Raw genomic sequence first — 55341 nt, forward strand, 5'->3', positions numbered from 1 at the left:
CGGGCGGTGCGGCGTCGTTTCGACTCGCTTCGCTCGCTCAACGAGCAACAAGGCAACCCGGGCGGTGCGGCGTCGTTTCGACTCGCTTCGCTCGCTCAACGAGCAACAAGTCACGAGCAACAAGGCAGCCCGCGCCCCGCTTGCGATCGAGTCGAAACCCGCTGAGACCGTGCCGCGATCTACAGCCCGATGCGCTCGCGCACCACGTCGGCGAGGCGCTCGGCGCACCGCTGGGCCGTGGCCTCGTCGGCCGCCTCGACCATGACGCGCACGAGGGGCTCGGTGCCCGAGGCCCGCAGCAGTACGCGGCCGGTGTCGCCGAGCTCGGCCTCCACCTCGCGCACCGCATCCTGCACGCCCTCGTCGGCCACGCGCTCGCGGTCGACGTTCTTCACGTTGATCATCACCTGCGGGTACAGGGTCATGATCGATGCGAGCTCGGCGAGGGTCTTGCCGGTGCGGGCCATCTCGGCCACGAGGTGCAGCCCGGTGAGCAGGCCGTCGCCGGTGGTGGCGAACTCGCTCATGATGACGTGGCCCGACTGCTCGCCGCCGAGCGAGTAGCCGCCCTCGTTCATCGCCTCGAGCACGTAGCGGTCGCCGACCGCGGTCTGCAGCACGGTGATCCCGCGCTCGCGCATGGCCAGGTGCAGGCCCAGGTTGCTCATCACCGTGGCGACGAGCGTGTCGTCCTTCAGCACGCCGCGCTCCTGCATCGACGCCGCCAGGATGGCCATGATCTGGTCGCCGTCGACGACGCGTCCCTGCGCGTCCACGGCCAGGCAGCGGTCGGCGTCGCCGTCGTGGGCGATGCCGATGTCGGCGCCGGCGCGCACGACGGCGGCAGAGAGCTGCTCGAGGTGGGTGGAGCCCACCCCGTCGTTGATGTTGAGGCCGTCGGGGTCGGCGCCGATCACGGTGACGCGGGCGCCGGCATCGCGGAACGTCTCGGGCGAGACGCCGGCGGCGGCGCCGTGGGCGCAGTCGAGCACCACGTGCAGGCCGTCGAGGCGGTGGGGCAGCGACTGCAGCAGGTGCACCACGTAGCGGTCCTCGGCATCCGCGAACACCCGGATGCGACCCACCGCGCCGCCCGTGGGCTGCAGCTTGGGTCCGTCGAGCGCGGCTTCGATGCGCTGCTCGACCACGTCGGGCAGCTTGACGCCGCCGCGAGCGAAGATCTTGATGCCGTTGTCGGGCGCCGCGTTGTGCGAGGCCGACACCATGACGCCGAAGTCGGCGTCGCGGTCGGCGACGAGGAACGCCAGGCCCGGGGTCGGGATGACGCCGGCGTCGTACACGTCGATGCCCGAGGAGGCGAGGCCGGCCGAGACGGCGGCGCTCAGGAACTCGCCCGAGATGCGCGGGTCGCGGCCGATGACCACGGCCGCGCGCCGGCCCTGGGCCCTGCGGGCCTCGGCCGAACGGCCCTGGCCCAGGACGACCGCGGTCGCCTGGGCCAGGGACAGTGCCAGGTCGGCGGTGAGGACGCCATTGGCGAGTCCTCGAACGCCGTCTGTGCCGAAAAGCGGCATAGGAGCCTCGTGCGCCTTAGCGCTTCGAGAACTGCGACGCCTTGCGGGCCTTCTTGAGACCAGCCTTCTTGCGCTCGATGACGCGAGCGTCACGCGTGAGGAAGCCGGCCTTCTTCAGGGTCGGACGGTTGTTCTCACGGTCGATCTCGTTCAGCGCACGGGCGATCGCGAGGCGCAGCGCGCCGGCCTGGCCCGAGGGGCCGCCGCCGGTGATGCGGGCGATCACGTCGTAGGCGCCGCCGAGGCTGAGCACCGTGAAGGGGTCGTTGATCAGCTGCTGGTGCAGCTTGTTCGGGAAGTAGTCCTCGATCGTGCGGCCGTTGACCGTGATCGTGCCCGAGCCCGGGACGACGCGCACGCGGGCGATGGCCTGCTTGCGGCGACCCACGGCGGCGCCGGAGACGTTGAGGACGGGACGGGGCGCCTCGGCGGCCTCGGCAGCCGGCGTCTCGGTCGAGTAGTTCTGAGTGTCGATGTCAGTCACGTTGAGTCCTTGGATGCCGGCGCTTACTGGGCGACCTGGTCGAGGGTGTAGGTCTTGGGCTGCTGCGCGGCGTGCGGGTGCTCGCCACCGGCGTACACCTTCAGCTTGGCGAGCTGCTGACGGCCGAGGCTGTTCTTGGGGAGCATGCCACGGATGGCCTTCTCGACAGCGCGGACCGGGTTCTTCTCGAGAAGCTCGGAGTACGAGACAGCCTTGAGGCCGCCCGGGTAGCCCGAGTGACGGTAGGCCATCTTCTGCTGGAGCTTCTGGCCCGTGAGCGCGACCTTGTCGGCGTTCACGATGATGACGAAGTCGCCCATGTCCATGTGGGGGGCGAAGGTGGCCTTGTGCTTGCCACGCAGGAGCGCGGCGGCGTGCGAGGCGAGGCGGCCGAGGACGACGTCGGTGGCGTCGATCACGAGCCACTCGCGCTGAGCCTCACCGGCCTTCGGGGTGTAAGTGCGCGTCACAGTAGTGCTGCTTTCTTTTCGAACGGAGTCGTTCGTGAATCCCACTCCGGGGCGGTTCTCCCGAGGATGTCGGGCCAACCAGCCGGTGGAGGGCTCACGTTCGCTGTGCCCGCAGTGGGCACCAAAGAGACAGCCTAGCGCATGACACGCCCGGCCGCGAACTGGTCTCCCTAGCGCGCCTCGAGCGAGGTCAGGATGTCGCCGCTCCACACGTACAGGCGGCCGTCGGCGTGGTCGATCGCGATCGGGTCGTCCGGGTTCATGCCGGTCTCGCACGAGAGCGAGCGCAGCACCGAGGCGCCGGGGTCGCGCACCGCGAACGCCACGCCCGCGCAGTTGTCGGCCGTGGTCGCGACGTACAGCGCGTCGCCCTCGGCGGAGGTCGCCAGCGCCGGCAGGCCGCCGACCTGCGCGGGCGCGGCGTCGACATCGCCCCCCGCGTCCGGGTCGTCCTGCCACGCGGTTCCCTCGGCGTTCGTGCGCAGCGCGTGGGGAGCGCAGTCGTCGCCCTGTGCGATGACCACGGCGGCCTGCCCCGCGCCGTCGCCCGGTGTGAGGGCGAGCAGCTGAGCCGCGCCGGCCGGCGTGGCGGTACGCCACGTCACGGCGTCGGATGTGCGCTCGAGCGTCGGCGCGATGCCCGCGGCGCATGCGCCCGCAGTGCCGCGCCACAGCATGCCGCCCCCGTCGAGGGCGAGGAACCGCCGGTCGGGGTCGGCGTCGACCTCCGGCGTGGGCGTGGGCGACGGCGTCACGACCGCGGCCGGTTCGGCGGACGCGGCGGGCGCGGTCTCGGGCTCCGCTCCCCCACCCACCAGGGCGGTGGCGACCACGGCACACGCGGCGACCGCGACGGCGGCGAGCAACGCGTATCGGGTCCACCGTCCGACGACGATCATCCGCGACATCCGGCTCCCCTTTCCGCGCCCCGCGCTGCGTCATCCTCCCACATCGGCGGCGGCCCGATCAGCACCGGATGCCCCTGCTGATCAGCCGACGCGGGCTGGCTCGGGAGCCAGCGCGGCCGAGAGCACCTCGTCGCCCGTCCAGAGCCACACGTCGCTCGCCGTGGCGTCCAGCGCGAGGGGCGAGCCCGCATCCACGCCCGGGATGCACTCGACCGGCTCGGGCGCGCCGCCCGCGGCGACCGCCGAGATCTGCAGGCCCGCGCACTCCGGCGCCACGTGCCCGACGTAGAGGCCGCCTTCGCCCGGAGCTACGGCCACGGCGCCGGGCACGCCGGCGTCGATCCACGCCGCGCCGTCCCAGCGCATGGCGCTGCCGTCGCACACCAGCGCGACCTCGGCGGCCGCGCCGCGCACGCTGCGGGGCTCGGCGCACGGGGCCTCGATCTCACCCTCGGGCGTGACGATCGCGCCGCCCGGCGCGAGGTAGGTCGCGCCCGCGAGCACGTCCTCGTAGTCGCTCCAGAACGCGCCGTCGCTGAACGTGCGCATTGCGCGCACGTCGCACGGGTCGTCCGCCGACTCGTCGTCGAGCACTGTGGCGATCATCTGCGCCTGCACCCCGGCGAAGTCGTCGAGGCCGACGATCTGGGTGATGCCGCGGTAGGCGGGCGTGACATCCGTCCACGTGAGGCCGTCATCCGCCGAGCGCTCAAGCACCGGCGCGACGCCGAGCGTGCACGATCCGGCCGTGCCGCGCCACAGGATGCCGTCGGTGCCGGCCGCGAGCAGCCGTTCGGCCTCAGCCGCGACCGGCGCGGGGGCGGTCGGCGTCGGGGTCGGGGTCTCGCTGGGCGATGCGGGCGGCGTCGTGCCCGCCGGGGCGGTCGGTGAGGCACCGCCCGGGCTCACGGTCGGCGAGGCTCCGCTCGACACGCGCTGCATCGCCAGCACGGCGAGCACGCCGACCACCGCGGCGAGCGCCGCGACGATCGCGACCCCCGTCCACGTGCGTGCGGCCGTCGGGCGTGCCACGGCTGCGTCAGGCCGAGTCTCGAACGCGCTCGGCGGCGCCCGAGCGGCGGCGTGCGCCCTCGGGGGCCCGCTGCGCCCTGTCGGCGACCTTGGCGGCCTTGGCGGCACGGCGACGGTCGGCGGCCGACACGGGCGCCTCCTCCAGCGAGTAGCCGTAGCCGTAGCCGTACTGGTAGCCGTAGTCGTACGCGTCGGGGCCGCGCGTGGGCACCATGGTCAGCACGAGGCCGGCGACGCGGGCGTCGACCGTCTCGAGCGCGTCGAGCGCGGTGGCCAGCTGGTTGCGGTGCGTGGCGCCTGCGGCGACGGCGACGATGGCTCCACCCGTGCGCTTGGCGAGCACGGCGGCATCCGTGACGGGCAGCAGCGGCGGCGCGTCCAGGATGACGATGTCGGCGTCGCGGCTGAAGTCCTCGAGCAGCTGCGCCATCTGCAGCGAGCCGAGCAGCTCGCTGGGGTTCGGCGGAATCTTGCCCGCGGGCAGGATGTACAGCGAGCGACGGCCCCACTTCTGCAGCACGTCGGTGAGCTCGGCGCGACCGATCAGCACGTCGGTCAGGCCCACGCCGCCCTCGATGCCGAGGTAGTCGGCCACCTTGGGCTTGCGCAGGTCGGCGTCGATCAGCACCACGCGCTTGCCGGCGTCGGCCAGCGCGATCGCGAGGTTCACGGCGGTGGTCGACTTGCCCTCGCTCGGCACGCTCGAGGTCATCACGAAGCTCTTGCCGCCCTCGATGTCGAGGAACTGCAGGTTGGTGCGCAGGGCGCGGAACGCCTCGCTGCGGGGGTTGAGCGGGTCGGCGTGCAGGATGAGCGGCCGCTCCTTGGCCTTCGGGTCGAGCGGGATCCCGCCGATGATGGGGCGCTCGGTGAGGGCCGCGACGTCGCGGCTCGACCGGATGCGCGTGTCGAGCACCGTGCGCAGCACCGCGAAGCCGACACCCAGCGCGAGGCCCACGAGGGCGCCGAGCGCGAGGTTGAGCGGCACGTTGGGGCTGACCGGGGCCTCGGCGGGCACGGCGGTCGTGATGGGCGTGACCTTGACCGGGCTGGCGTCGGTGCCCGGCAGGGTCTCGACCTCGTCGATCGCCTCGGTCAGGGTCGCGGCGATGGCGTTGGCGATGTCGGCGGCCGAGGTGGGCGTGGCGTCGGTCACCGTGATCTGCACGATCGTGGTCTCGAGCGGGCTGCTGACTGCGACATCCTCGGCCAGCTCGGAGGCGGTGGCCGTGAGGCCGAGGTCGGCGATCACGGGGTCGAGCACCTTGGGCGTCGTCGCCAGCTGCACATATGAGGTGACGCGCTGCTGCGTGTACATGTTGCCCTGCTGCTGCTCGCCGATGGTCGAGCCCGCCTGCGACGACACGAAGATCTCGCTCGTCGCCTCATAGAGGGGCGTGCGGGTGAGGGAATAGACCGCCGCCGCGCCGATGCCGACAAGGGCGATCACGGCGATGACGATCCAGTTCTTCCGCAGGATTCGGATGTAGTCGCTGAGTTCCACGCTCGCCTTTCGATTTGCCGCCATCTTTCCATACCGGCGGAATTGCCCCTGGGGGCGCGGCAGATATATCGATATGTCTTTAGCTCACACTGCTGTATCGCCCGGCGCGAGGGCGGCTCGCCCGGTTTTCAGCAGGATGAGCAGGTCGCCCAGCAGGCTCCAGTTGTCGACGTACGACAGGTCGAGCCGCACGGTGTCGTCCCACGACAGCGTCGACCGTCCCGACACCTGCCACAGGCCCGTGATTCCGGGCTTCACGAGGAAGCGGCGGTGCACGTGGTCGGCGTAGCGCTCGACCTCGCTGGGCAGCGGCGGGCGCGGGCCCACCAGCGACATCTGGCCCGCGATCACGTTGAACAACTGGGGCAGTTCATCGAGGCTGTAGCGCCGCATGAATTTGCCCACGCGCGTCATGCGGGGGTCATCGCGCATTTTGAACATGACCTCGTTGCCGGCGTCGGCGCGCAGGCGCAGCTGCTCGAGCTGCGTTTCGGCGCCCTCGACCATGGAGCGGAACTTGAGCATGGTGAATTCGCGGCCCTCGAATCCCACGCGAACCTGCCGGAAGAGCACCGGGCCGGGCGACCCGGCCTTCACGATGATGGCGAGCACGAGCAGCAGCGGGCTGAGCACGATCACGCCCAGCACGCTGGCGAACAGGTCGAGGGCGCGCTTGGCGAAGCGCTGACCGGCCGAGAAGCGCGGCGTCTCGACGTGGATGAGCGGCAGGCCGGCCACGGGGCGCATCTGGATGCGCGGGCCCGCCACGTCGGTGAGGCTCGGGGCCACGACGAGGTGCTGACGCCCCGCCTCCAGCTCCCACGAGATGGCCTTGACCCGCTCGGCGCTGAGCTCGTCGGTGCTGGTGACGATCACGGTATCGGCGCCCGTGGCGGCCAGTGCGGCGCCGATGTCGTCGACCTCGACGTCGCCGAACGTCGCGACGTCGACGCCCGGGATGCGCATGCCGGCCTGTCCGCCCGGCACGCATGCGCCCACGACCTCGTATCCCGCCCACGGCGAGCGGTGCAGCTCGCGCGCGATGTGCGCGATCGAGGCCGGGCTGCCCAGCAGCAGCGCTCGCGCCGCGTACTGACCCTGGCTGCGCTTGACCTGCACCCACTGGCGCCAGAGCCAGCGCGTGATCACGAGCAGGACCACGCCGATCGGGAGCGAGATCAGCAGGAAGCCGCGGGCGATGTTGATCTGCCACAGGTAGGCGACGATCGCGATGACGCCGAACAGCGAGAAGCTGGCCTCGACGACGCGGCGGTACTCCTCCCATCCCACGCCGATGATGCGGGGGTCGCGGGAGTCGCGCAGCGTGAGCGCGATCATCCACAGGATGATCAGCACGGTGGAAGCGAGCGTGTACGACCACTCGAGACCCGGTGAGAGCCTCAGCTCGGCATGCCAGCCGAGCCATGCGATCTGCGTGCCGAAGACCACCCAGATAAGGGCGAGCGCGTCGGTGATGAACAGGCCGAGGGCATAGCGGCGGCGCCAATCGGCGGGAGGGCGCGAGGGAGTCTCGGCCCCGGCGGTCATCGCCTCGGGGCCGCGAGGCTCCTCCGACTCTCCGAAATGCGTGACGACCACGGGTAAGGCCTCAAATTCGCAAACGAGAAATTCGGGGGACCTCAAAAGCGTAGTGGGCTACCGCCGCCCGATTTGGGCCCGCCGGGGAATCCTGCGTATCCATTAAGCGCGCCTCCCAGTGGGTGAGAGTGCGATCCGGATGATCCGCTCGATTCCGTCGACCGCGGGAACCAGTTGCGACGCCGAGATCTCATATGTGCGGGTCGACCGACCGTAGGGATCCAGAACGTCGTCGTCGGCCGGATCGGCGGGCGGATCGCTCATGTGACGCAGCGAGGCGATGAAGGCGAGCGCGAGACGAAGACGCTGCCTCGGGTCGGTCTCTCCCTCGAGCTCGGCATGCAGCTCGCCATCCGTGACGTCGGCCGCGAGCCGCGCCAATTCGCGGATCGTGAAGGTCGAGCGCAGGCGCGACGGCATCATCTCGACGATGTACCGGCGATGCTCGCGCCCCATCGCCAGCACCAGGTCGACATCCTGCAGCACCTCTTCGGTGAGCAGCCGGGCGCGGTGGATCGAGGCGTTCTCGTCGGTGACCCCGTGGGCCAGAGCGAGCTCGACCGTCTGCTCGGTCATGCCGTCGCCGACGAGCGCCCGAATTCCCGCGCTCGATATATCGATATCAAATTCGGAAAGGCGGGATCGCAGAATGGCTTCGGCCAGCGGAGACCGGCACACATTCCCCGTGCACACCGTCAGAATCCGCACCAAAGCCCTCACCTCCGCCGGTACCGTATGGCTGTGACCAACCGCTCGAATAGTAACCGTCCCACCGAAGCCGTGGTCACACCGCTGCGCCCGACAGATGCCTCGTCTTCTTCCCCCACCCCGAGTTCGTTGAGCGCCTCGACCCCCTCACGTTCGTTGAGCGAGCGAAGCGAGACGAAACGCCCCACCCAGGGTTCAACGCGCCGCTCCTCCAGCACCCGCACGTGGCTCGAGGGCAGCCGCACGGCGCGCAAGTGGGACACCGAGCTCATCGGCTGGGCCGCGCTGATCGTCGGCGCCGGCGTGATCACCTCGGTGCTGCTGCGCCTGCTCATCCCCACCACGACGGGGCAGATCCTCGCGGCGCTCGCCCTCTGGGCATCGCTCGCGGCACCCGTGGTGCTCGCCTTTCGGCGCGGCCGGCCGCGGGGCCTGCTTCGGTTCCGCTGGACCGACGTGCTCTACGGCATCGTCATCGGTGGCGCGCTGCGCGTGGTGCAGGGGTGGCTAGAGGTCGCGGCCGGCGGAAGCGGCGCATTCCCGACCTATCCGTTGCTCAACGGCCAGCTGCCCGACCTCTGGTGGTTCACCGCGCTGGTGGGCCCCGTGCTGATCGCGCCCGCCGTCGAAGAGTTCCTCTTCCGCGGCGTCGTGCTCGTGGCGGTCTTCCGGATCGCGCGGCGGGGCCTCGACGGCGCTGCGCTCGCGATCGTGGCCTCGACCGGCGCGTTCGTCGCAATGCACGCCATCACGGGCATGTCGTCGTGGGAGGAGCCCGTGACGCTCACCATCGTCGGCATGACATGTGCCGTCATCGTGCTGCTGACCGGGAGGATCTGGGGAGCCGTGCTGGTGCACCTCGTGTTCAATGCGAGTGCGGTGGCGCTTGCGCTCGCGGGCACAATGCTTGGCTGAATGCGAGCAATCCAAATTCAGCACCCACGCCGATAGACACCCTCCCCTCGAGTTTCGGCCATCCAATTGACCGAGGCGAATCGCATGGCCTAGGCAGGCAGGTCTCTTACGCGCCGCGCTGGCACGCCAGCGTATAGGCCATCCGGCTCGCAGTCAGTGGTAACGACCGCGCCCGCCGCGATCACGCACCCGCGGCCCACCTTCACCCCAGGGAGAACAGTAACCCGCGCCCCGATCCACACCCCGTCGCCGATCGTAATGCCGACGGATTCCCCAGCCCCCGCCCTGCGCAACCCGTCACCCAGCCGATGCGTGCTCGTGATGAACATCACCTCATACCCAATGTCGCACCGCGCCCCGACGTGCGTCGGTGCCGAGAGATCAAAAAAGCACCCGTAGTTGATGAATGTGTTTGGTCCAACGCGTAAACCTCTACGAGCACCGAGGAAGCAATCTGGGTTAATCAAGGCTGTCGGGTGCACGTCGTGGCCAAGTGCGCTCCATGCGCGCGATCGAAGTGCGCGCGGGATAGCCCGTCCGTTAATGACAGTTGTGAGTATGTCGCGAAGACTCTGCCTAGCACTTTCCCTGACCGCCCACCACACCATGAGGAGAGGCTACCCCGCACCACTCCCAAGCATGCCCATGGCTTCAAGGGCAGGTCAGATCATCATCTACACCTGAGGAACCGCCTCGGACGCACCCTTCTTTCGTCACCCCCACCCCGGGGATCCGTCGAGGGCGGCATCCGCTCGCGGCCTACGGGGCCTCCGTCGGCTTGACTCCGCGAAGGCTGTACCCACGAGTTCGGAATGCAGCTCGGCTCCCACGCAACTACAACACCAGCGTGCCGGGAGAGCCCGGGGCTAGGCTGGCCTGGTTCAGCGGACTGGATAGACGGGGGCGACACATGAAGAGGCATGGAACGCGAGCAGACGAGGCAAGGCAGCGTTATGAGGATCTGTATTTAAGTGGCTGCTGAGGAACGTCACCAGGCGTGTGGGCGTGTCCGGTATCCAGAGCAGGGGCGCGAGTGTGCGAGTGCCGGCTCGGGCCCTCACACCGCAGGGCAACGAACGACACGCCGTCACGCCCGGGCGCAGACGGATGAGACGGCCCCCCGCACCCAATCACGGCGCAACGGATATGCGGAACGACTCAGTCGCCAGTGTCATCGTCTCTACAAGTTGAGGTTAAGACGTGCTGCGTAGTCTGCTTCGATCAGCCTCAGCGAGGGTAATCGCTCTGCCAATCACAGGGCTTGCTGTCATCCTGCAAAGCTACATCGTCATCGCCTACGCGGGCGCCTCGATCTTCGGCTGGATCACGCTACTCGGGACCCTTTTCCTACTTATCCCGTTCGCAGACCTGGGGCTAGGTGCCGCTGTCGTGAACTCTGTGGCCCGAATGACGCAATCGGCGGAGGCGCGAGACGAGGCGCTCGCGATCGCCAAGACGGTGACTAGGAGGCTCGTCGCTTTGGGAGCCGCAGGCTTTGCTATCCTAGCGCTCGCAGCCCACTTCAGAGTACTTGCGCCAATGGTCGGCTTGCCAAACTCGGGCGGTTCCGAGCCCAATCTCGCCACGTTCACCGCCCTCGCTCCCCTTTTCGTCTCGCTTCCGTTCGGCGTCGGCCAACGAATCTTGTTGGGCGCCGGCAAAAACCACGTCACGGCACTCCTGGCTGCTAGCGGCTCACTGTTCGCGTTGGCCTTAACGGCGGGCTTCATTTGGGCCGAAGCTCCACCACTCTTCCTGGGCTCTGCGCTACCTCTCGGCAACCTCGCCGCATCAGTCATTATGTTCGCGCTCGGCTGTCGAATTGCCAATTGGTCGGTTGCTGACCTACTAACGCGCCCGCGGTCAAACACGGTTCCCGCCCGGACGATTTGGGCATCCGCGGCTCCCATGCTCGTTGTAGTCATGGCGACCGCAGTAGGGCTTCAGAGCGGTCGCGTGATTCTTGGCCACTTGGGCTCTCCCACCGAGCTATCTGAATATGCACTAGCCTTCCAGTTCTTTTCTCCGGCAATGTCTGTTGTAACTACGTCCGGAGCCGCCCTGTGGCCGATCTTCGCGCGCGCCGAAGCGCAGAAATTGCGCCGATCTTGGACGAGGGCGCTCGAGATTATGGTGGGACTCGGTGCGCTGGTAGCCGTTACCTACCTCATCCTGTGCCGCCCTATCGGTGCGCTAGTATCCAGCCAGGAAATACTCCTCTCCCTCCCTCTCGCCGGACTGCTTAGCGCGCTACTGCTCGCCATCGCGCTTCACCAGCCCCAAGGAATGCTCCTCACCTCTCCCCGCGGACTTACAATCCAAGCATTTACATCGCTCGCCATGGCAGCACTCTCGGTCGGTCTTGGTATCCTCCTTGCGCCACAGCACGGCGCAGTCGGTGTGACGCTTGGCGCCTTGGTAGGGGTCATATGTGGGCAACTGCTTCCCAACATCCTGCTAGTACGAAGGTCGACAAAGTGAGAGCCGAACGAAACACCCGACCGAGTGTCGTGATCTACGATCCCAATACTCTGAATCCGTTTGCGTCTGAGGTTTCACGTGCGCTTGCCTGGGGTGGCGAAGACGTGCGGCTCTGGCGCCCCCGTGGTGTCACGACGGCAACTGACCCCTCGGTCGATGTACGCCAGAAGCTCGCACCCGGTAAGACCAGCGCCACTCCACTCTGGCGTCGCGCCGTGTCGCGATTCGTTATGCCAGTAGTCGCCACGTGGACCGCACCAAGGCATGCAGTATTCGTCGCCGCTTGGTTGAAGGACCCGTGGGACGCATTTGTCATCCTCGGTCGTGCGTTGATCTGTGGTCGAGTAGCCGTGGTCATGCACAACCCGTCCAGTATCCGTGGCCGGGGCGGGCTTACGGCACGCGTCGAGAGACTCCTGCAACGGCGAGCAGCCACCATCGTGCTCGGCCCATGGCTCGCCGAGGCAGCTAGCGAGGACGCTCCTTTCGTGCTCGTCGCCATGCACCCGCCGTACTGGGCCATGTCGCAGTTCGGGACAGCGCAAATGCAGCCTCAACGGGAGAACTTCGCCTTTATCGGCAGCCTTCGGCCCGACAAAGGCGCGCCTCGGTTAGTGTCAATCGCGCGGAAGGCGAGCGCGCCCTTCCGCATCAGATTTTTAGGAACCGGGCCCCTGCCAGAAGCACTGGCCAGCGATCTCCAGCGTGCCGGGGCGCTGATAATCAACAACCCCGCGGACTACACGCCCAACGACGCAGAACTGACTGCCGCACTCAGGCAGACCCGCGCGCTTCTAGCGCCGTACTCTGCCATGACAACTAGCGGGACTATTCTCCTCGCCCGTAGCTTGGGCATCGAAGTCGTCACTTTCGCATCACCCGGGCTCCCTGAGGACCCAGGTGTTTTCGCGGTCGCGAATGACGAGGAGTTCGCGGACACCATTGTGGGATTGCTTCGCAACAGCTCGCCGCCGCGCAGTGCGGACGTGAATGAGTGGATGAGGATCGCCAGCAACGCCTGGCTCCAAGCCTTGAGGAGGATCCGTGAGCGCTGACGCTCCCCTACTGTCGATCATTATAGCAACATTCAACGCGGCGGCCCCGCTACGCGAAACTCTTCTCTCGCTTGGTTCGCAAAAGCAAATCCCCGCGAATTCGGTGGAGATTATACTTCAGGACGGCGGATCTACAGACTCGACGGTAAGGCTTGCTCGTGAGTCCGGACTCTTTCATTCTTTGACTTCAGAGCCTGACGGCGGCGTCTATGACGCCATGAATAAGGGCGCTTCACGAGCAACAGGTAAGTGGCTACAGTTCCTTAATGCCGGTGACAAGTTTCACTCTGAGTGGGCCCTCGCACACACGCTGTCACACTTGGCCGACCTCGACGGCCAAGCGGCGCTCTGGGTGATCGGACGCGCGGTCAACACGAGCTTGCTAGATGGACGCGGAGTCCAAATACCCAGCGTTCCTCACAACTGGGTCAAGCATCTTCTTGGAGTTCAGCCTCACTGCCACCAGGCGACCTGGTTCAGGCGAGATGTCTTCATGGCAATTGGCGGACATGCGCTCGACTTCGGGACGGCGGGGGACTATGACCTCATTGTCCGATGCGGCCTGCTTGGCCGCCCGGCCGTGATAGACACACTCATTATTGACTACGAGGGAGGCGGTATGTCTGCGGTCGGCCCAAAGAAAACGGCTCTCCTTTTGCACGATGTGAGGGTATCTCGACTGGAGCTCGCTGGCCTTTACAGGAAACTGGACTACGCTGTCACTCGCGTGCTTGCGTTGTGCAATGCGACTCGGATCACGCTCGGGCGAATGCGCCGAGGCCAGCAGTTCCACTCCGCACACGACGCCGCACGACGTGCGTAGCCTACCGGACTCGAGGGCACCTACGACCTCGAGCACGCCCGGACCCCGCCGGCAAGCGCCGCGCCGCGCGCTAAACGCTGATCGATCCCACTACAATGAGGCGATGGTCGCAGAGAAGATGGCACCCGCCTCTCGCGCGAGCGCCACGTTCGAGAGAGGGCTTGTTGCCCTGTTAGTGGCCCTTCTCCCCATCCGTGCGCTGTCCCCGGTTTTCGACAGCATTGTCTCCGTTGGGGTGCTTCTCGCAACGCCATTTCTGTTCGTACCTGTGTCGCGAATCGTCAAGACACGCACTGCTGTTGCTATTATTGGCGGGTACCTCGCGATATTTGCGACTTCACCCCTCCTCTGGCTACTGACCGGCGGTCGAGACGTCGACTGGCAGCAAGCTGGATATGCGATGCTCACCATGGTGGTATCACTCATTCACTTGGTAGTGTTGCTTTGGGCTCGAGGCTCGCTGGAGCTTTCGACAATCGCGTCGCTCTACGCGCTGGGACTATCCCTCCAGACCCTTCTCACGCTAGACACGACAGCCGGAAACCCCTGGAAGTTCGGCCTAGCTCTGCCGATGTCGGTTCTCGCGCTTACCCTGTCCCGACGAGCGAGTGTCGTATGGCCCACAGTCGCTCTTACGTCTGCAATGGCCGTATCGATTCTCAACGACTATCGCAGCTTCACAGCAATAGCGCTGGCGGCACTTATCATCTGGCTCGCGAATCGAGCCGTCGCTGGACGGCCGTGGTTGAAACTCTTCGCGACTGCTGCACTTACCGTGATGCTTTACGTCCTTGGCACGCAGGCTGCTCTTGCCGGATGGCTCGGGGAACGAAACCAGCGGGTCTCCCAGATGCAGGTGGCAAACGCAGGATCGCTCATAGCGGGTGGCCGCGTGGAGTCCGCCGCTACGATCGCCCTCTTCTGGGAGAAACCCCTCGGCATGGGACCGGGAGTTTTGCCGACGGCCGCCGATATCGCGGTAGGCAAGACTGCTCTCATGGGCCGAGGGGTGAATATCGACGGAGACCTAGTTAACGACTACCTATTCGGCTATGGGATTAAGCTACATTCAGTGGCAGCGGACCTCTGGATTAACTACGGGCTCGCTGGCCTCGCACTAGCCCTCGTTATCCTCGGAATTCTTTTTCAAGGGCTAGTCGCCGCATTCAGGGATCAAGCGACGCCGGCGTTCGTGTTCCTGTTGGTGATTGCCGCGCTCTGGGACATGGCGTTCTCACCTATCGGCACAAACCTCTGGACCGTTATTTTTACGGCGGCTCTCGTGACGAAGATCCCGGCTGTAAGCTCTAGTGGCGACTCGCTAAGAGCTGGAAAATACATCAACGCTTAGCGGGATGCTGCGCGAAGTTCTCGTCGTAGACGGTACGGAGCGATGCCCACACAGCCTCGTCACCGAGTTTTTCAGCATAGAGATCCAGAGCCCCTTGTCTCGCACGCGCCCGCGCCTCAGGATCGAATAGCAAACGCTCTACAGCTGTTGCTATCTCGTCCGGCGCACCATCGTTGACCACGGCGCCGGCGCCGTAAGCCGCAATTGTCGAACTGAGGGCGGCTGATTTAGGAACGACTACGGGGACCCCGAGGCTGAGTGCCGTAACCAGAACGTTCCCCCAGGGCTCCTTCCAGGACGGAAGAACGAAGACGCCAGCACGCGCCAATCGCCGCGGCACACTCTCTGAAGGGATTGCACCTTCGTACGTCAAACTGCCGCAGGCGCGAACACGTGTTGCGATCTTCTCCCAGTCACCCTGATCTGGACCGACGATGACATATCGGACGGGACGTCTCCGATCAGCCGACACCTCCGCCGCTGCAACAAAGTCCTCGACCCGCTTTCGCGGCTCCAGACGCGCAATGAACAGCGCTTCATTTGTGACCGAGACGGCCTTCACGCCGTCGGGAAGTCGTAGCGACGGGTTTCCGACCACGTGCATGACGCCGCGGAAGCGCGGGCACCAGCTCTCGAGTTCGGCCCTTTCATTTTCCGTTAGGGCTATAACACTACCCGCTCGTCGAAAGATCGGTCTTGCGATCACGTCGAGAGTACGCTGACGAGGGCCTCTACGGGCGGTCAGCATTCCGTGGGGTTGCAGAACCATCGGCACGCCGCGCATCACGCTCATGAGCGCGACGGCAAGTGGAAGCGCTTCCCGACAGTAGCTTATATGGATAAGATCCGTGTCGCGTAGGAGAATCCAGGCCGTCTTAAGGGCGCGCGCCGAGAAAAGGGAAAAGAAGCCGAGACGTGGAATGAGGACGCGGGCCCTAGCTGTCACCTCCTGCACGGGCGAATCACCGGCGCCTTGGGGTTCGTCGCCCTCGAGGGTGGCCGAGAACAACGTTACGTCGTGGCCGTGGGCCGCGGCAAGTCGCGCCTGATTGAGCGCGGTGTCAGCGGGGCCGCCGTAGGCACCCCGTCTACTTCGCAATGCAACGAATCGCAAGAGTCTCACTTAGCGTCCAAGCTGCTGGCTTTTTAACCATTCGACGGTCCGCTGAACCCCCTGGTCCATCGTGTAGGGGAGCGGGCCCACGATGCTTTCGAGCGCCGTCGTGTCGTAGACCATAGGCGTGATGAGGTTGTTCAGACGGAACGACGTGAGAGGAGGATTCTTCCAAGCTCCTGTTGTCCGCAGAGCGTCGCCAATGGAGGCTGCGGTTCGCAGGGCCCACATCGGGGCGGTTCGTGGCCTTCGAGCGCCGACGAGATCGGCGACCGTCTCGGCCCATTCTGAGACCAGGGTGGGGGGATAGTCCGTCAGCCAGAAAACCCGCTCAGCAACCGTGGAGGTGTTCTCTTCCAACAGCTTCTGAATCTCGTAGACCGTGTTCGCCACGTAACCAAACGACTTGAACACGTCATGGCCAGAAGGGTTCACGTACCTTCCACGTGCGACTAGATCGAAGAAGTCCCGGTATGGAGTCGCGAACCAAGGGCCCCAGATGGACGTCGGCCTTGCGATCGTCCAGGCTCCCCCCGCGCCAGCTTCCGACCGGATGATCTGCTCACCCAGAATCTTGCTCTCGCCATAGGGCGTCGATGGATCATAGTCGTAGTCGTGACGCGGGGTGTGACCGATCCTGAATACGAGTCGGCTGCTCGCGTATACCGTACGCGGGGACTGTTGTAGGCGAGCGAGCGCCTGTATGAGGTTGGTTACCCCATCATAATTGGCTCGGTAGTCGGCGACGCCGCGCCCGTGCAGGTCGGTGCGTGCGGCCAGGTGCACGACGTGCGTCGGTCCGAACTCTCCAACTGCTTCACTCAGTGCGGGGGCATCAAGGATGTCTACTCTCTTCCAGAATGCCGCCTGACCGGGGTTCCTGGGAGGGCGCACATCCAAAGACTGCACTTGAGCACCGAGACGATGCATTCGCGCCACGAGGTTGGTTCCAATGAAGCCGCTACCGCCCGTGATGAGAAGCTTCATCGCGCCCCGTCCAATCCATCCGGGCGCAACACCCGGCGCCCGATTACGCGAGCAGGAACGCCGACCACGATGGACTCCGCGGGAACGTCCTTGGTCACACAGGCGCATGCGCCCACGACAGCTCCCTTTCCAATATGGACACCGGGTCCTACATAGGCCCGGGTCGCTATCCATGAGCCGGTGCTTATGCGCACCGGAGCGTTGGCGTAGGAAAAGCGGGGATCGCGCACGTCATGGCCCGCGGCCGCGATGTAGACTTCGTGAGCGAGCGCAACATCGTGTTCGATCGTGACCTTCTCGAGGTTGAGAATCGTCGTTCCTTCGCCGATCCAGACATCGTTCCCCACGTCCAGCTTCCACGGGAAATGAATGTTAACCCGAGGTCGGATATAGAGCCTCACCCCCACGGAGGCACCGAACGCACGCAGCAAGCCGGATTTGAATCGCATCGGCCACGGAAATGGCGACTGAATGAAAGCCAGTTTGGCCAGCCACCACAAGACTTCCGTGGGCCGCGAACGGCCTCGATCAAAATCGCCGGGCGCGAATGCGCCCAGCTGAACAGTGGCGCCACCACTCCAGCGGTCGGATTCTTCCTCGCCTTGGTTCACCACTGATCACTCTGCCCTCTCGTCCATGACCGATGACCCATCGTCACGATAGCCGACACTGAGTTCGGCAGGCTCTCGCGCGCCGATCAGTGCAGACCTTCGATGCAAGCGATGGCGTCGGGATCGTCACGCGGCGTCTACGGTTGCTTATTGGACGGGCGACAACGTCCCACCAACCTCAGCCAGATGGCTCACATGGACTCTCATCTCGCCCTGCTCTGCCGTCGGGAAGCGCAGCAGCACCCGTCCGACGCGACCCAACCCGGTATTCGCCCCGGACTAGACGCATGTCCCAGGACGGCATCGGTCGATCCCGTCTTTCACCCCTTCGGCGCAACGATAGTCTCGCCCTCGTGCCGGCTCTTCCACGCGTGCTTGTCCTCGGTCTGAATTTTTTCCCCGAGCCGACTGGAATATCGCCATATACCTCTGCAATGGCCCGGGGCGTCTTTCGCAGTGGACTGCCGACACGGGTTCTCACCGCGCACCCGCACTACCCCGACTGGCGCATCCGCGAAGGCTACGGACAGTGGTCGCGCGATGAAGTGGTCAACGACGTTCAGGTGCGCCGCCTGCTGCACTACGTGCCCGGAAGGCCGAAGGGCGCGCGGCGTCTGCTCTCTGAACTCACGTTCGGCGCCCGCCTCGTGCTCAGCCGGTGGGGATCGCCGGACGTGATCGTCGCCGTGTCGCCCGCCTTGTTCTCGACGGCTGTGGCGGCCGTACGGGCAAAGCTCAGCCGACGCCGAGTTCCGTTCGTCGTGTGGGTGCAAGACCTCTACGCGCTCGGCCTGTCGGAGACGGGCCAGGGCGGCGGCGCGACGCTGAGGCTGATCCGCGCCGTCGAGGGCGCACTGCTGCGGCGGGCCACGCGCGTCGTCGTGATCCACGACCGCTTCGCCGCGCGCGTGCGCGATGACTTCGCGGTCGACCCTCAGCGCATTGAGGTCATCCGCAATTGGACGCACCTCGCGCCGGCGCCCGACATCGACGTGCCAGCGGCGCGCGCGCGGTTCGGGTGGCACGAGGACGAGACCGTCGTGCTGCACGCCGGCAACATGGGCGTGAAGCAGGGCCTCGACAACGTGGTGGACGCGGCTCGCCTCGCCGCCAAACGTGGTGAGCGGGTGAGGTTCGTACTGCTCGGTGACGGCTCGGAGAAGGGCCGCTTGAGGGCCTGGGCGGGTGACCTGCCCACGATCGAGTTCATTCCGCCGCTGGACGACGCGAGCTTCGCCCAGGCGCTCGCGGCGGCCGACGTGCTGCTGGTGAACGAGCTGCCGGGCGTGGCCGAGATGGCCGTGCCGAGCAAGCTCACGTCGTATTTCTCCGTGGGGCGGCCCGTGCTGGCTGCCACCGATCTCGCTGGCATCACCGCCGAAGAGGTGCGCGCCGCAGACGCGGGCGCGGTGGTTCCTGCAGGTGATCCTGCGGCGTTGCTCGATGGCGTCATCGCCCTGCGCGCCGACGCCGAGAACGCTGCCCGACTGGGGCGAAACGGCCGGAAATACCGCGACACCGTGCTTGACGAGGGTCACGCCATTTCCCGCTGGGTGGCACTGATCAATTCCGTCGCACTATCGAACACGCACCCATCCCGTCCCGCCTGACGGGTGAGTATTCCGTTATATGGCAGGTTGCGTCATTTGCGGCGTGCAGAATGGGCACATCCGACGGCACCATTCGTGCACCAGAAAAGGGAATCCTGTGACAAAGCGCGCCCTCATCACCGGCATCACCGGCCAGGACGGCTCCTACCTCGCCGAGCTGCTGCTCTCCAAGGGATATGAGGTGCACGGCGTGATTCGCCGCGCCTCCACCTTCAACACCTCGCGCATCGACCACCTGTACGTCGACCCCCACGACCCGAAAGCCAAGATCTTCCTGCACTACGGCGACCTGAGCGACGGCGCGCGCCTCGTCACGCTGCTGAGCGAGATCAACCCCGACGAGGTGTACAACCTCGCCGCGCAGTCGCACGTGCGGGTGTCGTTCGACGAGCCCGAGCACACGGCCGACACCACGGGCACGGGCACGATCCGCCTGCTCGAGGCGGTGCGGCTGTCGGGGATTCAGACGCGCTTCTATCAGGCGTCGTCGTCGGAGCTTTACGGCGCGACTCCGCCGCCGCAGAACGAGCAGACGCCGTTCTACCCGCGCTCGCCCTATGCCGCCGCGAAGCTCTACAGCTACTGGATCACCAAGAACTACCGCGAGGCGTACGACATGTTCGCGGTCAACGGCATCCTGTTCAACCACGAGTCGCCCCGCCGCGGCGAGACGTTCGTGACGCGCAAGATCACCCGCGCGGTGGCGCGCATCAAGGCCGGCGTGCAGAAGGACCTGTACCTGGGCAACCTGGAGTCGATCCGCGACTGGGGCTACGCCGCCGAGTACGTGGAGGGCATGTGGCGCATGCTGCAGGCCGACACCCCCGACGACTACGTTCTGGCCACCGGCGTCGGCTACACCATCAAGGACTTCCTCGCGACGTCGTTCGGCCACGTGGGCCTCGACTGGCAGGAGTTCGTCAAGTTCGACGAGCGCTATCTGCGCCCCACCGAGGTCGACGCCCTGATCGGCGACCCGTCGAAGGCGCAGGATGAGCTGGGCTGGAAGGCATCGGTCGACGGCCTGGCGCTGGCGAAGCTCATGGTCGACGCCGACGTCGAGGCGCTCGAGCACGAGGGCCGCCCGTGGATCGATCAGGTGCAGCTCGCGTCGTGGGAGGCCGCATGACCGCCTCCGACGGCCTCGACTACACCCCGGGCGAGCTCGACCGCGACGCCACGTTCTACGTCGCCGGCCACCGCGGCCTCGTGGGCTCGGCGATCTGGCGCAAGCTCGAGTCGTCGGGCTTCCAGAACCTCGTCGGCAAGCGCTCGAGCGAGCTCGACCTGAAGCAGCGCGAGGCGGTGTTCGACTTCTTCCGCGAGACGAAGCCGAAGTATGTGGTGCTCGCCGCGGCGAAGGTCGGCGGCATCCTGGCCAACAGCACGTACCCCGTCGACTTCCTGAGCGACAACATCCGCATCCAGTCGAACGTGATGGATGCGGCGCTCGAGGCCGGCGTGGAACGCCTGCTGTTCCTCGGCTCGTCGTGCATCTACCCGAAGTTCGCCGAGCAGCCCATCCGCGAGGACTCGCTGCTGACCGGACACCTCGAGCCCACCAACGACGCGTACGCGATCGCCAAGATCACGGGCATCCTGAACGTTCAGGCCGTGCGTCGCCAGTACGGTCTGCCGTGGATCTCGGCCATGCCGACCAACCTCTACGGGCCGAACGACAACTTCTCCCCTCAGGGCTCGCACGTGCTGCCGGCCCTGATCCGTCGCTACGACGAGGCCGCCGAGAACGGCGCCGCCTCTGTCACGAACTGGGGCACCGGCACGCCGCGCCGCGAGTTCCTGCACAGCGACGACATGGCCGACGCCGCCCTGCACCTGCTGGAGCACTACGACGGCCCCGAGCAGGTCAACGTCGGCACCGGCACGGATGTCACCATCCGCGAGATCGCCGAGACGATCGCCGAGGTCGTGGGCTTTGCGGGCCAGACCGAGTGGGACACCACCAAGCCCGACGGCACTCCGCAGAAGCTGCTGGATGTGTCGAAGCTGGCCGATGCGGGCTGGACGTCGAAGATCTCGCTGGCCGAGGGCCTCGAGCGCACGGTCGCGTGGTTCCGTGATCACAAGGAGCACTTGCGAGGGTGACCCGCCGCAGCCGTTCCCGATCGAGGAAGTCGGCCGCGCGGTTCACGCGTGCGCGGGCGGGGCGCCTCGTCACGGTCTTGCTCCTGCTCGTGCTGGCGCTGACCGTGTTCGCCGTCGTGTGGGTCGGCGCGCGCGGCGCGCTCGCGCAATGGCACCTCGGCCAGGCACAGGCGGCGGCCTCGACGCTGCAGCGCATCGCGTTCTCCGACCCGCAGGGGGCACAGAAGGCAGCGGATGATCTGGCCGAGAACGCGGCAGAGGCCCACGAGCTGACGAGCGACCCGGTGTGGCGCGCCGTCGAGATCGCGCCATGGATCGGACCGCAGCTGCGCGCCGCCTCGACGCTCGCCGCGAGCCTCAACGACGCGGTCGGCGCCGTCACGCCGCTGGTCGATGTGCTCGCGACCTTCGACCCGTCGTCGCTCACGCCGCAGGACGGACGCATCGAGCTCTCGCCGCTGATCGAAGCGCGCGAGGAGGCCGCGACCGCAGCTCAGCGCTCCCGCGCCGCGGCAGACGCGGCCGCGGCGGTCGATACCACTCCTCTGCTCGGCGCACTGCGCGAGCCCGTCGTACAGGGCACCGCACAGCTGCAGACCGTGGCCGACCTGACCGACGCTCTGCGCAAGGCCACGGTGCTGCTGCCGGCGATGCTCGGCGCCGATGGCCCGCGCGACTACCTGCTGATCTTCCAAAACAACGCCGAGTGGCGCTCACTGGGAGGCATCGCCGGCAACGTCGCCGTGCTGCACACGGACGGCGGCCGCATCACGCTCACCGACCAGGCCAGCGCGACATCGCTCGGCGCGTTCGCCGGCCAGTCCGAGGCGATGCCCGCAGACGCACGCCGCATCGTCGGCAACCGCGTCGAGACCTACATGCACAACGTCACCCAGGTGCCCGACTTCCACGTCACGGCCGAGCTGGCGAAGGACCTGTGGCAGCGCGAGCGAGGGCTCGAGGTCGACGGCGTGATCGCGGTCGACCCCGTCGCGGTCTCCTACCTTCTGGACGCCACCGGCCCGGTCGAGATGAGGTCGGGCGATGTGCTCACCGCCGAGAACACCGTGCCCCTCCTCCTCAACGAGGTCTATTTCCGTTATGAAGACCCGCAGGCGCAGGATCTGCTTTTCGCCGATGCCACGTCGTCGGTGTTCGCCGCTCTGACGAATGGCGCCCCCAACCCGAGTGCCCTGATCTCGGCTCTCGGCCGCGGAGCGTCAGAGAACCGCCTGCTGCTGTGGAGCGGTCATGCCGACGAGCAGCAGCTGCTGGATACGACGACGCTGGCTGGGGCATTGCCGGAATCCGATGCGGAGACCGCACGATTCGGCGTGTACGTGAACGACGCCACCGGTTCGAAGCTCGACTACTACATGCGTCTCAGCACCGGAGCGAGGATGTGCGCGACCACGGCAAGGAACGCCACAGCGACCGTACGCGTGCAGGTGCAGAGCGAGGTGCCCGACGACGTCGCGTCCCTCCCGCGGTACATCACGGGGCTCAACGAGCAGGGCACGGAGAGCATCGGCGGAGTGCCCGCGGGACTGACGCGAACCGTCGCGTACGTGTATCTCCCGGAGGGCGGGAGACTCGTAACACAGAATTCATCTTCCGGAGAATCCCTGTTAGTGGGAGAGCACGATGGCCGACAGGTGCTCTCTTGGTGGAATGACGTCCCGCCTGGTGGGTCAGCGACCCTCGATATAAGCGTTGTGATGCCTTTGGTTCGCAATATCGATATTCTGCCCACACCGACATATCTGTTTGCAGATTTTGACGCGGTGGACATTCCTTGTGGGTTTCCTGAATAATCCAAGGAGCGCGCATTTCGGAGTTCGAATCGCCGATGGCGCGAAAACCTCCTCCGTCTCACGCACCGTGAAGGATCGTCATGAAGAATTCCATGCTCAAGGCCGTTTCCTCGGCTGCCCTGGCGGGTGCTCTCGTCATGGCGCCCATCGCCGCCAGCGCCGAGCCCTACACCCCGCCCACGACGCCCCCGAGTGACACCGACACCACCTACACGGCGGCCCCCGGTGTCCCCGTGACCGTCGCGCTCGGCGGCTTCCAGGCCGGCGAGCCCGTCTCGGTCACCGTCTCGGGTCTGAACGCCGACGACGCGACGCTCGCCTCGATCGTCAAGATCGCCGCCACGTCGCCCGCCGCCAGCTACACCGCTGCCGGTGACGGCACGGTCGCCCCGACCGTCACGCTTCCGGCCAACGCCTCGGGCACCTACACCGTGACCGGTGTTGGCACCGTGAGCGGCGTCGTCAGCGCCGCGACCATCACGGTCGCCGCCGCTGCCGGTGGCGCCGGCGTCGGCACCGAGGACGGCCTGGCCGCCACGGGTCTTGACTCGAACAGCCTGCTCACCCTGTGGGTCGGCGGCGGCGCGCTGCTGCTCGCCGGTGGCTCGATCGTCGTCGCTTCGGCGGTCCGCCGCCAGCGTCAGAGCACCATCTGACCTTCTGAGCCACGAAAGGCCCGACGGGATCACCCGTCGGGCCTTTCGCTGTGTACGCGGCCCGGAATCAGCGCCGACGCGCACCCCCCTCGAGGCGCGCGACGCATCACTCGGCGTCGGCGTCCGCGTCGGTCTCTTCGAAGTCCTGCGACGGGTCATCCGGCACACGCAGCTCGCGGTGCCCGCTCTTGTAGGTCGCGCTCACCAGAATCGGCAGGTGATCCGACGCGCCCTGCGGCAGCGTCGTGACCTTCTCGATGTCGAGCCCGATCGACGTGGCGAAGTCGTAGTGCCCCCGGAAGAACTTGTACCGCGTGTAGGTGCGTGCATCGCTCAGCGTCAGGTCGTAGCCCGCGCCGCGAACGCGCTCGCTCAGCCGCTCCTTGAACACCGGGTAGTTGTAGTCGCCCACCATGAGGATGGGCACCCCGTCGCCCATCTTCTGCAGCGTGCTCAGCGCGGTGCGGATCTGATGCCGCCGCAACGAGTTCAGGGCGGTGAGCGGCGCCGCGTGGAACGAGGCGATGATCACGTCGCGTCCCGCGTCGATGTCGCGCAGGCGGGCGGCCAGCAGGCGCTCGTGCGCCGGACGCAGCAGGATGTCGTGCAGCGACTTCTTCAGCGACAGCGTCAGCACATCCTGCAGCTGGAACATGTTCTCGCGGTAGTACAGCGCCAGGCCCAGCCGGTTCTTCGACGTTGCGCTCGCGAGCGTGAGCCCCGAGATGTGGTGCGGCATCTCGGCGGTGTCGGCCTCCTGCAGGCACAGCACGTTGGCCTCCCACCGGTCGACCAGCTCCTCGAGCTCGTGGGCCGCGGCATGCTTGCGCAGGTTGTACGAGATGACCTTCATGGCCCCACAACCCTACGCGCGTGGCGCGCGACCGTGCTCAGGGGTTGACAGCTCACTCGGCGTCGCGCCGGTTGCGCGTCTGCTCGGCGCGCGTGGCCAGCAGCTCGTCGGCCGGGTAGCCCACCTCGGTCAGCGTGAGGCCGCGCGCCGCGAGCACCTTGAACTCGCTCGTGCGCAGCCGCGCATCCCGGATCTTCACCAGGTGCTCGGGGGCCAGCTTGCCCTCCCCCGCCGCCACGCAGGCACCTACCAGCGCGCGCACCATGGAGTGGCAGAACGCGTCGGCCCGCACGTGCGCGATCAGGATGCCCCGCTCGTCGCGACGCCAGTCATACTCGAGCAGAGTGCGGATGGTCGTGGCCTCGGGCCGGGGCTTGCAGTACGCCGCGAAGTCGTGCAGGCCGATCAGGCTCTGCGCCGCCGCATGCATCGCGTCGACGTCGAGCTCGGCCCGCACCGTGGTGGTGTGCAGGCGCTCGAGCGGGTCGTAGCCGGCGACGGTGTCGGCGATGCGGTACTCGTAGCGCCGCCAGGTGGCCGAGAAGCGCGCGTCGAAGCCCTCGGGCGCCGTCGACGTGCGCGACACCGCCACGTCGGCGTACTGGCCCAGCACGCCCGTCAGGCGGCGTGCCAGCGGCGCGACAGGATCATCCGGATGCGGCACATCCCGACGACGCTGCGTCGCACGGGCCCACTGCTCGTCGTCGAGGTCGGCATGCGCCACCTGTCCGGTCGCGTGCACGCCGGCGTCGGTGCGGCCCGCCACGGTGAGCGGCACGGGAGAGCCGATGATGCGCTCCAGCGCCCCCTCGAGCGTCCCCTGCACCGTGCGCAGGCCCGGCTGCCGCGCCCAGCCCCGGAAGTACGTGCCGTCGTAGGCGATGTCGAGGCGGATGCGGGGCACGGACACCAGCCTATGCGGCGTCGCCGCGGCTCAGAGAGCCGACAGGGCCCGCACCACGAGCTGCGCCGAGCGGTCGGCTGCGTCGTCGATGTGCGTGAGGAACTCGGTGCCGTCGGGCGCGCACAGATCGGAGACCGCGCGCACCGACACGAAACGGGTGCCGTGGTTGTGGGCCACCTGCGCGATGGCGGCCGACTCCATGTCGACCGCGAGCAGATGCGGGAAGTCGCCTCGCAGCTGCTCGGCCAGCTCCGACGTCACGAACCGCTCGCCCGACCCGATCGCGCCCTCGCGCACGGTCAGCTCGCCGCGGGCGCCCAGCAGCGCCCCGCGCAGCTGCGCGTCGCCGTCGTACGCCACTGGCATGCCCGGCACCTGGCCCAGTGCGTAGCCGAAGGCACGGGCATCCGCGCCGACGTTCACGAGCGAGTCGCTCACGACCACGTCGCCGACCTGCACGCCCTTCGCGAGCCCTCCGGCCGATCCGGCGCTCACCAGGTGCACGCCCTCGCCGTAGCGCGCGATCGCGCCGGCCGCCGCGTGCGCGCCGTTGACCATGCCGATGCCCGTGCGCACCAGCACGTGCGTCCGTCCGCCCAGCACGATGCCGCGGTGCTCGGCGCCGCCGATGCGCGTCGGCCGGCTCACCTCGTCGGCGCGCTCCACGAACGGCGCGGCCTCCTCGTCCATGGCGACCAGGATGACCGCGATGCCCTCACCCGTCACGTCAGGCGCCCGTCAGGCGAGCTCGCCGGGAAACACCTGCGCCCAGCCGGCGCGCTCCGCGAGGAAGGCGCGAGCGGCATCCTGTGCGCCCTGCAGCGTGTGGTTGGCGCCCCATCCGCACTGGATCTCGTTCGCGGCAGGCACCTCGGTTGCCTCCAGGATGTCCTGCAGCGTCGCGGCCACGAGCTGCTCGACCTCGTCGAAGCCGTGGTCGCCCTGCAGGATCAGGTAGAACCCCGTCTGGCAGCCCATCGGCGAGAAGTCGATGACACGGTCGGAGTGGTTGCGCGACTTCTCGGCGAACAGGTGCTCGAGCGAGTGGATGGCCGGCATCGGCAGGTGCCCGACGTTCGGCTGCGCGAACCGCACGTCGTACTTCACGATCACGTCGCCGTGCGGCAGCACCTTGCGGTCGGCGACACGCAGGTACGGCGCCTTCACGGCGCGATGATCGAGGTTGAACGACTCGACGTTCATGCGGGGCTGCGGGGTGTTGTCGTCAGTGGCGGGCACCTATCCAGCGTAAGCGCCCGGGAACGACGAAGGGCCCCGCCGTACGGCGGGGCCCTTCGTGCGAGTGGTGAGGGGAATTACTTCTCCTCGGCCTCCGTGGCCTCCTCGGCCGGAGCCTCGGTCGCCTCGGCCGGGGTCTCCTCAGCGGGGGTCTCCTCGGCGGCGGTCTCCTCGGCGGGAGCCTCCTCGGCCGGGGCCTCCTCGACGACCGGAGCCGTCTCGGCGGCCGGAGCGGCCTTCTTGGCCTTCGGGGTGACGGGCTCGAGGACGAGCTCGATCACGGCCATGGGCGCGTTGTCGCCCTTGCGGTTGCCGACCTTGGTGATGCGGGTGTAGCCACCCTCGCGGTCGGCCACCAGCGGCGCGATCTCGGCGAACAGGGTGTGCACGACATCCTTGTCACCGATCACCGAGAGCACGCTGCGGCGCGCGTGCAGGTCGCCGCGCTTCGCCTTCGTGATCAGGCGCTCGGCGAGCGGACGCAGGCGCTTGGCCTTGGTCTCGGTCGTCTTGATCGACTTGTGGGTGAACAGGGCCGCCGCGAGGTTCGCGAGAAGCAGACGCTCGTGGGCGGGGCCGCCTCCGAGGCGGGGACCCTTCGTGGGCTTAGGCATGTTGTTGTTACTCCAGTGTCAGAAAGCTGTTGACCTGACAGCCGCCGGGCGGAAGTCAGAAGTCGAAACGGATCAGATCGACTCGTCGTCGTAGCCGCCGTAGAAGCCGCTGCCCTCGAAGCCGGGCACCGAGTCCTTCAGCGACAGGCCGAGCGAGGTGAGCTTGTCGCGCACCTCGTCCACCGACTTCTGTCCGAAGTTGCGGATGTTCATGAGCTGCGTCTCCGAGAGGGCGACGAGCTCGCTGACCGTGTTGATTCCCTCGCGCTTGAGGCAGTTGTACGAGCGGACCGACAGGTCGAGGTCCTCGATCGGCATCGACAGCTCGTTCGAGAGCACGGTCTCGACCGGCGCGGGGCCGATCTCGATGCCCTCGGCCTCGACGTTCAGCTCGCGGGCCAGGCCGAACAGCTCGACCAGCGTGCGGCCGGCCGAAGCCACGGCGTCGCGCGGGGCGATCGACGGCTTGGTCTCGACGTCCAGCACGAGCTTGTCGAAGTCGGTGCGCTCACCGGCACGAGTCGCCTCGACGCGGTAGCTGACCTTGAGCACCGGCGAGTAGATCGAGTCGACCGGGATCTGGCCGGCCTCGGCGTACTCGTTGCGGTTCTGCACGGCCGACACGTAGCCGCGGCCACGCTCGATCGTGAGCTCGAGCTCGAACTTGGCGGTGTCGTTGAGCGTCGCGATGACCAGCTCGGGGTTGTGCACCTCGACACCGGCCGGAGCCGAGATGTCGGCGGCCGTGACCTCGCCGGCGCCCGTCTTGCGCAGGTACGCGGTGATGGGCTCGTCGCGCTCGCTCGACACCACGAGCTGCTTGATGTTGAGGATGATCTCGGTGACATCCTCCTTCACACCGGGGATGGTGCTGAACTCGTGCAGCACGCCGTCGATGCGGATGCTGGTCACCGCCGCGCCGGGGATCGACGAGAGCAGGCTGCGACGCAGCGCGTTCCCGATGGTGTAGCCGAAGCCGGGCTCGAGGGGCTCGACGACGAACCGGCTGCGGAACTCCGAGATCTTCTCCTCGGTGAGGGTGGGACGCTGTGCAATGAGCACTGTGTGTTCCTTTCGATCAAGTGCCCGCTATATGACACTTGCGTGGATGAGGTCTTGAGTTGTTCTCGGACGGACGCACATCATCCTGCGAGGGACGATCCCCCTGAGGGGCGCGCGGCCGTGGGACGACGAGACGCCGGGGCGCAGGCTCGAGGCCGTGCACCCCGGCGGGGATCACGTCAGACGCGGCGGCGCTTGGGCGGGCGGCAGCCGTTGTGCGCCTGCGGCGTCACGTCCTGGATCGAACCGACCTCGAGGCCAGCGGCCTGCAGCGAGCGGATCGCGGTCTCGCGGCCCGAGCCCGGGCCCTTCACGAACACGTCGACCTTCTTGACGCCGTGCTCCTGCGCCTGGCGGGCGGCCGACTCGGCGGCCATACCGGCGGCGTACGGCGTCGACTTGCGCGAGCCCTTGAAGCCCACGCCACCAGCCGAGGTCCAGCTGATGACGGCGCCGGTCGGGTCGGTGATCGACACGATCGTGTTGTTGAACGTCGACTTGATGTGGGCCTGGCCCACGGCGATGTTCTTCTTCTCCTTGCGGCGCGGCTTGCGCGCGGCACTGGTCTTGGGTGCAGCCATGGTGTTCTCCTAAACCTTCCGCGCTTAGCGGGCCTTCTTCTTACCGGCGACGGTGCGCTTGGGACCCTTGCGCGTACGCGCGTTGGTCTTGGTGCGCTGACCGCGGACCGGCAGGCCGCGGCGGTGGCGGAGACCCTCGTACGAGCCGATCTCGACCTTGCGACGGATGTCGGCGGCGACCTCGCGGCGCAGATCACCCTCGACCTTGTAGTTGCCCTCGATGTAGTCACGGAGCGCGACGAGCTGGTCGTCGTTCAGGTCCTTGACGCGGATCTCGGGGCTGATGCCAGTGGCGGCGAGGATCTCGTTCGAGCGAGTGCGTCCAACGCCGTAGATGTACGTGAGGGCGATCACCACGCGCTTGTCGCGCGGGATGTCGACGCCGGCAAGACGTGCCATGCGAATCTCCTGATTGTTGTGGAGGTATGGAGCAGGATCGGTGCCCGGGCCTCCGCCCCGAGGTGTCCCCCGCTTGCGCGGGTTCTGATCCTGCCTGATTCAGATATTGAGTTGTGCTGCAGGATGTGAGCCCCGAAGGGCTCGCATCAGCCCTGGCGCTGCTTGTGGCGCGGGTTGCTCTTGCAGATGACCATGACGCGGCCGTGGCGACGAATCACCTTGCAGTGGTCGCAGATCGGCTTGACGCTGGGGTTGACCTTCATGATTCTTCTTTCGCTGTCTTCGTACCGGCCCCGAGCGGGGCACGGCCGTTACTTCTCGACCGGAAGCCGAGCAGCGCGGGTCAGCGGTAGCGGTAGACGATGCGTCCGCGCGTCAGGTCGTAGGGGCTCAGCTCCACGACCACGCGGTCCTCGGGGATGATGCGGATGTAGTTCTGCCGCATCTTGCCCGAGATCGTTGCGAGGACCTTGTGCCCGTTCGTCAGCTCAACGCGGAACATCGCGTTGGGCAGCGCCTCGGTGATCACGCCCTCGATCTCGATGACACCGTCTTTTTTCGCCATAGACTCGCTTTGCTTGTGCAGGCCGGTCGGTCTGCGGTGAGTGGGTTTCGGTGCGCGATGCCCGTCTCGACGACACGCCGAAAACAGGCGCAAAGCACCAAAGATCTATGTTAGGCGCTTCCGGGCGTGTCGGCAACTCGGCGTGTCGCCCCTATGGCAGGGCCGCTTACTTCAGCTGGGCGACGATGTCGGCCTGCGGGTCGCCCGTCAGCGACACGAACTCGCCGTTCAGCAGCACGGTCGGCGTGCCGATCCCCTGGGCACCCGGCTGCACCGGCGTCTCCTCGGTGATCTGCGTCACGTAGTCGTGGTACTCGTCGCTCGCGATGCACTCCGCGGCATCCGGCGCACCCGCGTCCGATGCGAACCCGCTCAGCTCGTCGTCGCTCAGGCCGGTCGACCCCTCCTCGGGCTGGTTGTCGAACAGCTCCTGGAAGAACGGGTACACCGCTTCGGGGTTCGCGTCGGCGACGCAGTACGCCGCGGCTGCCGATCGCGTCGAGTACTCGGTGCCCTGCGAGTACCGGTCGAGGATCGAGATCGGGTGCAGGTTGAGCGTGACGCGCCCCTCCTCGACCAGGTCGTGCACCGTCTCGCCGTACAGCTCGTTGTACTCCCCGCAGATGGGGCACATGAAGTCGACGTACTCGTCGATCACGTTCTCGCCCTCGCCCACCGCGATGGCACCCGTCTCCTCGTCGACCACGGCCGAACCGGGCGACGAGGCCGGAGCCGACGCCTGGTTGTTCATCCACACCACGAGGCCGCCGACGACCACCAGCAGCACGACCACGCCCGCCGAGATCCAGATCGCGGCCCAGTTCGTCGTCTTGCCGTTCGCCATGGTGCGCTTCCTGTCGTCTCGGTGAGGCTCTCGGGAGGTCAGGCTGTCGTCTCGGCCAGCCCGTCGGGGTTCAGGCGATCGGGGTCGGCGTCACACCGAAGGGCGCGAGGCCGGCGGCGCCGCCGTCGGGTGCGGTCAGCACCCAGATGCCATTGTCGTGCACGGCCACACTGTGCTCCCAGTGGGAGCCCATCGATCCGTCGACCGTCGAGACCGTCCAGTCGTCGTCCTCGACGAACGTCTCATCCGATCCGGCCGTCATCATCGGCTCGATGCACACCGCGAGGCCGGGCTTGATCTCCGCCCCCAGGTCGGACGTGCGGTAGTTGAAGATCGAGGGCGCCTCGTGCATCTTGCGGCCGATGCCGTGACCCACGTATTCACGCAGGATGCCCGCGGGCTCACCCGTGAACGACAGCGGGTTGGCCTCGATGTGGTCCTGGATCGCGGCGCCCACCTCGCCGAGCCGCTTGGCCGACGCGAGCGCGGCGATGCCGGCCCACATCGAGCCCTCGGTCACGCGGGAGAGCTCCTCGCGCTGCGCGACGACATCCGGTCGCTCCGGATCGGGGATCACGACGGTGATCGCCGAGTCGCCGTTCCAGCCGTCCGGCGTCTCGGCACCACAGTCGATCGACACGATGTCGCCCGGCTGCAGCGGCACGTCGTTCGGGATGCCGTGCACGACCGCGTCGTTGACCGACGCGCAGATCGTGTGCCGGTAGCCACGCACCAGCTGGAAGTTCGACCGCGCGCCGCGCTCGGTGATGACGCGGTTCGCCTCGGCGTCGAGCTGCAGGGTGGTCGCGCCGGGCCGGATCAGCGGACGCACGGCCTCGAGGGCCGCCGCGGTGATGAGACCGGGCTCGACCATCGCGCGCAGCTGCGCGGGGGTCTTGTAGATCGACTTGCGGAAGATCACGTCGGCCCGCGTCAGGCGGCCGCGCCGCGCACGAGCCCGCGAGCCTCGAGCGCCGCGAAGATGCGCTCGGTGATCTCGTCGAGGCTGCCGACGCCATCGATCGTGTCGACGATGTCGCGCGTGCGGTACACGGCCAGGATGGGCGCGGTCTCGCGCTCGTAGATGTCGAGACGGTGCGCGATGGCGGCCTCGGTGTCGTCCGAGCGACCCTGCTCCTTCGCGCGCAGCGCGATGCGGGCGAGGCTCTCCTCGCGGGGCACGTCGAGCTCGATCACGGCGTCGAGCGACTCCTCGCGGCCCTGCAGGAACTCATCGAGCAGCGCCACCTGCGCCACGTTGCGGGGGAAGCCGTCGAGCAGGAAGCCCTCGGCCGCATCCGGCTGCGACAGGCGGTCGCGCACGATCGCGCTGGTCAGCTCATCCGACACGAGATCGCCGGCGTCGGTGATGGCCTTCACCTGGAGGCCCAGCTCGGTGCCCTCCTTGATGTTGGCGCGGAAGATGTCTCCGGTCGACACGACGGGGATGCCGAACGCCTCCGCGATGCGCACGCCCTGGGTGCCCTTGCCCGAGCCCTGCGGTCCGACGATCAGAAGACGAGTGGAGGTCATCGGAGGAGCCCTTCGTAGTGGCGCTGCTGCAGCTGCGCATCGATCTGCTTGACGGTCTCAAGGCCCACACCCACGATGATCAGGATCGAGGCGCCGCCGAACGGGAAGTTCTGGTTGGCGCCCACGGTCGCCAGCGCGATCAGCGGGATGAGGGCGATGAGACCGAGGTAGATCGAGCCGGGCAGCGTGATGCGCGTGAGCACGTAGTCGAGGTACTCGGCCGTCGGACGGCCCGCGCGGATGCCCGGGATGAAGCCGCCGTACTTCTTCATGTTGTCGGCGACCTCGACCGGGTTGAAGGTGATCGCCACGTAGAAGTACGTGAAGCCGATGATCAGCAGGAAGTAGATCGCCATGTACAGCGGGTGGTCACCCGTCGTCAGGTACTGCGAGATCCACGTGACCCACGCCGGCGGCGTCTCGCCAACCGGGGTGTTGAACTGCGCGATCAGGGCGGGGATGTACAGCAGCGACGACGCGAAGATCACGGGCACGACGCCGGCCGTGTTCACCTTGATCGGGATGTAGGTGTTGGTGCCGCCGTACGTGCGACGACCCACCATGCGCTTGGCGTACTGCACCGGGATGCGGCGCTGCGACTGCTCGACGAACACGACCAGGGCGACGACCACGACGCCGACCGCGAGCACCAGCAGGAAGATCTCGAAGCCGCGGGCGGCCCAGATGGCGCCCATCGCGGCGGGGAACGTCGCGGCGATCGACGTGAAGATGAGCAGCGACATGCCGTTGCCGATGCCGCGCTCCGTCACCAGCTCGGCGAACCACATGATGAGGCCGGTGCCGGCGGTCATCGTGATGATCATCAGCAGCTGCGCCCACCAGGCCTGGTTGACCAGCAGCTCGTTGCAGGACTGCACGCCCGTCACGCCGAACAGCTGGCCCGTGCGGGCCACCGTCACCAGCGTCGTCGACTGCAGCAGCGCCAGCGCGATCGTCAGGTAGCGCGTGTACTGCGTGAGCTTGGCCTGACCCGCCTGGCCCTCCTTGTAGAGGGTCTCGAAGTGCGGGATGACCACGCGCAGCAGCTGCGTGATGATCGTCGCGGTGATGTACGGCATCACACCGAGCGCGAAGATCGACAGCTGCAGCAGGGCGCCGCCCGAGAACAGGTTCACGAGCGACAGCAGGCCGTCGGTGCCCGAGGTCTGGTCGATGCAGTCCTGGACGTTCGGGAAGTTGACGAACGGGGCCGGCACGTGCGCACCGAAGCGATAGATCGCGATGATCGCGAGGGTGAATCCGATCTTCCGCCGCAGATCCGGCGTGCGGAAGATCCGCGCGATGGCGCTGAACAAGGACGTGCCTCCCCGAGAGATGAAGATCCAGCGCCGATGACGCCGACCTCCAGGCTAACGCAAGGGCCCGGGAGCGAACGCTCCCGGGCCCTTGACGCGGATTACTTGACGCTGCCGCCGGCGGCGACGATCTTCTGCTCAGCCGAGCCGGAGACCTTGTCGACCGAGACGTTCAGGGCCACGGCGATCTCGCCGTTTCCGAGAACCTTGACCTTCTCGTTCTTGCGAACCGCACCCTTGGCGACCAGGTCGGCGACGGTCACGTCGCCACCGGTCGGGTACAGCTCCGCGAGCTTGTCCAGGTTCACGACCTGGTACTCCACGCGGAACGGGTTCTTGAAGCCGCGCAGCTTGGGCGTGCGCATGTGCAGCGGCATCTGGCCACCCTCGAAGCCGGGGCGGACGCTGTAGCGGGCCTTCGTGCCCTTCGTACCGCGACCGGCCGTCTTGCCCTTCGAGCCCTCACCGCGACCCACGCGGGTCTTGGCGGTGTTGGCGCCCGGGACCGGACGGAGGTGGTGCACCTTCAGCACACCGGGGCGCTTCGCCTCGGTGCTCTCGGCCTTCTTCTCAGCCATCAGTCGATCTCCTCAACATTCACGAGGTGGGCGACCGCACGCACGTAGCCGCGCGTCTGGGCGTCGTCGGGACGGACGACCGAGTCGCCGATCCGCTTGAGACCGAGCGAACGCAGCGTGTCGCGCTGGTTCTGCTTCTCGCTCACCTTGGACTTGACCTGCGTCACCTTCAGACGAGCAGCCATCACGCACCTGCCTTCGCGCTCGCGGCGGCCGCCTCGGCCTCCGCACGGACGAGACGTGCCGGCGCGACCTGGTCGAACTCGAGGCCACGACGCGCGGCGACCGCACGGGGCTCCTCGAGCTGCTTCAGGGCCTCGACGGTCGCGTGCACGATGTTGATCGTGTTCGACGAACCGAGCGACTTCGACAGCACGTCGTGGATACCGGCGCACTCGAGCACGGCGCGCACGGGGCCACCGGCGATAACACCGGTACCGGCCGAGGCCGGACGGAGCATGACGACGCCAGCGGCGGCCTCACCCTGAACGGGGTGGGGAATCGTGGCACCGGCGCGGGGCACGCGGAAGAAGTTGCGCTTCGCGTCCTCGACACCCTTCGAGATGGCCAGGGGCACCTCGCGGGCCTTGCCGTAGCCGACACCGACCACGCCGTTGCCGTCGCCGACGACCACGAGAGCGGTGAAGCTGAAGCGACGACCACCCTTCACGACCTTCGACACGCGGTTGATCGTGACGACGCGCTCGAGGAACTGGTTGTCGGCACCGCGGTCGTTGCGGTCACGACCGCCACGGCCCTGGTTGCGGTCGCCACGGCCACCGCGGCGGTCACCGCGCTCGGTGCGCTGCTCGGTCTGCGCCTGCTCGGCGCCGGCCTCGGGGGCCTCGGTGGTCACTTCGGTCTCCTTGTTGTCACTCACAGGTTCAGCCCCCCTTCACGGGCGCCCTCGGCGATCGCCGCGACGCGACCCGCGTAGCGGTTGCCACCGCGGTCGAACACGACGTCGGTGAAACCGGCGGCCTTCGCGCGCTCGGCGATCAGCTCGCCGACCTTGCGGGCCTTCGCGGTCTTGTCACCCTCGAGACCGCGCAGGTCGGTCTCGAGCGTCGAAGCAGAGGCCACGGTGTGACCCTTGCTGTCGTCGACCAGCTGCACGAAGACGTGGCGGGCCGAACGGGTCACGACGAGACGAGGACGGACCTCGGTGCCGACGACCTTCTTGCGAAGGCGAGTGTGACGGCGCGTACGCGCTGCGGACTTCGACTTCACAGCCATGATTACTTACCAGCCTTTCCGGCCTTGCGACGCACGACCTCGCCCGCGTAGCGGACACCCTTGCCCTTGTACGGCTCAGGCTTGCGGATCTTGCGGATGTTGGCGGCGGTCTCACCGACGGCCTGCTTGTCGATGCCGCTCACCGTCAGCTTGTTGTTGCCCTCGACGGTGAACGTGATGCCGGCCGGCGGCTCGACGGTGACGGGGTGCGAGAAGCCCAGAGCGAACTCGACAGCCGAGCCCTTCTGCGCCACGCGGTAACCGGTGCCGACGACCTCGAGGCCCTTGGTGTAGCCCTGGGTCACGCCGATGATGTTGTTGTTGATCAGGGTGCGCGTGAGGCCGTGCAGCGAACGCGACTCGCGCTCGTCGTCCGGACGGGTGACGAGAACCTGGTTCTCCTCGACCTTGACCTCGATGGGGCGCGCCACGGTGAGCGCGAGCTCGCCCTTGGGGCCCTTCACGGCAACCTGCTGCCCGTCGACCGTCACAGTGACGCCGGCGGGGATGTCAATGGGAAGACGTCCAATACGCGACATGAGGGATCACCACACGTAGGCGAGAACTTCTCCGCCCACGCCCTTCTGCTCAGCCTGACGGTCGGTGAGAAGACCGGAGGAGGTGGACAGGATGGCGACGCCGAGTCCGCCGAGCACGCGGGGCAGCTCGGTCGACTTCGCGTACACCCGGAGGCCGGGCTTCGAGACGCGCTTGATGCCGGCGATCGACCGCTCGCGGTTCGGGCCGTACTTGAGCGTCATCGTGAGGGTCTTGCCGACGCGCGCGTCGGTCTCCTCCCAGGCGGCGATGTAGCCCTCCTGCTTGAGGATCTCCGCGATGTGCGTCTTCAGCTTGCTCGACGGCAGCGACACGCTGTCGTGGTGCGCCGAGTTCGCGTTGCGCAGACGGGTCAGCATGTCTGCGACCGGGTCTGTCATCGTCATATGACGTGTCCTTTGTTCATGAGGTTCCGGCTGCCGTTACACGACAGACGGCCTTCGATGATTGATCCGTATTCAGTTGTCGCTTCGCGGTTCCGCCGCCGGCCGGGGCATGCCCCAGCCGGCGGCGGAAACACAAACGCTCGATCTTACCGCAGACCGACCTGAGAGCGAGCTCAGGCCTGCTGGTCCTCCGTGCGGAAGGGGAAGCCGAGGTGACGCAGAAGCGCGCGGCCCTCGTCGTCCGTCTTCGCGGTGGTCACGACCGTGATGTCGAAACCACGCACGCGGTCGATCTTGTCCTGGTCGATCTCGTGGAACACCGACTGCTCCTGGAGACCGAACGTGTAGTTGCCGTTCCCGTCGAACTGCTTGCCCGACAGGCCGCGGAAGTCGCGGATGCGGGGCAGGGCCAGCGAGATCAGGCGGTCCAGGAACTCCCAGGCGCGGTCACCGCGGAGGGTGACGTGCGCGCCGATGGCCTGGCCCTCACGCAGCTTGAACTGCGCGATCGACTTCTTCGCCTTGGTGACGACGGGCTTCTGACCGGTGATGGCGGTGAGGTCTGCGACCGCGCCCTCGATCACCTTGGAGTCGCGAGCTGCCTCGCCGACACCGGTGTTGACGACGACCTTGACCAGGCCAGGGATCTGCATGACGTTGTCGTAGCCGAACTCGTCCTGCAGCTTCTGGCGGATCTGGTCGCGGTAGACCTGCTTCAGGCGCGGCTGGATTTTGCCAGCCTGCGCGTCAATGGTGCTCACTGTCAGATGTCCTTACCCGACTTCTTCGCGAAACGAACGCGAACAGTCTTCTTGACGCCGTCCTTGACCTGCTCCTCCACGCGGAAGCCGACGCGGGTCGGCTTCTTCGTGTCGGGGTCGACGAGCGCGACGTTGGAAATGTGGATGGGGGCCTCGTACGTCTCGATGCCACCGGTCTTGGTGCCGCGCTGGGTCTGACCGATCCGGTTGTGCTTCGTGATGTAGTTGACGCCCTCGACGACGACACGCTGGCCGCCGTCGACGACCTCGAGGACCTTGCCCTGCTTGCCGCGGTCTCCGCCGCGGTCCTGCTTGGCGCCCGTGATGACCTGGACCAGGTCACCCTTCTTGATCTTCGCCATGGGTTACAGCACCTCCGGGGCGAGCGAGACGATCTTCATGAACTTGCGGTCACGAAGCTCGCGGCCGACCGGGCCGAAGATGCGGGTGCCGCGGGGCTCCCCGTCGTTCTTCAGGATCACGGCGGCGTTCTCGTCGAACTTGATGTACGAACCGTCAGCACGACGCGTCTGCTTGACGGTGCGGACGACGACCGCCTTGACGACGTCGCCCTTCTTCACGTTGCCGCCCGGGATCGCGTCCTTGACCGTCGCGACGATGGTGTCGCCCACGCCGGCGTAACGGCGGTTCGAACCACCGAGCACGCGGATGGTGAGCAGCTCCTTCGCGCCGGTGTTGTCGGCGACCTTGAGGCGGGTCTCAGTCTGGATCACTTGGCCTTCTCCAGGATCTCAACCAGGCGCCAGCGCTTCGTGGCGCTGAGCGGACGGGTCTCGTTGATCAGAACGAGGTCGCCGATGCCGGCGGTGTTCTGCTCGTCGTGCGCCTTGAGCTTCTTGGTGCGACGGATGACCTTGCCGTAGAGGGGGTGCTTCACGCGGTCCTCGACCTCGACGACGATCGTCTTGTCCATCTTGTCGCTCACGACGTAGCCGCGGGCCGACTTGCGGTAGCCACGGGCGTCCACGTCACGGACGTCGTGCTCGGCGTGCTCGCCGACCTTCTTCTCGGTGGCCATCACTCAGCCTCTCCCTCGGCGGCCGAAGTCTCGTCCGACTTCTTCGCCTTGCTCTTCTTGGCCTTCACCTCGACCGGAGCGGGCGTGGCACGGATGCCGAGCTCGCGCTCACGGATGACGGTGTAGAGCCGCGCGATGTCGCGCTTGACGGCGCGGATGCGGCCGTGGCTCTCGAGCTGGCCGGTGGCCGACTGGAAGCGCAGGTTGAACAGCTCTTCCTTGGCCTTGCGCAGCTCCTCGACGAGGCGCTGGTCCTCGAACGTGTCGAGCTCGCTCGTGGCGAGCTCCTTGGTGCCGATCGCCATTACGCGTCGCCCTCCTCGCGCTTGATGATGCGTGCCTTCAGAGGCAGCTTGTGAATGGCACGGGTCAGGGCCTCACGAGCCAGCTGCTCGTTGACGCCGGCGACCTCGAAGAGGACGCGACCCGGCTTGACGTTGGCGACCCACCACTCCGGCGAGCCCTTACCCGAACCCATGCGGGTCTCGGCGGGCTTCTTCGTGAGCGGACGGTCGGGGTAGATGTTGATCCACACCTTTCCGCCACGCTTGATGTGACGCGTCATGGCGATACGAGCGGACTCGATCTGACGGTTGGTCACGTAAGCGGGCGTGAGCGCCTGGATGCCGAACTCACCGAAGGAGACCTTGGTGCCACCCGTCGCCTGACCATCCCGCTTGGGGTGGTGCTGCTTGCGGTACTTGACCTTGCGGGGGATGAGCATTACGCCGAAGCTCCTTCCACGGCCGGAGCAGCCGCGTCGTCACGACGCGGGCCACGGCGGCCGCCACGGTCGCGGTCACGGGCCGGCTTCATGTTGGCCTGCTCGCGCGCGAGTTCCTTGTTGGTGAGGTCGCCCTTGTAGATCCACACCTTCACGCCGATGCGGCCGAAGGTGGTCTTGGCCTCGTAGAAGCCGTAGTCGATGTTCGCGCGCAGCGTGTGCAGCGGCACACGACCCTCGCGGTAGAACTCCGAACGGCTCATCTCCGCGCCGCCGAGGCGGCCCGAGACCTGGATCCGGACGCCCTTGGCGCCGGCGCGCTGGGCACCCTGCAGGCCCTTGCGCATCGCGCGGCGGAAGGCCACGCGGGCGCTGAGCTGCTCGGCGACGCCCTGGGCGACGAGCTGAGCGTCGGCCTCGGGGTTCTTGACCTCGAGGATGTTCAGCTGGATCTGCTTGCCAGTGAGCTTCTCGAGCTCGCCGCGGATGCGCTCGGCCTCCGCGCCACGACGACCGATCACGATGCCCGGACGGGCCGTGTGAATGTCGACGCGGACGCGGTCACGCGTGCGCTCGATCTCGATCCGGCTCACGCCGGCGCGGTCGAGGTTCGTCTGCAGCAGCTTGCGGATCTTGATGTCCTCGGCCACGTAGTCGGCGTAACGCTGACCCGGCTTCGTCGAGTCCGAGAACCAGCGCGAGACGTGGTCCGTGGTGATGCCGAGGCGGAAGCCGTAGGGGCTGACTTTCTGTCCCATTACTTGCTCGCCTTCTTCTTGCTGTCGCCAGCGGTCTCAGCGACCTCCGGCGTCGAGAGCACGACCGTGATGTGGCTCGTGCGCTTCTTGATCTGGAACGCGCGACCCTGTGCACGGGGCTGGAAACGCTTGAGCGTCGTGCCCTCGTCCACGTAGGCGTTCTTGACGAACAGGTCCTGCTCGTCCAGGTACTCGCCGTCCTTGTCGGCCTTCACCTGCGCGTTGGCCATGGCCGACGCGACAAGCTTGTAGATCGGCTCCGAAGCCGACTGCGGCGCGAACTTCAGGATCGCGAGCGCCTCCTGGGCCTGCTTGCCCTTGATGAGCGCGACGACACGACGAGCCTTCTGAGGGGTCACGCGGATGTGTCGCACGCGTGCGATGGACTCCACCATTTCTTCTCCTCTTGCGTCACCGCGATCAGCGGCGACGGCCCTTCTTGTCGTCCTTCTCGTGGCCGCGGAAGGTGCGGGTGGGCGCGAACTCGCCCAGCTTGTGGCCGACCAGCGTCTCCGTGACGAACACGGGGATGTGCTTGCGGCCGTCGTGCACGGCGATGGTGTGTCCCAGCATGGCGGGGATGATCATCGAACGACGCGACCAGGTCTTGATCACGTTCTTGGTGCCGGCTTCGTTCTGCGAGACAACCTTGCGCAGCAGGTGCTCGTCGACGAAGGGGCCCTTCTTCAGACTGCGGGGCATCTTCTTTACTCCTACTTGCGCTTCTTGCCGGCGTTACGGCGACGCACGATGAGCTTGTCGCTTTCCTTGTTGGCGTGGCGGGTGCGGCCCTCAGGCTGACCCCACGGCGAGACCGGGTGACGACCACCGGAGGTCTTGCCCTCACCACCACCGTGCGGGTGGTCGACCGGGTTCATGGCGACACCGCGGACGGTCGGGCGGACGCCCTTCCAGCGCTTGCGGCCGGCCTTGCCCCAGTTGATGTTCGACTGCTCGGCGTTGCCGACCTCGCCGATCGTCGCGCGGCAGCGCGCGTCGACGTTGCGGACCTCGCCCGAGGGCAGACGCAGCTGCGCGTAGGGGCCGTCCTTCGCGACGAGACGCACCGAGGCGCCCGCCGAGCGCGCCATCTTCGCGCCGCCGCCGGGGCGGAGCTCGATGGCGTGGATGACGGTACCCGTCGGGATGTTGCGCAGCGGCAGGTTGTTGCCGGGCTTGATGTCGGCGTTCGGACCCGACTCGACGACGTCACCCTGCTGCAGCTTGTTCGGCGCCAGGATGTAGCGCTTCGTGCCGTCCACGTAGTGGAGCAGAGCGATGCGCGCCGTGCGGTTGGGGTCGTACTCGATGTGCGCGACCTTGGCGTCGACGCCGTCCTTGTCGTTGCGACGGAAGTCGATCACGCGGTACTGGCGCTTGTGGCCACCACCGATGTGACGCGTCGTGATGCGGCCCTGGTTGTTGCGGCCACCGGTCTTGGACAGCGGGCGCAGCAGCGACTTCTCGGGCGTCGATCGGGTGATCTCGGCGAAGTCAGCCACCGACGAGCCGCGGCGACCGGGGGTCGTGGGCTTGTAGTTGCGAATAGCCATGTTCTCTCTTCCTCCCCGACCGTCAGCCGACTGCCGTGAAGATGTCGATGGTGCCCGACTTGAGCGTCACGATGGCGCGCTTGGTGTCCTTGCGCTTGCCGATGCCGAAGCGGGTGCGACGGGCCTTGCCGACGCGGTTGATCGTGTTGACCGAAGCCACCTTGACGCCGAAGATCTTCTCGATCGCGAGCTTGATCTCGGTCTTGTTCGAGCGGGGGTCCACGATGAACGTGTACTTGCCCTCGTCGATCAGCCCGTAGCTCTTCTCCGAGACGACCGGCGCCAGGATGACGTCGCGCGGGTCCTTCTGGACGGCGGTCATGCCGAGACCTCCTCAGTGGCGCCGGCCTTCTGCGCGATGAACGCGTCGATGGCGGCCTTGGTGAAGACGATGTCGTCCGAGACGAGCACGTCGTAGGCGTTCAGCTGGTCGGCCATCAGCACGTGCACGTAACCGAGGTTGCGCACGCTCAGGTAGCCGAAGTCGTCCTCGCGGTCGAGCACGACGAGCACGTTCTTGGCGGGCGACACCTTCGCGAGGAAGGAGGCGGCAGCCTTGGTCGAGGGCTCGGACACACCGAACGACTCGACGACGTGGATGCGGTCGCCCCGCAGACGGTCGCTGAGCGCACCCGCGAGGGCGGCGGCGATCATCTTCTTGGGGGTGCGCTGCGAGTAGTCGCGCGGCTTCGGGCCGTGGACGATGCCACCGCCGGTCATGTGCGGCGCGCGGATCGAGCCCTGACGGGCGTTACCCGTGCCCTTCTGCTTGAAGGGCTTGCGGCCGGCGCCCGAGACCTCACCGCGACGCTTGGTCGAGTGGGTGCCCTGGCGAGCCGCGGCGAGCTGCGCGACGACGACCTGGTGGATCAGCGGGATGTTCGTCTTGACGTCGAACACCGAGGCGGGCAGCTCGACCGAGCCGGCCTTGTTGCCGTCGATGCCCAGAACGTCGAGAGCGAGAGTCGAGTCAGCCATCTAACTCAGGCCCCCTTCACAGCGTTGCGGACGTACACGGTGCGGCCGCGCGCGCCGGGGACGGCGCCCTTGACGAGCAGCAGACCCTTCTCGGCGTCGACGGCGTGAACCGTGAGGTTGAGGACGGTCACGCGCTCGGCGCCCATACGGCCGGCCATGCGCATGCCCTTGAAGACGCGGCTCGGGGTCGACGAGGCGCCGATCGAACCGGGCTTGCGGTGGTTGCGGTGCGCACCGTGCGAAGCCGAGACGCCCTTGAAGTTGTGGCGCTTCATGACACCAGCGGTGCCCTTACCCTTGCTCGTGCCGACGACGTCGACGAGCTGGCCGGCCTCGAAGGTGCCGTCGACCGTCAGCTCCTGACCGAGCGAGTACTCGGCGGCGTCGGCGGTGCGGATCTCCGCGAGGTGGCGACGGGGCGTGACGCCCGCGGCCTCGAAGTGGCCCGAGAGCGGCTTGTTGACCTTGCGCGGGTCGATGGCGCCGGCGGCGATCTGGATGGCCGAGTAGCCGTCCTTCTCAGCCGTGCGCACCTGCGTGACCACGTTCGGCGCGAGCTCGATCACCGTGACGGGGATGAGCTTGCCGTTCTCGTTCCAGACCTGGGTCATGCCGAGCTTGGTGCCCAGCAGGCCCTTCGAAATCTTGTTGTTGATGTCAGCCATGTCGAACCCGCCCTCAGAGCTTGATCTCGATGTTGACGTCGGCCGGCAGGTCGAGACGCATCAGCGAGTCGACGGCCTTCGGCGTCGGGTCGACGATGTCGATGAGGCGCTTGTGCGTGCGCATCTCGAAGTGCTCGCGGCTGTCCTTGTACTTGTGGGGCGAACGGATCACGGGGATCACGTTCTTCTCGGTCGGAAGGGGCACCGGGCCCACGACCGTCGCGCCCGCACGGGTGACCGTGTCGACGATCTTGCGCGCCGACGTGTCGATGACCTCGTGGTCATACGACTTCAGGCGAATGCGGATCTTCTGTCCCGCCATTGTCTGCTCACTCTCTTTACGCGTCGTACCTCTGGGGCATTGGACGCACGTACCCTCCGGAAACCCTTCGGGCCAGCTGTTCACATGTCAGTCCACGCGCGCAGAGAAGCCCCTGCGTGGTGGTTGTGTGATTTCGTTCTCCTGCCCGCGGCCCAGACCTCGCGCCCCGGAACCTTTCGGATCGAGCGCCGCCTGTGCACTGCCCTGGCAGTGATCCCGCGCAGTCCTCCCGGAGGAGCGCACGCGGAAATGTGGAACTTGTCTATTCTGCCACCCGCGACCACGCCTTGGCAACCCGGGCGTGTCGCGCCGCGAGCCGCGGAATCCCGCGGCTCGCGCCCCCTCGTTGGGCGCCTTCCCAGACTCCCCCTGACGCCGCCTCGGGCGCGAGGTCCGGAGCGGCTCAGCGGAAGAGGTTGAGCCCCCGCGCGGCCGCGCTCATGATCCGCTCGTACACCTCGTTGCGCATGCCGGGCCACGGGCCGACCGGGCGCAGCCGCTGCACCGCGATGGTCTGCGCCTCCGTGTACTTCTCGATGCCCTCGCGGCCATGCCGGCGGCCCACGCCCGATGCCTTCCATCCGCCCATCGGAGCGGCGTGCGACGCCCACGCGGCCGCGTACCCCTCGTTGACGTTGACGGTGCCGGTGCGCACCTGGGCGGCGACCTCGGCGGCACCGCGTCGGCGCGTCCACACGCTCGCGTTGAGGCCGTAGTCGCTGTCGTTGGCGCGCTCGATGGCCTCACGCTCGTCACGCGTGCGGTAGATCGACACCACCGGGCCGAACGTCTCCTCGCGGTACAGCACAGCGCTCTCGGGCACCTCGGCGAGGATCGTGGGCTCGAAGAACGAGGGGCCGAGATCGGGGCGCGCGGCGCCTCCCGTCAGCACGCGGGCGCCCTTCGCGACCGCGTCCGCGACGTGCGCCTCCACCGCGCGCACCTGGTTCTCGGAGATCAGCGAGCCGATGTCGATGCCCCAGTCGTCGCCGCCGCCGATCGTGAGCGCCCGTGTCTCCCGCACGAAGGCGTCCGTGAACGCGTCGGCGACCCGTTCGGGCACGTAGATGCGCTCGATGCTCACGCACAGCTGGCCCGCGTTCGAGAAGCACGCGCGCACGGCGCCGCGGGCGGCGGCCTCGATGTCGGCGTCCTCCATCACGATCAGCGGGTTCTTGCCGCCCAGCTCCGCCGCGAAGTCGACGAGCCGCGCGGCGCACTGCTGGGCGATCACGGTTCCGCTGGCGGTCGATCCGGTGAACATGACGAAGTCGGCGGCGTCGATGAGGGCCGTGCCGATCGTGCGGCCCGCGCCCAGCGCGACCTGCATCACGTCGCGGGGCAGACCGGCCTCGCGCAGCAGCTGCACCGCGAGCAGAGCCGAGTAGGGCGTCTGCGAGTCGGGCTTGAGGATCACCGCGTTGCCCGCCAGCAGCGCCGGGATGGCGTCGCTCGCGGCGAGGGTGAACGGGTAGTTCCAGGGGGCGATGATGCCGACCAGCCCTTTGGGATGGCGCACCTCTCGCGTCGCCGTCAGCAGCGGGATGGCGCCCGCGCGACGACGCGGGCGCAGCGCCCGCGCGGCCGTGCCGGCGTAGTGCCCGGCGAGGAGCGCGACGTCGAGCACCTCCTCCAGTGCGTGGATGCGCGACTTGCCGGTCTCGGCCTGCACGACGTCGAGCGCGAGCCGCTTGCGATCGAGCACCAGCTTGGCGAAGCGCCGGATGATCGCGCGCCGCTGGCCGATCGGCGTGGCGGCCCACTCGCGCTGGGCGGCACGCCCCGACCGCTCCAGCTCGTGCAGCTCGCCGACCGTGTGCGTCGGCACGGAGCCGATCGCCCGGCCGGTCCAGGGCGAGCGGATCTCGAGCGCGTCGCCCGAGGCGCCGTGCGCCTGCGCGAGCAGCGCGGCCTGAACGTCGGCGGCGATCACTTGCCGCTCCGACCGGTGAAGTGGTCCATGGACGAGTAGACCTGGAAGACGTGGTCGGCCACCCAGTCCCACGCGCGGGTGGGCAGGATGCCGCGCGCCGCCATGCCGAGCTTCACGGTCCACGGCTTCGACACGATCGGCTGGCCCGCCTTCATGCCGTTCCAGGCAGCATCGACGGCCTGCTCGGGCGACATGATCGGAGTGAGAAGCGGACCGCGCGCGCCCGCGAACATCCCGGTGCTCACGTAGCTGGGGCAGAAGGTCGTGACCGAGATGTGGCGGTGCGGGCTGCGGGCCAGCTCGAGGCGGAGCGACTCGCTCCAGCCGATCATCGCCCACTTCGACGACGCGTACACGCTCATGTTCGGGTTGGCGAGCGTGCCGGCCGCGGAGGCGATGTTGAGGATGCGCTTCGGACGCGAGGGGTCGGCGAACATGTCGGGCAGCACCTCGCGCGTGAGCCACATCGGCGCGAGCGTGTTGATCCGCATCGTCAGCTCGATGTCGCGCGACGGGTCGTGCTCCCAGAACGGGACGCCCCGCACGATGCCCGCGTTGTTGACCAGGATGTCCGGAGCGCCGAGCGCCTCGCGCACCCGGGCGACGCCCTCGACGATCTGATCGGGCCGCGAGACGTCCACCACGAAGGGCTCGGCCTTCACGCCGGCGCGCCGCACCTCCGCGGCGACCGACTCGGCGGCCTCGCCGTCCACGTCCCAGAGCGCCACGGATGCCGCGCCCTCTGCGGCCGCGCGGCGGGCGTACAGCGCGCCCATCCCCCGGCCCGCGCCGGTGATGAGGACGTTGGCTCCCGAGATCGGCTCAGACAGCGCGCCACGTGGCATGTTCGACTCCCTCGTGCGAACGGAATATTGCCGACCCACTCTACGCGGCCACGCACAAGTGCCCGGACCGCCGCCGCAGCGGCCGGCCCGGGCACTTCTGCTCGGCGTGAGGTCGGCTCAGTACCAGTTGACGGCCTGCGAGTGGCCCCACGCGGCGCACGGGGTGCCGTAAGCGCGCGAGATGTAGTCGAGGCCCCACGCGATCTGCGTCGTGGCGTTGGTCTGCCAGTCGGCGCCGACCGTGGCCATCTTCGAGCCGGGCAGTGACTGCGGGATGCCGTACGCGCCGCTCGACGGGTTGGAGGCCTGATAGTTCCACCCCGACTCCTTGTTCCACAGCGACACGAGGCAGCCGAACTGGTCGGCACCCCAGTCGTAGCGCTCGGCGGCCATGGCCTGCGCGGTCGCCTGCGCGGCAGCGGGCGTGTTGGCGGCCGCCTGCGCCTCGGCGGCGCGGCGCGCCTCCTCGGCCTTGCGCGCCTCCTCGGCCTTGCGGGCCTCTTCGGCCTTGCGCGCGGCCTCGGCCTCCGCGTCGGCCTGCTCGAGCGCTGCCGTCTCGGCCATCACGTCCTGCGTGATCTGCTCTGTCTCGCGCACCTCGCCACGCACGACCACGGGCGGCAGGCTGTCGTAGTCGCTGAGCTGCTCCACGTGCTCTTCGAGCGGTGCCGTGTCGACGCCGTCGTGCGCGTCCGACAGAGCCGCCTCGGCACGATCGATCGCGGCCTCGGCGACGGCGGTGGCCTGCTTGTCGTCGGCCGCGACCGCGATGGCCTTGAGGTCCGCGGCGGGGGCCGCGACCGTGCGCTCGGCCGGAGGAACCGCAGCCGACACGGCCGCCGCACCGCTGACCACGATGCCCAGGCCGGCGGCGATGCCGATCAGGCGGCGGTGGCGGCGCAGGGCGCGCTCGCGACGCACGAGCGTCAGGTGGTTGGCGCGGGGGAACGGGGTGAGAAGGGGACGATCGTTCTGGTTCTGCGACATACCTTGCGTTTCGTTCGGGTATGCCCGCACCCGCTTCACCGCAGCCGCCTTCGGGTGACGGCCGCGACAGGCGCAGACCCTCCACCGTGACCTGCCGGCCTGAACGGATACCTCCCAGGGCATGGGAGCCCGGTGCACGGCCCATGGGCGTTACCTGTTCGTTACCTTGTGATCGGCTGGACGCTCGGCACGCACGGTGACGTCCGACGCGGCGAGGCCCCCACCCCGGGCGGGGGCGAGGGCCTCGCGAAGGCGTGCGCCTACTCGTTGCCGACGGCGCCGTCGACGTTGTCGCGCACCTGGTCGATCTGCCCGTCGAGGTCGTCCGGCAGAACGCTCTTGGCGAAGTCGGTGACCTTGTCGAGCACCGAGTCGCTCACGCCCTCGGCCTCCGCGCTCTGCAGGGCATCCTGCAGCTTGTCCTTGTTCTGCTCGAAGAGCTCCTTGCCCTGGTTCACGAGGTCGTCGAAACCCATGATTCCCCTCCCAAAGGGTTGTGCGCGTCCGCGGATCGGACGCATCCCGGCCATTGTGACAAAGGGCCGGATGCCCTTCGGCATGTCGCGCAGCGCCGCTCACCACGGGCTGCCCGGGCACCTCCGCGTGGAGGGCGAAACGCCGGCGGGCGCGGGCTCGGTGCGCGCCGGTCAGTGCGCGGGGTCAGTGGGCGAGGGGTCAGTGGGCGGACTCGCCCGGCGCCACGACGGCCTTCACGGTGCGGAACAGGATGACGATGTCCTGCGTGAACGACCAGTTCTCCACGTAATAGAGGTCGAGCCGGATCGCGTCCTCCCACGACAGCGACGAGCGGCCGCTCACCTGCCACAGGCCGCTCATGCCCGGCTTCACCAGGAGCCGCCGGTGCGCGGCCTCGTCGTAGAGCGCCACCTCGGCCGCGCGCTGCGGCCTCGGGCCCACCAGGCTCATGTCGCCCATCAGCACGTTGAACAGCTGCGGCAGCTCGTCCAGCGAATGCTTGCGCAGGAACCGACCCACACGCGTGATGCGCGGGTCGTTGGTGACCTTGAACAGCGGCTGCGTGCTCGTGCCCTGCACGTCGAGCAGGCTCGCGAGCTGGTCGTCCGCGTCGGCGACCATCGAGCGGAACTTGATCATGCGGAAGGGCATGCCCTTCCGGCCGATGCGCTCCTGCGTGTAGAACAGCGGACCCGGACCGTCGAGCTTGATCGCGATCATCACCGCGAGCAGCACGGGCGACGCCACCAGGATGATCAGCGACGACCCCACGATGTCGAACGAGCGCTTCAGGAAGCGCTTGGCGCCCTCGAGGCGGGGGAAGTCGATGTGCACGAGCGGCAGACCCGCGACGGGCCGCGCGTGGATGCGGGGACCGGCGACATCCGTCGTGGCGGGCGCCACGATCCAGCCGATGTCGCGATCGCCCATCTCCCAGCCGAGCTGTCGCAGGGCGCGCGGATCGATGTTGTCGGCGCCGGCGAAGATCACCGTGTCGGCACCCACCCGCTCCACGGCGTTCAGCGCATCGTCGTACGAGCCCACCACGGGGATGTCACTGTCGATCGGCTCCTGCCGCCCGCGCTTGGTGATGGCTCCGATGATGTTGAGGCCCGTGTCGGGGGTGGAGCGGATCATCCGGGCGATGTGCAGCGCGTTGGTGCGCTCGCCGAGCACCACGACGTTGTGCACGTACTCCGCGCGCCGCTGCCGGCTGCGCAGCCACTGGCGCCACAGCCAGCGCGAGAACAGCAGCAGCAGCATGCCGAGCGGCGCAGCGAAGAGGAACAGCGAGCGCGCCAGGTCGATGCGCAGCAGGAACGCGACGGCGATGACCAGGCAGAACACGATCAGCGTCGCGTTCACGATGCGGCGGTACTCGATGATGCCGTGGCCGACGATGTGGTCGTCGCGGCTGTCGGCAGCGTCCAGGCCGATGAGCCACAGCAGGCCCAGGATCAGCAGCACGACGCCGTACGGAAGGCCCGGCCCGTGCGGCCAGTCGACCCGCTGGGAGAGGCTGAAGGGCGCCAGATACGCGTAGGCCAGGAGGGTCCCCGCCACGACCAGCACATCCGTGAACACGAGACGCCCCGCGTAGCGACGGGTCCACGACCGGCGCGTCCTCTTGGTGTGCGGATGCGCCTCGTCGCTCAAGGTCAGATCCTCCATCGCCTCCGCACCCTGCGGTCCTGTCATGCGGGGGCGTCCATCCTCGGCTCGACGAGCACGGCCAGCGCCTCGTGGATCGCCGCTCGCTCGCCTACCCCGCGTCTTGCTCACAACCTGTCAGATTGTACGCACGGTCGGCGAATTCTCAGGGTCGGCACGACGGCCCGCGCCGAAGCCGGCCGTCGGATCAGCCCAGGCAGGCCCCCTCGACCGTCTTCTGCGAGGCCTGCACCATCGGCGTCGACCACAGCTCGAGGGGCCCGAACTCGCCCTCGCCGGTGAAGCGGGCGACGACCGACGCGGCCTCACCCGGGCGCAGGAAGGTCTCGAAGGCGGCCACGGGACGGCCCAGGTCGGTGATGTCGGTGCGCAGCGGCCGGACGTCGCGGCCGTCGACCGAGACGTCGAGCACCTCGGTGCCCGGAGGGCCGTAGACGAAGACCTCCGTGCGGAACTGGCTCGTGCCCCAGTCGCGGCTCTGGACGTAACGCGGGAGGTTGTCGGCGGCCGCCTGATCGATGTCGAGATGCAGCCGGGCGTTTGCGGTGAACGTCGTCGCGGCGCCTTCGCAGTTCGCGGCGACGTCGATCGACGACTTCATGTAGTAATCGATCTTCGACGCCGAGGTGTCGCGGAAGTACACGCCGACCGTCGTCTGGTCGTCGTTCTCCTTCGGCAGCACGCCCGAGACCTTCTGGCCGTCGATCATCTGCGCGACCTCCGGATCCTCCATCCACATCAGGATGTCGCCGTTGTCGATGCTCGTCTGCACGGCCCACGCCATGTGCTTGAAGTCGAAGTCGCCGGTCGAGACCTTCTCGAACACGGTCGCGGCCACGCTCGCGAAGAAGGCGTCGGCCATGTCGGCACCCTGCGGCGTGTAGCTGTCCCAGCGCGCGTAGACCTCGCTCAGCAGCAGGCGCACCGCGTTGGTCTCATCGATGGTGTCGCCCGTGATGAGCTGCAGGGGGCCCGTCGCCTTCAGCACGCGCGCGAGCGCGATCGGGTCGATCGAGACTACGCCGTGCACCGGGTCGGGATTCACATCCCGGTTCCAGAAGGCTCGGACGAGCTGCGCCGCGGTCGGGAAATCGGGACGGCTCATCGTGGTGTTCATGTGCGCGACCAGGTAGTCGCTGTACAGGTCGATGGCGCTCTGGTCGACCGGCACATCGACGGGCGTGCCGTTGGCGTAGGCGCGACTGCCCGCCTGCTGGGCGAGCTGGATGTCGCCCGCGTCGACGTTGACGAGGGTCTGCGATGCCGCGCTGCCGCCGAGCGGCAGCGTCTCGGCGTTGTTCTGGAAGATCAGCAGATAGCTGCGCGGCCCCTCGGCGCCGAGCAGCTTCGGCAGCACCTCCAGCACCGGCCCCGCGGCGCTCATCACCTCGTGCACCTGGTCGACGCCGCTGCGCACAGGCCCTACCAGGAACGACGAGGCATGCACGTCGGCGACCTCGTCCGCCAGCCGCGTCACCTCGGGGCTGGCGTCGCGCAGGATGGGCAGCGCCCGGCCGAGGATCGATCCCCCCGCGGGGTCGTCCTTCACCGCCAGCACCGGAGTTCCCACATCGTTGGCGACGACGTCGAGAGACTCGGCTGCCAGTCGCACGCCGCGCAGGTTGTCGCCGAGCGCAGGGATGAACTCGAGCACGCGCCAGACGGGATCGCCCGCCGCGTCGGCAGCCGCGCCGGCATGCTCGCCCAGATCCGCGACCGTCTGGCTGAGCCCCTCTCCGCCCTCGACATTCGCGACCAGCGCCTGCGCGGCCTCCAGCTCGTTCTTCACGATGACGGCCTTGAACGCGACCCAGACGGCCAGCCCCAGCAGCACGATCGCGACGATGGCCACGATGAGCCAGGCTCGCCCGCGGCGAGCGCGCTTGCGGTCGTGGGCCGCCTCGTCGACTGCGGCCGCCGCGGCGGCCTGCTCTCGCCTGGCACGTCGCGTCAGGTGCTGATGCATTCGAGAATCCTAACCGTGCGACCGTGTCCGACTCGTCCGATCGACGCTCAGAAGGCCGCCGCTGTGACGTTCCCGGTGATCAGCTTCGGCGACTCCCCCACCTCGATGGTCACGCGTCCGTTCTTCGGTTCGAGCGCCTGGACCTCGCCCTGCAGCGAGGTCACGTACACCGGACCGTCCGCCTCGTAGGTCGCCGTGACGTCACCTCCGGCAGGCGCCCAGGCGACGCGCGTCGGTGCCGTCTCCTCGCCGAACACCTCGGAGCGCACGCCTGCGCCCTCCTCGCGTGCGGCATACGGCTTGCCCGCGATCTTCGTGATCAACAGCCCGGCGCTGAGCGCCGACTGCTTCGGAGCGGGGGCGAGCACGCCTGCTCGGGGCGGGGCGAACAGCCCGAAGTTGCCCTCATGCTCGGCTGGCCCGCCCCCGTCATTGACGACGTCGTACCACATGAACTTCTCCACGCCACGCGACAGGGTGATCGTCGCCGCGCGTACGAACTGCATGCCCTGCTGCGCCTCGGTCACGTCGCCGGTCTTGGTGGTCCATCCGAGTTCCGACATCCAGATCGCGCTCTCGCTGCCGGCGTTTTCGCGCATGCTCTTACGAGCCGCGCCGATGATCTTGTCGAGGTTGTGCACGTTCGAGTACACGACCTCGTACGGGTGGAAGCTCATCGCATCCGTGTACTTCATGCCGCCGAGCTGCCACAGCCGGTCGAACCACGCGCCGTCGTACAGCGCCGTTGCGCCGGTGACGATCGGCAGGTCGGCCTTGACGGCCCCGACATGGCGGTGCGCCGACTCGAGCAGCGGCAGGTAGCATTCCGGGGCTGAACCGCAGGAGCCCGTCACGAAGCGCTTCTGGTTGAACTCGTTGAAGACCTCGACGCCCGAGAGATCGAATGCGCGCGCCATCTCTCCGGCATAGCGTCCGAAGGCTTCGACGGCCTCCGGCGAGGTCGGAGTGTGGCCGCCGTCGTACAGGGGATTGGCGTAGTTGGCCGTGCCGAGCACCGCGACGCCGTTGGCCCGTGCGCGCGGGATCTCGGTCGTGTAGCGCTGGTCCCACGTGTACTCGCCCCGCCGCAGCTCGTTCAGCCTCCACAGGATGTCGGTTCGCACCTCGCCGAATCCGAGCGAACGGGCGATGCGTCCACCGCGCGCATGCTGCGCCCGGTCGAACTGCGCCGTGATGCCGAACCGCGAGTCGGTGGGAAGGGCGGAGCCGGCGGCGTCGACCACCACGATCGGCGTCGAGACCGACCGCCCGGAGGCGTCCGCGACGACGAAGGAGAAGTAGCCCTGCGGTACGTCGGCGAGCGGGATGCCCGCGACTGCCGACTGCACCGGCACGGTGCCCCCCGCCACCTCCTCGCCGCTGGTCGTCGTCACCCGCCAGGTCGCCTCCCCTTGGGGAAGCGCGGCGACGATCGTCGCGAGGCTGGACTCGAAGACGAGCGAGTCGTTCACGATTACCGACTGGGGCACCTCGACCGCCTCGAAACCGCCGTTCGGCACGACGCTCTGACCGCCCGCCGGCGTCAGCGTGATGTCGTCGACGCTCAGTCCGAGAACCGGCGCATCGAGCTGCAACGCGACCTGCGTCTCGGCGGCCCCATCGGCGGGAGCCGAGATGGGATACGAAACCTTCTGCCAGGCGGCATTCAGCTCGGGCAGCGGCCGCACGACGTCACCGACGGTGAACGCGGCTTTCACCGCCACGGGCCTCACCGACTGCACGCGGACCCAGGCCTCGAGCAGATAGTCCGCGCCCGGGACGACGGTCACCGGTACGGCGGCAGCGACCGTCGACTGCGCGACGACCGGTGCATCGACGCCCAACGAGACCGCGCCGCCGTGGGCGCTGCCGGCCTCCGGGAGCACGGCGGCGATCGCGGTATCGGGTGCGAGCTGCCAGCCGTCGACAGAGCCACGGAACATGGCCGATCGGGCCAGCGGGGCGTCCGGCTCGGACGTGGGAGTCGGCTTGGGCGTCGCCGATGCGGTCGCGGTCGCAGACGCCGACGGCGACGTCTCGGGATCTGCCGGGGCGATCACCGCCCACGCGATGCCCCCGCCGATCACCACGGTCAGCACCGCAGCGATGCCTGTGACGAGGGTCGTCCGTCTTGTCCATGCCATGCGTTGCGAATGCTCCTCGGCGTTTTGGTGTCTCTGTCACGAGCGTCGCCGAGTGCTCATCTTGGCACAGCGCCGTGACGGGACCGGCCCGCGCCGCGTCGGCGATACGGCTCGCGGGCGCCCCGTACGGCACGGGCCCTCGCGTCGCCGCGCGGGACGCTCCGCCTATGCTGGCATGCGGCGCACACATGGATGATGCGCAGAGCAAGTCATGGAGGGCCCCGTGTCGATCGCCGTCTTCGTCGCCGCGCACAAGCCGTACAAGATGCCCGACGATCCGCTCTACGTGCCTCTGCACGTCGGTCACGCGACGGCTCGACAGGAGACCGGGTTCACCGGGGACGACACCGGCGACAACATCTCCGATCGCAACGACACGTACTGCGAGCTCACGGGCCTGTACTGGTTCTGGAAGAACACGCGGCACGATGTCTACGGGCTCGCGCACTACCGACGCCACTTCGCCGGTCGCGGCCCCGGCGGGATCGCGACGCGAGCCGAGGTCGAGGAGTGGCTTCGGAGCGCGGATGTCATCGTCCCGCGGCGACGCAACTATGTGATCGAGACCGTCCGCTCGCACTACTCACGCGCTCACCACGCGTCCGATCTCGACGCGTGCCGTGCGGCCCTGGCGCAGCTGCATCCCGATTACGTGCCGGCCTTCGACCGAGTCATGGGGCGGACCTCGCTGTCGCTGTACAACATGTTCATCATGCGTCGCGAACTGCTGGACGAGTACGCGGCATGGCTGTTCCCCGTGCTGGCCTACGTCGAGGAGCGCACGGACCTGAGCGACTACGGCCCTCAGCAGGCGCGTGTCTTCGGGTACCTGGGCGAGCGCCTCTTCAACGTGTGGCTCGAGAAGCATGCGCCCTCTCTTCGCATCGCCTACCGCCGGGTGATCGCGCTCGAGGGAGAGAACTACCTCAAGAAGGCGTGGGGCGTGCTCCAGCGGCGCGTCGGCCGCGGGAGGGCGCACTGAGGGCGTACATGCCGAGGGCATAGCATGCTGAGAGTCGCGCGCATCTGACGGAGGCGTCGAGTCGACCGAGAGGACCACGATTTTGGCATCAACGGCTCTGCGCCCCGACGCCGCGCGGGCTCCAGAGACAGCGGTGATCCCTCCTCGCGCGGCTCCCATGACGATGCCGACCGTGCTCGTCCTCGCCGCCCTCCTCGCGCTGGGGCTGCTGAACCAGATCGCCGGCCCCACCCTCGTGGTCGCATGGGGCGCTGTCGCCGTGCTGGTGGCCTACATCGTGGTGCTGTTCTTCCGCGATCTCGTGTCGCTCTTCCTCGCCGTGCCGTTCTTCGCCGTGCTGCTGCCGGTTGTCCTGTCCAACCTGTACATCGAGCACGGCGGATACATCTCCGAACAGGGCGTCCACGGCGAGCCGACGGGTTCGACACTGCGCATCGTCGGCTACTGCATCGTCTTCTTCGCCACCATCCAGTTCGTCGTGTCGCAGGTCGCCGCGCGGATTCCACGCGCCTCCGTCGACGTCGATCGTTTCGCGCTCTGGGCGAAGCTCGTCCACGGGGCTGTCCTGCTCGGATCCCTCGGCGTGCTGGTCATCTTCGGCTCGCCCTTCCTGGAGGGCATCGATCGCTTCGACTACTGGTCACAGCTGCCGGGGCTGCTCGACCGCATTCCCTTCCTGATCGCGCTCTGCTGCGCCGCCACGGCCGTGGCGATCGCCCTGCGAGACAAGCTCGACTGGGTGCTGCTCGCACTCCTCGCGGTCAGCGTCATCATCCTGGTGCTCTTCGCCGAGAAGTTCACCGGTCTCTACACGGCGCTGGTCTACAGCGTCGGAGTGGCGTACACCGCTCGCATCCGCTTCGTGAACCCGTCGATCAAACTGGGGCCGCTTCTCATCGGCGGCTCGCTCGCGGCCGTCGCGCTGGCAGCGCTCGCGACCGTGGGATTCATGGTCTTCCACGGATACAACACGTCGAACGTGCTGCAGAAGCTGCTCGATCGCGCACTGGGCCTGCAGGGCCATGTCTGGTACGGCGTCGATCGCCTGCTGCAGACGCAGGGCCCCTCCGGCGATCTCACGCACCTTCTCCCGGGTCGCGAGGGC

At 67.7% G+C, this 55341-nt stretch carries 65 protein-coding genes (1 of these 65 cut by a window edge); 12 read left to right on the plus strand and 53 right to left on the minus strand.

All coding sequences use genetic code 11. The features are described from left to right. Positions 1-179 precede the first annotated feature (179 nt). The 8 genes from glmM to ABTW64_RS03855 all read right to left on the minus strand — a co-directional run bounded on the left by glmM (position 180) and on the right by ABTW64_RS03855 (position 8252). On the minus strand, positions 180-1535 hold the full coding sequence (glmM, locus tag ABTW64_RS03820) for a phosphoglucosamine mutase (protein WP_350619355.1): 1356 nt from the start codon (positions 1533-1535) through the stop codon (positions 180-182). Between the two features lie 16 nt (positions 1536-1551). Continuing rightward, on the minus strand, positions 1552-2019 hold the full coding sequence (rpsI, locus tag ABTW64_RS03825; RefSeq protein WP_350619357.1) for a 30S ribosomal protein S9: 468 nt from the start codon (positions 2017-2019) through the stop codon (positions 1552-1554). A 23-nt stretch (positions 2020-2042) separates the two neighbouring features. Continuing rightward, positions 2043-2489, minus strand: a complete 447-nt coding sequence (gene rplM / locus ABTW64_RS03830) for a 50S ribosomal protein L13 (RefSeq protein WP_350619359.1) — start codon at positions 2487-2489, stop codon at positions 2043-2045. 170 nt (positions 2490-2659) lie between these two features. Continuing rightward, on the minus strand, positions 2660-3397 hold the full coding sequence (locus ABTW64_RS03835) for a hypothetical protein (protein ID WP_350619361.1): 738 nt from the start codon (positions 3395-3397) through the stop codon (positions 2660-2662). Positions 3398-3478: 81 nt separating this feature from the next. Then, positions 3479-4429, minus strand: a complete 951-nt coding sequence (locus ABTW64_RS03840; protein WP_350619363.1) for a hypothetical protein — start codon at positions 4427-4429, stop codon at positions 3479-3481. Positions 4430-4436: 7 nt separating this feature from the next. Further along, positions 4437-5933: a tyrosine-protein kinase domain-containing protein gene (locus tag ABTW64_RS03845; protein ID WP_350619365.1), complete on the minus strand. Its 1497-nt coding sequence runs from the start codon at positions 5931-5933 to the stop codon at positions 4437-4439. Between the two features lie 84 nt (positions 5934-6017). Beyond that, positions 6018-7481 carry a sugar transferase gene (locus ABTW64_RS03850; protein WP_502892303.1) on the minus strand — a complete coding sequence of 488 codons (1464 nt, stop codon included), beginning with the start codon at positions 7479-7481 and terminating at the stop codon, positions 6018-6020. A 153-nt stretch (positions 7482-7634) separates the two neighbouring features. Then, positions 7635-8252: an arsenate reductase/protein-tyrosine-phosphatase family protein gene (locus tag ABTW64_RS03855; protein ID WP_350619369.1), complete on the minus strand. Its 618-nt coding sequence runs from the start codon at positions 8250-8252 to the stop codon at positions 7635-7637. A 144-nt stretch (positions 8253-8396) separates the two neighbouring features. Here ABTW64_RS03855 and ABTW64_RS03860 point away from each other — a divergent pair, with 144 nt between their 5' ends. Next, complete coding sequence (locus ABTW64_RS03860) at positions 8397-9155, plus strand: CPBP family intramembrane glutamic endopeptidase (protein ID WP_350619371.1); 759 nt, start codon at positions 8397-8399, stop codon at positions 9153-9155. 89 nt (positions 9156-9244) lie between these two features. Here ABTW64_RS03860 and ABTW64_RS03865 read toward each other — a convergent pair whose 3' ends face one another. Continuing rightward, positions 9245-9763: an acyltransferase gene (locus tag ABTW64_RS03865; RefSeq protein ID WP_350619373.1), complete on the minus strand. Its 519-nt coding sequence runs from the start codon at positions 9761-9763 to the stop codon at positions 9245-9247. A gap of 592 nt (positions 9764-10355) precedes the next feature. On the opposite strand from ABTW64_RS03865, the gene ABTW64_RS03870 reads away from it, so the two are divergent. The 4 genes from ABTW64_RS03870 (at position 10356) to ABTW64_RS03885 (ending at position 14865) form a co-directional block, all read left to right on the plus strand. Continuing rightward, entirely contained in the window at positions 10356-11636 is a 1281-nt protein-coding gene (locus tag ABTW64_RS03870; RefSeq protein WP_350619375.1) for a lipopolysaccharide biosynthesis protein, read from the plus strand. Positions 11637-12124: 488 nt separating this feature from the next. Then, positions 12125-12691, plus strand: a complete 567-nt coding sequence (locus ABTW64_RS03875; RefSeq protein ID WP_350619377.1) for a glycosyltransferase family 4 protein — start codon at positions 12125-12127, stop codon at positions 12689-12691. After that, positions 12681-13514 carry a glycosyltransferase gene (locus ABTW64_RS03880; RefSeq protein WP_350619379.1) on the plus strand — a complete coding sequence of 278 codons (834 nt, stop codon included), beginning with the start codon at positions 12681-12683 and terminating at the stop codon, positions 13512-13514. The genes ABTW64_RS03875 and ABTW64_RS03880 overlap by 11 nt, the downstream gene beginning before the upstream one ends. Before the next feature lie 103 nt (positions 13515-13617). Then, on the plus strand, positions 13618-14865 hold the full coding sequence (locus ABTW64_RS03885) for a hypothetical protein (protein WP_350619381.1): 1248 nt from the start codon (positions 13618-13620) through the stop codon (positions 14863-14865). On the opposite strand, the gene ABTW64_RS03890 is transcribed toward ABTW64_RS03885, so the two are convergent. From ABTW64_RS03890 to ABTW64_RS03900, 3 genes are read right to left on the minus strand one after another with little or no spacing between them, the layout of a single operon-like run. Next, positions 14855-15988 (minus strand): glycosyltransferase family 4 protein, encoded by a 1134-nt coding sequence (locus tag ABTW64_RS03890; protein WP_350619383.1) that lies wholly within the window; start codon positions 15986-15988, stop codon positions 14855-14857. The genes ABTW64_RS03885 and ABTW64_RS03890 overlap by 11 nt on opposite strands. After that, a complete protein-coding gene (locus tag ABTW64_RS03895) occupies positions 15989-16966 on the minus strand; it encodes an NAD-dependent epimerase/dehydratase family protein (RefSeq protein WP_350619385.1) in 978 nt (325 codons plus the stop codon). Further along, entirely contained in the window at positions 16963-17577 is a 615-nt protein-coding gene (locus tag ABTW64_RS03900) for an LbetaH domain-containing protein (protein ID WP_350619387.1), read from the minus strand. Before ABTW64_RS03900 ends, ABTW64_RS03895 begins: the two co-directional genes overlap by 4 nt. Before the next feature lie 371 nt (positions 17578-17948). On the opposite strand from ABTW64_RS03900, the gene ABTW64_RS03905 reads away from it, so the two are divergent. The 5 genes from ABTW64_RS03905 to ABTW64_RS03925 all read left to right on the plus strand — a co-directional run bounded on the left by ABTW64_RS03905 (position 17949) and on the right by ABTW64_RS03925 (position 23763). After that, positions 17949-19187 carry a glycosyltransferase gene (locus ABTW64_RS03905; protein WP_350619722.1) on the plus strand — a complete coding sequence of 413 codons (1239 nt, stop codon included), beginning with the start codon at positions 17949-17951 and terminating at the stop codon, positions 19185-19187. A gap of 97 nt (positions 19188-19284) precedes the next feature. Next, positions 19285-20316 (plus strand): GDP-mannose 4,6-dehydratase, encoded by a 1032-nt coding sequence (gene gmd, locus ABTW64_RS03910; RefSeq protein ID WP_350619389.1) that lies wholly within the window; start codon positions 19285-19287, stop codon positions 20314-20316. Continuing rightward, the gene (locus ABTW64_RS03915) at positions 20313-21293 is read left to right on the plus strand and encodes a GDP-L-fucose synthase family protein (RefSeq protein ID WP_350619390.1); all 981 of its coding nucleotides are present in this window, start codon (positions 20313-20315) and stop codon (positions 21291-21293) included. Before gmd ends, ABTW64_RS03915 begins: the two co-directional genes overlap by 4 nt. Beyond that, positions 21290-23107 (plus strand): DUF4012 domain-containing protein, encoded by a 1818-nt coding sequence (locus ABTW64_RS03920; RefSeq protein ID WP_350619391.1) that lies wholly within the window; start codon positions 21290-21292, stop codon positions 23105-23107. The genes ABTW64_RS03915 and ABTW64_RS03920 overlap by 4 nt, the downstream gene beginning before the upstream one ends. An 80-nt stretch (positions 23108-23187) precedes the next feature. Beyond that, positions 23188-23763, plus strand: a complete 576-nt coding sequence (locus ABTW64_RS03925) for a hypothetical protein (RefSeq protein WP_350619393.1) — start codon at positions 23188-23190, stop codon at positions 23761-23763. Positions 23764-23869: 106 nt separating this feature from the next. Here the strand turns inward: ABTW64_RS03925 and ABTW64_RS03930 are convergent, their stop codons facing one another. The 41 genes from ABTW64_RS03930 to ABTW64_RS04130 all read right to left on the minus strand — a co-directional run bounded on the left by ABTW64_RS03930 (position 23870) and on the right by ABTW64_RS04130 (position 53254). Beyond that, on the minus strand, positions 23870-24616 hold the full coding sequence (locus ABTW64_RS03930) for an endonuclease/exonuclease/phosphatase family protein (RefSeq protein ID WP_350619395.1): 747 nt from the start codon (positions 24614-24616) through the stop codon (positions 23870-23872). A 52-nt stretch (positions 24617-24668) separates the two neighbouring features. Then, a complete protein-coding gene (gene truA, locus ABTW64_RS03935) occupies positions 24669-25520 on the minus strand; it encodes a tRNA pseudouridine(38-40) synthase TruA (RefSeq protein ID WP_350619397.1) in 852 nt (283 codons plus the stop codon). 30 nt (positions 25521-25550) lie between these two features. Next, a complete protein-coding gene (mtnN, locus tag ABTW64_RS03940) occupies positions 25551-26246 on the minus strand; it encodes a 5'-methylthioadenosine/S-adenosylhomocysteine nucleosidase (RefSeq protein ID WP_350619399.1) in 696 nt (231 codons plus the stop codon). Positions 26247-26258: 12 nt separating this feature from the next. After that, entirely contained in the window at positions 26259-26723 is a 465-nt protein-coding gene (locus tag ABTW64_RS03945) for an S-ribosylhomocysteine lyase (protein WP_350619725.1), read from the minus strand. A gap of 113 nt (positions 26724-26836) precedes the next feature. Beyond that, positions 26837-27373, minus strand: a complete 537-nt coding sequence (gene rplQ / locus ABTW64_RS03950; RefSeq protein WP_350619401.1) for a 50S ribosomal protein L17 — start codon at positions 27371-27373, stop codon at positions 26837-26839. A 72-nt stretch (positions 27374-27445) separates the two neighbouring features. Then, positions 27446-28435, minus strand: a complete 990-nt coding sequence (locus ABTW64_RS03955) for a DNA-directed RNA polymerase subunit alpha (protein ID WP_350619403.1) — start codon at positions 28433-28435, stop codon at positions 27446-27448. A gap of 179 nt (positions 28436-28614) precedes the next feature. Then, a complete protein-coding gene (rpsK, locus tag ABTW64_RS03960) occupies positions 28615-29016 on the minus strand; it encodes a 30S ribosomal protein S11 (protein WP_350619405.1) in 402 nt (133 codons plus the stop codon). A gap of 24 nt (positions 29017-29040) precedes the next feature. Continuing rightward, positions 29041-29415 carry a 30S ribosomal protein S13 gene (gene rpsM / locus ABTW64_RS03965; protein ID WP_350619407.1) on the minus strand — a complete coding sequence of 125 codons (375 nt, stop codon included), beginning with the start codon at positions 29413-29415 and terminating at the stop codon, positions 29041-29043. Positions 29416-29561: 146 nt separating this feature from the next. Beyond that, positions 29562-29678 carry a 50S ribosomal protein L36 gene (gene rpmJ, locus ABTW64_RS03970; protein WP_005050492.1) on the minus strand — a complete coding sequence of 39 codons (117 nt, stop codon included), beginning with the start codon at positions 29676-29678 and terminating at the stop codon, positions 29562-29564. Between the two features lie 80 nt (positions 29679-29758). After that, the gene (infA, locus tag ABTW64_RS03975) at positions 29759-29980 is read right to left on the minus strand and encodes a translation initiation factor IF-1 (protein ID WP_055992200.1); all 222 of its coding nucleotides are present in this window, start codon (positions 29978-29980) and stop codon (positions 29759-29761) included. Between the two features lie 166 nt (positions 29981-30146). Further along, the gene (locus ABTW64_RS03980) at positions 30147-30824 is read right to left on the minus strand and encodes a DsbA family protein (RefSeq protein WP_350619410.1); all 678 of its coding nucleotides are present in this window, start codon (positions 30822-30824) and stop codon (positions 30147-30149) included. Between the two features lie 70 nt (positions 30825-30894). Then, the gene (gene map, locus ABTW64_RS03985; RefSeq protein ID WP_350619412.1) at positions 30895-31746 is read right to left on the minus strand and encodes a type I methionyl aminopeptidase; all 852 of its coding nucleotides are present in this window, start codon (positions 31744-31746) and stop codon (positions 30895-30897) included. Positions 31747-31757: 11 nt separating this feature from the next. Beyond that, positions 31758-32357 carry an adenylate kinase gene (locus ABTW64_RS03990; protein WP_350619414.1) on the minus strand — a complete coding sequence of 200 codons (600 nt, stop codon included), beginning with the start codon at positions 32355-32357 and terminating at the stop codon, positions 31758-31760. Next, on the minus strand, positions 32354-33673 hold the full coding sequence (gene secY, locus ABTW64_RS03995; RefSeq protein WP_350619416.1) for a preprotein translocase subunit SecY: 1320 nt from the start codon (positions 33671-33673) through the stop codon (positions 32354-32356). The genes ABTW64_RS03990 and secY overlap by 4 nt, the downstream gene beginning before the upstream one ends. Positions 33674-33774: 101 nt before the next feature. Further along, positions 33775-34251, minus strand: a complete 477-nt coding sequence (gene rplO, locus ABTW64_RS04000) for a 50S ribosomal protein L15 (RefSeq protein ID WP_350619418.1) — start codon at positions 34249-34251, stop codon at positions 33775-33777. Beyond that, positions 34251-34436 carry a 50S ribosomal protein L30 gene (rpmD, locus tag ABTW64_RS04005; RefSeq protein WP_342337646.1) on the minus strand — a complete coding sequence of 62 codons (186 nt, stop codon included), beginning with the start codon at positions 34434-34436 and terminating at the stop codon, positions 34251-34253. The genes rplO and rpmD overlap by 1 nt, the downstream gene beginning before the upstream one ends. Further along, the gene (gene rpsE / locus ABTW64_RS04010) at positions 34436-35131 is read right to left on the minus strand and encodes a 30S ribosomal protein S5 (RefSeq protein WP_502892297.1); all 696 of its coding nucleotides are present in this window, start codon (positions 35129-35131) and stop codon (positions 34436-34438) included. Before rpsE ends, rpmD begins: the two co-directional genes overlap by 1 nt. Then, positions 35128-35487 (minus strand): 50S ribosomal protein L18, encoded by a 360-nt coding sequence (rplR, locus tag ABTW64_RS04015; protein ID WP_350619423.1) that lies wholly within the window; start codon positions 35485-35487, stop codon positions 35128-35130. Before rplR ends, rpsE begins: the two co-directional genes overlap by 4 nt. A 2-nt stretch (positions 35488-35489) precedes the next feature. Continuing rightward, positions 35490-36026 (minus strand): 50S ribosomal protein L6, encoded by a 537-nt coding sequence (gene rplF / locus ABTW64_RS04020; RefSeq protein WP_350619425.1) that lies wholly within the window; start codon positions 36024-36026, stop codon positions 35490-35492. A gap of 6 nt (positions 36027-36032) precedes the next feature. Next, a complete protein-coding gene (gene rpsH / locus ABTW64_RS04025) occupies positions 36033-36431 on the minus strand; it encodes a 30S ribosomal protein S8 (protein ID WP_350619427.1) in 399 nt (132 codons plus the stop codon). Between the two features lie 173 nt (positions 36432-36604). Further along, positions 36605-37192: a 50S ribosomal protein L5 gene (rplE, locus tag ABTW64_RS04030; RefSeq protein ID WP_350619429.1), complete on the minus strand. Its 588-nt coding sequence runs from the start codon at positions 37190-37192 to the stop codon at positions 36605-36607. Between the two features lie 2 nt (positions 37193-37194). Continuing rightward, positions 37195-37554 carry a 50S ribosomal protein L24 gene (rplX, locus tag ABTW64_RS04035; protein WP_350619431.1) on the minus strand — a complete coding sequence of 120 codons (360 nt, stop codon included), beginning with the start codon at positions 37552-37554 and terminating at the stop codon, positions 37195-37197. 3 nt (positions 37555-37557) lie between these two features. After that, complete coding sequence (gene rplN / locus ABTW64_RS04040) at positions 37558-37926, minus strand: 50S ribosomal protein L14 (RefSeq protein ID WP_350619433.1); 369 nt, start codon at positions 37924-37926, stop codon at positions 37558-37560. Beyond that, positions 37923-38231 (minus strand): 30S ribosomal protein S17, encoded by a 309-nt coding sequence (gene rpsQ / locus ABTW64_RS04045; protein ID WP_350619435.1) that lies wholly within the window; start codon positions 38229-38231, stop codon positions 37923-37925. Before rpsQ ends, rplN begins: the two co-directional genes overlap by 4 nt. After that, positions 38231-38536 (minus strand): 50S ribosomal protein L29, encoded by a 306-nt coding sequence (rpmC, locus tag ABTW64_RS04050; protein WP_350619437.1) that lies wholly within the window; start codon positions 38534-38536, stop codon positions 38231-38233. Before rpmC ends, rpsQ begins: the two co-directional genes overlap by 1 nt. Then, on the minus strand, positions 38536-38955 hold the full coding sequence (gene rplP, locus ABTW64_RS04055; protein WP_067354305.1) for a 50S ribosomal protein L16: 420 nt from the start codon (positions 38953-38955) through the stop codon (positions 38536-38538). Before rplP ends, rpmC begins: the two co-directional genes overlap by 1 nt. Beyond that, complete coding sequence (gene rpsC / locus ABTW64_RS04060; protein WP_350619440.1) at positions 38955-39713, minus strand: 30S ribosomal protein S3; 759 nt, start codon at positions 39711-39713, stop codon at positions 38955-38957. Before rpsC ends, rplP begins: the two co-directional genes overlap by 1 nt. Then, on the minus strand, positions 39713-40108 hold the full coding sequence (gene rplV, locus ABTW64_RS04065) for a 50S ribosomal protein L22 (protein ID WP_350619442.1): 396 nt from the start codon (positions 40106-40108) through the stop codon (positions 39713-39715). Before rplV ends, rpsC begins: the two co-directional genes overlap by 1 nt. Before the next feature lie 25 nt (positions 40109-40133). Next, the gene (gene rpsS / locus ABTW64_RS04070) at positions 40134-40415 is read right to left on the minus strand and encodes a 30S ribosomal protein S19 (protein ID WP_055992152.1); all 282 of its coding nucleotides are present in this window, start codon (positions 40413-40415) and stop codon (positions 40134-40136) included. Between the two features lie 11 nt (positions 40416-40426). Continuing rightward, positions 40427-41266, minus strand: coding sequence for a 50S ribosomal protein L2 (gene rplB / locus ABTW64_RS04075; RefSeq protein WP_350619444.1), 840 nt, complete (start codon positions 41264-41266; stop codon positions 40427-40429). Between the two features lie 22 nt (positions 41267-41288). After that, positions 41289-41588, minus strand: a complete 300-nt coding sequence (rplW, locus tag ABTW64_RS04080; protein ID WP_350619446.1) for a 50S ribosomal protein L23 — start codon at positions 41586-41588, stop codon at positions 41289-41291. After that, the gene (gene rplD, locus ABTW64_RS04085; protein ID WP_350619448.1) at positions 41585-42244 is read right to left on the minus strand and encodes a 50S ribosomal protein L4; all 660 of its coding nucleotides are present in this window, start codon (positions 42242-42244) and stop codon (positions 41585-41587) included. Before rplD ends, rplW begins: the two co-directional genes overlap by 4 nt. Before the next feature lie 5 nt (positions 42245-42249). Continuing rightward, positions 42250-42909 (minus strand): 50S ribosomal protein L3, encoded by a 660-nt coding sequence (gene rplC / locus ABTW64_RS04090; RefSeq protein ID WP_134745971.1) that lies wholly within the window; start codon positions 42907-42909, stop codon positions 42250-42252. A 13-nt stretch (positions 42910-42922) separates the two neighbouring features. Continuing rightward, the gene (rpsJ, locus tag ABTW64_RS04095) at positions 42923-43231 is read right to left on the minus strand and encodes a 30S ribosomal protein S10 (protein WP_350619451.1); all 309 of its coding nucleotides are present in this window, start codon (positions 43229-43231) and stop codon (positions 42923-42925) included. Positions 43232-43634: 403 nt separating this feature from the next. Next, positions 43635-45164, minus strand: a complete 1530-nt coding sequence (locus ABTW64_RS04100; protein ID WP_350619453.1) for a succinic semialdehyde dehydrogenase — start codon at positions 45162-45164, stop codon at positions 43635-43637. After that, positions 45161-46009, minus strand: a complete 849-nt coding sequence (locus ABTW64_RS04105; RefSeq protein ID WP_350619455.1) for an SDR family NAD(P)-dependent oxidoreductase — start codon at positions 46007-46009, stop codon at positions 45161-45163. Before ABTW64_RS04105 ends, ABTW64_RS04100 begins: the two co-directional genes overlap by 4 nt. 117 nt (positions 46010-46126) lie before the next feature. Continuing rightward, a complete protein-coding gene (locus ABTW64_RS04110; protein WP_350619457.1) occupies positions 46127-46996 on the minus strand; it encodes an aggregation-promoting factor C-terminal-like domain-containing protein in 870 nt (289 codons plus the stop codon). A gap of 260 nt (positions 46997-47256) precedes the next feature. Beyond that, positions 47257-47472 carry an Rv0909 family putative TA system antitoxin gene (locus ABTW64_RS04115; protein ID WP_350619459.1) on the minus strand — a complete coding sequence of 72 codons (216 nt, stop codon included), beginning with the start codon at positions 47470-47472 and terminating at the stop codon, positions 47257-47259. 199 nt (positions 47473-47671) lie between these two features. Continuing rightward, positions 47672-49171 (minus strand): sugar transferase, encoded by a 1500-nt coding sequence (locus tag ABTW64_RS04120; RefSeq protein ID WP_350619461.1) that lies wholly within the window; start codon positions 49169-49171, stop codon positions 47672-47674. Between the two features lie 160 nt (positions 49172-49331). Further along, positions 49332-51110, minus strand: a complete 1779-nt coding sequence (locus ABTW64_RS04125) for a DUF4012 domain-containing protein (RefSeq protein ID WP_350619463.1) — start codon at positions 51108-51110, stop codon at positions 49332-49334. Positions 51111-51157: 47 nt separating this feature from the next. After that, complete coding sequence (locus ABTW64_RS04130; RefSeq protein ID WP_350619465.1) at positions 51158-53254, minus strand: hypothetical protein; 2097 nt, start codon at positions 53252-53254, stop codon at positions 51158-51160. A gap of 223 nt (positions 53255-53477) precedes the next feature. Between ABTW64_RS04130 and ABTW64_RS04135 the strand changes: the two genes are divergently transcribed. Together ABTW64_RS04135 and ABTW64_RS04140 are read left to right on the plus strand one after the other, a co-directional pair. Then, positions 53478-54236: a DUF4422 domain-containing protein gene (locus ABTW64_RS04135; RefSeq protein ID WP_350619467.1), complete on the plus strand. Its 759-nt coding sequence runs from the start codon at positions 53478-53480 to the stop codon at positions 54234-54236. Positions 54237-54393: 157 nt separating this feature from the next. Further along, positions 54394-55341: the 5' portion of a DUF6418 domain-containing protein gene (locus ABTW64_RS04140; RefSeq protein ID WP_350619469.1), read on the plus strand. 393 nt of this gene lie beyond the right edge of the window; only the first 948 of its 1341 coding nucleotides appear in the window; it begins with the start codon at positions 54394-54396; its stop codon lies beyond the right edge, outside the window.

This window comes from Microbacterium sp. NPDC096154, assembly GCF_040302945.1.
Classification (GTDB): Bacteria; Actinomycetota; Actinomycetes; order Actinomycetales; family Microbacteriaceae; genus Microbacterium.

What these genes read in the sequence shown, in the direction of transcription:
- ABTW64_RS03835 (WP_350619361.1), bottom strand. Translation starts at nt 3,397, where the DNA reads ATGTCGCGGATGATCGTCGTCGGACGGTGGACCCGATACGCGTTGCTC.
- ABTW64_RS03930 (WP_350619395.1), bottom strand. Translation starts at nt 24,616, where the DNA reads ATGAAGGTCATCTCGTACAACCTGCGCAAGCATGCCGCGGCCCACGAG.
- rpmJ (WP_005050492.1), bottom strand. Translation starts at nt 29,678, where the DNA reads ATGAAGGTCAACCCCAGCGTCAAGCCGATCTGCGACCACTGCAAGGTG.
- rpsS (WP_055992152.1), bottom strand. Translation starts at nt 40,415, where the DNA reads ATGCCCCGCAGTCTGAAGAAGGGCCCCTTCGTCGACGAGCACCTGCTG.
- ABTW64_RS03925 (WP_350619393.1), top strand. Translation starts at nt 23,188, where the DNA reads ATGAAGAATTCCATGCTCAAGGCCGTTTCCTCGGCTGCCCTGGCGGGT.
- rpsC (WP_350619440.1), bottom strand. Translation starts at nt 39,713, where the DNA reads ATGGGACAGAAAGTCAGCCCCTACGGCTTCCGCCTCGGCATCACCACG.
- rpsQ (WP_350619435.1), bottom strand. Translation starts at nt 38,231, where the DNA reads ATGGCCACCGAGAAGAAGGTCGGCGAGCACGCCGAGCACGACGTCCGT.
- infA (WP_055992200.1), bottom strand. Translation starts at nt 29,980, where the DNA reads ATGGCGAAAAAAGACGGTGTCATCGAGATCGAGGGCGTGATCACCGAG.
- ABTW64_RS03915 (WP_350619390.1), top strand. Translation starts at nt 20,313, where the DNA reads ATGACCGCCTCCGACGGCCTCGACTACACCCCGGGCGAGCTCGACCGC.
- rplB (WP_350619444.1), bottom strand. Translation starts at nt 41,266, where the DNA reads ATGGCTATTCGCAACTACAAGCCCACGACCCCCGGTCGCCGCGGCTCG.
- rpsH (WP_350619427.1), bottom strand. Translation starts at nt 36,431, where the DNA reads ATGACGATGACAGACCCGGTCGCAGACATGCTGACCCGTCTGCGCAAC.
- ABTW64_RS03945 (WP_350619725.1), bottom strand. Translation starts at nt 26,723, where the DNA reads ATGAACGTCGAGTCGTTCAACCTCGATCATCGCGCCGTGAAGGCGCCG.
- rplC (WP_134745971.1), bottom strand. Translation starts at nt 42,909, where the DNA reads ATGGCTGACATCAACAACAAGATTTCGAAGGGCCTGCTGGGCACCAAG.
- rplP (WP_067354305.1), bottom strand. Translation starts at nt 38,955, where the DNA reads ATGCTCATCCCCCGCAAGGTCAAGTACCGCAAGCAGCACCACCCCAAG.
- rplF (WP_350619425.1), bottom strand. Translation starts at nt 36,026, where the DNA reads ATGTCGCGTATTGGACGTCTTCCCATTGACATCCCCGCCGGCGTCACT.
- ABTW64_RS03990 (WP_350619414.1), bottom strand. Translation starts at nt 32,357, where the DNA reads ATGACCTCCACTCGTCTTCTGATCGTCGGACCGCAGGGCTCGGGCAAG.
- ABTW64_RS04120 (WP_350619461.1), bottom strand. Translation starts at nt 49,171, where the DNA reads ATGACAGGACCGCAGGGTGCGGAGGCGATGGAGGATCTGACCTTGAGC.
- ABTW64_RS03850 (WP_502892303.1), bottom strand. Translation starts at nt 7,481, where the DNA reads ATGACCGCCGGGGCCGAGACTCCCTCGCGCCCTCCCGCCGATTGGCGC.
- ABTW64_RS03980 (WP_350619410.1), bottom strand. Translation starts at nt 30,824, where the DNA reads ATGGCGAACGGCAAGACGACGAACTGGGCCGCGATCTGGATCTCGGCG.
- rplX (WP_350619431.1), bottom strand. Translation starts at nt 37,554, where the DNA reads ATGGCGAAGATCAAGAAGGGTGACCTGGTCCAGGTCATCACGGGCGCC.
- ABTW64_RS04130 (WP_350619465.1), bottom strand. Translation starts at nt 53,254, where the DNA reads ATGGCATGGACAAGACGGACGACCCTCGTCACAGGCATCGCTGCGGTG.
- rplW (WP_350619446.1), bottom strand. Translation starts at nt 41,588, where the DNA reads ATGACCGCCGTCCAGAAGGACCCGCGCGACGTCATCCTGGCGCCGGTC.
- ABTW64_RS03885 (WP_350619381.1), top strand. Translation starts at nt 13,618, where the DNA reads ATGGTCGCAGAGAAGATGGCACCCGCCTCTCGCGCGAGCGCCACGTTC.
- ABTW64_RS04125 (WP_350619463.1), bottom strand. Translation starts at nt 51,110, where the DNA reads ATGCATCAGCACCTGACGCGACGTGCCAGGCGAGAGCAGGCCGCCGCG.
- rpsK (WP_350619405.1), bottom strand. Translation starts at nt 29,016, where the DNA reads ATGGCTGCACCCAAGACCAGTGCCGCGCGCAAGCCGCGCCGCAAGGAG.
- ABTW64_RS03865 (WP_350619373.1), bottom strand. Translation starts at nt 9,763, where the DNA reads ATGGTGTGGTGGGCGGTCAGGGAAAGTGCTAGGCAGAGTCTTCGCGAC.
- rpmD (WP_342337646.1), bottom strand. Translation starts at nt 34,436, where the DNA reads ATGGCTGCTCGTCTGAAGGTGACGCAGGTCAAGTCCAAGGTGAGCGAG.
- ABTW64_RS03895 (WP_350619385.1), bottom strand. Translation starts at nt 16,966, where the DNA reads ATGAAGCTTCTCATCACGGGCGGTAGCGGCTTCATTGGAACCAACCTC.
- ABTW64_RS04110 (WP_350619457.1), bottom strand. Translation starts at nt 46,996, where the DNA reads ATGTCGCAGAACCAGAACGATCGTCCCCTTCTCACCCCGTTCCCCCGC.
- rpsM (WP_350619407.1), bottom strand. Translation starts at nt 29,415, where the DNA reads ATGGCACGTCTTGCCGGCGTCGACATCCCGCGCGACAAGCGCGTGGTG.
- ABTW64_RS04105 (WP_350619455.1), bottom strand. Translation starts at nt 46,009, where the DNA reads ATGCCACGTGGCGCGCTGTCTGAGCCGATCTCGGGAGCCAACGTCCTC.
- rpsJ (WP_350619451.1), bottom strand. Translation starts at nt 43,231, where the DNA reads ATGGCGGGACAGAAGATCCGCATTCGCCTGAAGTCGTATGACCACGAG.
- rplQ (WP_350619401.1), bottom strand. Translation starts at nt 27,373, where the DNA reads ATGCCTAAGCCCACGAAGGGTCCCCGCCTCGGAGGCGGCCCCGCCCAC.
- rplR (WP_350619423.1), bottom strand. Translation starts at nt 35,487, where the DNA reads ATGGCTGTGAAGTCGAAGTCCGCAGCGCGTACGCGCCGTCACACTCGC.
- rplD (WP_350619448.1), bottom strand. Translation starts at nt 42,244, where the DNA reads ATGGCTGACTCGACTCTCGCTCTCGACGTTCTGGGCATCGACGGCAAC.
- ABTW64_RS04115 (WP_350619459.1), bottom strand. Translation starts at nt 47,472, where the DNA reads ATGGGTTTCGACGACCTCGTGAACCAGGGCAAGGAGCTCTTCGAGCAG.
- rplO (WP_350619418.1), bottom strand. Translation starts at nt 34,251, where the DNA reads ATGGCTGAGAAGAAGGCCGAGAGCACCGAGGCGAAGCGCCCCGGTGTG.
- rpmC (WP_350619437.1), bottom strand. Translation starts at nt 38,536, where the DNA reads ATGGCGATCGGCACCAAGGAGCTCGCCACGAGCGAGCTCGACACGTTC.
- glmM (WP_350619355.1), bottom strand. Translation starts at nt 1,535, where the DNA reads ATGCCGCTTTTCGGCACAGACGGCGTTCGAGGACTCGCCAATGGCGTC.
- rplV (WP_350619442.1), bottom strand. Translation starts at nt 40,108, where the DNA reads ATGGTGGAGTCCATCGCACGCGTGCGACACATCCGCGTGACCCCTCAG.